We start from the raw sequence: 57,671 nt of genomic DNA, 5'->3' as shown, positions 1-57,671 counted from the left end.
AGCCGCCGCCGTCAGCGCCACCATCAAATAGCCCATATGAGCGATAGAGGAGTAGCCGAGCATCCGTTTAATATTACTCTGGGACAGTGCCATCAGGTTGCCCGCCAGAATAGAGGCGAAAGCAATAACGGCCAGCGCCGTTCGCATTCCCTCGCTCTGGCTGACCGGAACGTCCAGGAACAGACGCATCACCACAGCGAAAATAGCGATTTTACTGCCGGTGGCAAGGAAGGCGGATACCGGCGCCGGCGCCCCCTGATACACATCCGGTGTCCAGAGATGGAATGGAAACAGCGACAGTTTAAACCCGACACCGATCACGATCATTCCGAATCCGGTCAGCATCAGAGGTGATGTCAGTGCTGCTCCCGTCATGCTCTGGCTCAGTCCTGAAAAAGTCAGTTCCCCGCATCCGGCATAGACCAGCGCAATACCGAACAGCAGGAAGGATGAAGCCGCGGCAGACAGCAAGGTATATTTGATCGCCGCTTCCAGTGAGCCTTTGTGGCGAAAGGCATAACCTGCCAGACCGAACAGAGGCAACGAAAGCAGCTCGACACCGATAAACAGTGAGGCCAGATGGTCAGCACTCGCCAGTACGATGCCCCCCAGTACGGCGATGGCGACCAGCAGATAGAACTCGTCACAGTGGTCTTTGAAAGACTTCAGCCAGGGATAAGCGAAGGTGCAGGTCGCAAGCCCGGACAGAATAACCAGCGCACTGTAAAATACCGAGTAGCCATCCACCCGTAACAGAGAGGTAACGTCTGCTCCTCCGCTATGGCCGCTGAACCACAGAGACACCAGCGCGATATTAAGACCAATGACTGTCAGCGTAGCGTTCACAAAGTGATTACGTCGCCACGCAATAGACAGCATCACGACCACCACGGTTAATCCGGTGATTAACAGGGGGAGCAGTGCAATCAATTGTTCAGTAGTAATTGTCATGGCGGATCACGGCCTTGTCATAGAAGTTGAAACGGTAAACCAGTGCTGAATATTACTCATCGCAGCATTTGAGGTATCCAGAATCGGTTGCGGGTAAACCCCCAACAGAACCAGCAGCACCACCAGTACCAGAATCATCGTAAACTCACGCACAGACAACCCCCGCAGCGGTGCCGGGGATTGAGGCGCACCATAATATGCCCGCTGTATCATGATTAGAGAGTACACCGAAGCAAATACCAGTCCGAACGTCGCAATCACAATGATGGCCGGTACCGTGCGGAAACCGCCGGTCAGGATCATAAATTCGCCGACAAAGTTTCCGGTGCCCGGCATGCCAAGGTTCGCTGCCGCAAAGAACAGTGAAAGCCCCGGTAACCATTTGATACGCGACCACAATCCGCCCATCAGACGCATATCGCGGGTATGCAGTCGCTCGTAAAGCTGACCACAGAGAATAAACAGCGCCGCAGAAGAGAGACCATGGGCAATCATCTGTACGACAGCGCCCTGAAAGGCCAGCTGACTGCCGGTATAGATGGCAATCATCACAAAACCCATATGTGAAACCGAACTGTAGGCGATCAGGCGCTTGATATCCGTTTGGGAGAACGCCATCCAGGCCCCGTAGAAAATCCCCAGCAGTCCCAGCCCCATGGCGATCGGAGCAAACTCTGCGGATGCCTGTGGAAATAACGGCAGGCTGAAGCGCAACAGACCATAGGCTGCGGTCTTCAGCAAAATACCGGCCAGATCAACCGAGCCTGCGGTCGGAGCCTGACTGTGCGCATCCGGCAACCAGCCATGTAAGGGGACAACCGGCATTTTCACCGCAAAAGCGATAAAGAAACCCAGCATCAGCAAGTACTGCACCGTCGAAGACATCGGCGTATGCAGCAATTGTTCGTAGTCAAAGGTCCAGACGCCTGTCGCCTGGTAATGCACCATCACCAGTCCGAGGATAGCAATCAGCATGATAAGCCCGGATGCCTGGGTATAAATAAAGAACTTGGTGGCTGCCGAAATCCGTGTTTTACCGTCCGAGGCTTTATGTCCCCAGAGGGCTATCAGAAAGTACATCGGGACCAGCATCAGTTCCCAGAAGAAGAAGAACAGAAACAGATCAACGGACAGGAAAACGCCGATCACCCCGCCCAGGATCCACATCAGGTTCAGATGAAAGAACCCCTGATACTTCTGAATTTCGTTCCAGGAACAGAGAACGGCCATCACCCCCAGCAGACCGGTCAGCACGACCATCAGCAACGACAGGCCATCGATCGCCAGATGAACGCTGATGCCGAACGCAGGGATCCAGGGAACAGAGAAAGACGATTGCCACTGCGGAATGCCCGCAGCCTGAGTGAATGAATACCCTCCCTGTGACCAGAGTAACAAGGAAAGGACCAGCGTTAACCCCATGGTCAGCAACGCTATCCAGCGTGGTGCTCTGACGCCTAAGCGTTCAGCCAGCCAGCAGAGCAAGCCGCCGACGAAGGGGAGGATAATTAGCCAAGGTAGTAACACGGCGTTAGGTTCCCTTTTAGTGATCCGCGGCAGTCATGCCACCGCGGAAATTTATCAAGCATCGAAAAACAGAAGTGTCTGCACCCTGCTCTTTTCCGCTCACCTCAAACCACCAGCATTAACGCCAGCACCACGACTGCACCAATGCCCATGGAGGCGACATACCAGCGCAGATACCCGTTCTCACTCACTGCAAGTGCCCTGCCTGCTGCCCGCGAGGTGGTACCCAGCAGATCGATCAAGGCGTTGAATGGATCCGATTTCAATAGCCAGGCGATACCCCGGAAGCTTTTGACAAACACCAGGTCATAGAGCCAGTCAAAGCCCCAGGCAGCAAACCACCAGCGGGAAAGAAAGCGTCCGGGCGCACTGGCAGCCACGGCAGTAACCAGTGTTCTGCGCCCCAGCCATAACAATGCCGCTATCACAATGCCGGCCACCGCCACGACCCCGGAGGTGATTTCCAGCGCAGCTTTACCGGCCTCCCCGGTGCCGGTATCCGGTAACACGCCCTGCAGAGGCGGTGTGATCAGCGCCCCGATAAAGGTCGACAACACCAGAAGTACCAGTAACGGTAAATGGTGAGTGATCCCTTTGCCGGCATGGGCCTTAATTTTTTCTTCTCCATGGAAGACGATGAAAATCATCCGGAAGGTATAGATCGACGTCAGGAACGCCCCGACCAGACCCGCTATCAGCAGCAGGTGATGGCCGTTGACCATCGCACCATAGAGGATTTCATCTTTACTGTAGAAACCGGCCGTAATGATCGGTAATGCCGATAACGCGGCCCCCCCGACCAGGAAGCAGGTGTAGACCAACGGGATACGCTTACGCAGGCCGCCCATTTTGAATATGTTCTGCTCGTGATGACACGCCAGGATGACGGAGCCGGACGAGAGGAACAACAACGCTTTGAAAAAAGCGTGGGTCATCAGGTGGAAAATCGCTGCATCCCAGGCCTGAACCCCTAAGGCCAGGAACATATAGCCTATCTGGCTCATGGTCGAATAGGCGAGTACCCGTTTGATATCTGTCTGAACCAGTGCCGCAAATCCTGCCAGCACCAGCGTAATGGCCCCGATAATCCCGACCAGATGCAGAATTTCCGGCGTCAGCAGGAACAACCCATGCGTACGGGCAATCAGATAGACACCGGCGGTGACCATCGTTGCCGCATGGATCAATGCAGAGACCGGGGTCGGCCCCGCCATCGCATCCGCAAGCCAGGTTTGCAGAGGTAACTGTGCCGATTTACCGACCGCACCGCCCAGCAACATCAGGGTTGCCCACGCCAGCAGGTGATTATTGGCGGCAAACTGCTCCGATGCCAGGGCGGCCATCTCACGGAAATTCAGCGTACCCAGTTGGTTGTAGAGGATGAACAGGCCAATGGCGAGAAAGACATCCCCGATGCGGGTGATGATAAATGCTTTCATCGCAGCTTTACCGTTATCCGGATTGGTGTAATAGAAACCAATCAGCAGATAAGAGCACAGCCCTACCCCTTCCCAGCCCAGATACATCAGCATCAGGTTATCCGCCAGTACCAGAACGACCATACTGGCGATAAACAGGTTGGTATAGGCGAAGAAACGGGAATACCCTTCTTCACCGCGCATATACCAGGAGGCAAACATATGGATCAGAAAGCCCACCCCGGTCACTACCGATAACATGGTCATCGACAGTCCATCCAGCGTCAGGCTGACCTGAATATTGAACTGCCCGACCTGCATCCAGGTCCAGAGCGGTTGCTGATAAAGCGCCTGCCCGTGTGCAAAAAAATCGATGCCGGCATACAGGGTCACCAGGGCTGCCAGTCCGACAGACCCGATCCCCACCGTGGCAGAGACATTTTCTGACCAGCGACCGCGGGAGAATGCCAGCAACAGGAAACCCAGTAGTGGCAATAAAATAGTTAAATAGAGAAGGTTCATCCGCGCATCTCACTCACTGAATCGATATTCAGGGTCTGACGACGACGATGTAATTGCAGCAATAACGCCAGCCCGATGCTGGCTTCTGCCGCGGCGAGACTGATCGCCAGAATATACATCACCTGACCGTCAGCCTGCCCCCAGTAACTTCCCGCCACCACCAGCGCCAGCGCAGCGGCGTTGATCATGATTTCCAGACCAATCAGCATAAACAGCAGATTACGCCGGACGATCAGCGAGGTCAGCCCGAGCACAAAAAGAATTGCCGCAAGGATCAGTCCGTGTTGCAGAGGTATCATATCTGTTCCTCCCTGTTAGCCTGTACTGAGTCATCTGTAAGGTTACTTAATACTTCACCACGGCGTTCTTCACGGCCAATGTGGTAGGCAACGACCACCCCCGCCAGCAGCAGCATCGATGCCAGTTCCACGGCCAGGACATACGGTCCAAACAGACTGATCCCCACCGCTTTGGCGGCGATCACGGTTCCGTCGATCCCCTGATCATTAATGGTGCTGATCGCATGGATCATCGCTATCAGTAACAATAACGCGATGACACCAGGACCGATCCACAGTGAGGGTTTCAGCCATTCCTGCTCCTGCTTTTGCTGAGCCTTGCCCAGATTCAGCATCATCACCACAAAGACGAACAACACCATAATGGCACCGGCATAGACGATGATTTCCAGCGCACCGGCAAAATAAGCCCCCAGGGAGAAAAAGACCCCGGCCACGGCCAGTAAGGAGATGATCAGATACAGTAAGGCGTGCACAGGATGCGTATGAGTAATCACCCTGAGTGTGGTTAACACTGCCACCGCCCCGCAAAAGTAAAACGCGAATTCCATGCCCGACTCCTTAGGGTAATAAGCCTTTAACGTCGATAGGTTTGGCTTCGTTTTCGGCGGAGCCTTTCTCTTTACCGGTGATTGCCATACCGGCCATACGATAAAAGTTATATTCCGGATATTTGCCTGGTCCTGAAATCAGTAAGTCCTCTTTTTCGTACACCAGATCCTGACGCCTGAATTCACCCAGTTCGAAATCGGGCGTTAACTGGATAGCCGTGGTCGGACAGGCTTCTTCGCAAAGGCCACAAAAGATGCAACGCGAGAAGTTGATACGAAAAAACTCGGGATACCAGCGTCCGTCAGCCATCTCCGCTTTTTGCAGGGAAATACATCCCACCGGACAGGCTACCGCGCACAGATTACAGGCCACACAGCGTTCTTCGCCGTCCGGATCCCGGGTCAGCACAATCCGTCCCCGATAGCGCGGGGGCAGATATACCGGTTCCTCCGGATACATTTGTGTTTCACGTTTAGCAAAGGCGTGCATCCCTATCATCCAGATACTCCGTACCTGGGTCGCAAAGCCTGTCGCAATTTCTTTTATTTTCACGGTGCTACTCCTTACTGCGCGTTGAACAGAATCACTGCGGCGGTCGCCAGCAGATTCAACAACGTCAACGGCAAACAGACTTTCCAGCCGAACGACATGACCTGGTCATAGCGCGGACGAGGCAGCGCGGCACGGATCAGAATAAACATCATCATGAAGAAGCCGGTTTTGATGGCAAACCAGACGAAGGGAGGTAACCAGGGGCCAAGCCAGCCGCCGAAAAATAACGTCACTATCAGCGCGGAGACGGTCGTAATCGCCACATATTCACCGACAAAGAACAACCCGAACTTCATCCCGGCATATTCGATATGATAACCATCGGCCAGTTCCTGCTCGGCTTCGGGCTGGTCAAACGGATGGCGGTGACAGACAGCCACCCCGGCAATACAGAAGGTAATAAAGCCAAGGAACTGCGGGATGATATTCCACAAATGGGCCTGACTGTTGACGATATCAGACATATTGAAAGATCCCGCCTGCGCCACCACGCCCATCAGAGAAAGCCCCAGAAAAACTTCATAACTCAGGGTCTGGGCAGAGGCACGCATTGCCCCCAGCAGCGAGTATTTATTATTACTCGACCAGCCGGCGAACAGCACCGCATACACCGCCAGCCCGGCCATCATCAGGAAGAACAGTAAGCCGATATTCAGGTCGGTCACCATCCAGCCTGGCGCAACCGGAATAATGGCAAAAGCCAGCAGCAGTGCCACAAAGGCGATCACCGGGGCCAGGGTAAAGATGACGCGATCGGTAAAGGGCGGCACCCAGTCTTCTTTGAAGAACATTTTAATCATGTCTGCGGCAAGCTGCAGTGATCCCCCCCAGCCGACACGGTTTGGCCCGTAGCGATTCTGGAACAAACCAAGCAACCGGCGCTCTGCAAAACTCATAAAAGCCCCGCAGACCACCACGACCAGCAGGATCACCACCGATTTAATGACCTGGACAATGACCGCTTCCGCTTCAGGTGTAAACCAGCTCATTGCGCTGCCTCCTGCAGTTTATCAATGGTTGCACCGGACAGGTACGGCGGGATCCCCGGCAGGCCTAAGGGCAGCCCTATCTGTCCTGCAGGCAACTGAGCAGAAAACCGGACCGGTAACACCAGCGTTTCTCCGCAACATTGCAGTTCCAGCCGGGCCCCTTCATTGATTCCCAGGCTGGCGGCATCTGACGGATGGAGTACCACGACGGCATCGGTCATGCGTTCACGGAAAACGGCTGAACGCTGTGATAATTCGTCACTGCCGAACAGACGATACAGTGGTGCAACCTGCCAGCCCTCAGGGTCACGCGGAGCCGGTACCGGGAACCAGGGAAGTTGTCCTGCAGCAGGCTCAATCAGCCTGACCCCCGGATCCCCGTGTCGCAGATGTCCGCCCACTTCATCCTGAAACTTGTTCCAGGCCTGAGGCGAGTTCCAGCCCGGAGCCCAGGCGAAAGGCACCTGCGAGCGTGGTGCCTCCGGCTGGTTATTCCCCTCCATGGAAAAAGCGAACATGGTGTCTTTGTCCTGAGGCTGGCGCGGTTCATGCACACTGATATTGGCACGCATCGCCGTACGGCCGCTGGAGCGATGGGGCGAACGGGCCAGTTTCTGACCGCGGACCCGGAAAGCCGCATCGGGAGCCGCATCCCTGATAGCGGCGAGTTGCGGCTGCTGCACAATCACGGATTCGATCACATGATCCAGCTGTGACCAGTCGGTTTTACGGCTTTCCAGCACTGCCTTCAGTGAGTGCAGCCAGCGCCAGCTTTCAGAAATCAGCACCGTGTTGTCGTAGAAAGCCGGATCAAATACCTGGAAGAAACGTTGCGCCCGGCCCTCGTTGTTCACCAGGGTGCCGTCAGCTTCAGCAAAGCTGGCGGCAGGTAACACGAAGCCGGCTTTTTCCAGCGTCGCCGTCTGCTGGTGATCTACCACCACGACCTGCCGGCAGACACTCAGGGCCTCATCGACCAGCGCCCGGGGGGCATGACGGTAAAGGTCATTTTCCATAATCACGACCGCATCGGCTTCACCGCGGCGCAGCTTCTCCAGTACCGGCTCAATAGGCTGTCCGCCCAGCATCGCCAGACCCAGGCTGTTGGCCTCAGGTACCAGCAGGGTTAGCCCGACCTCTGCGCCGGTATTTTTCAGCGCCCGCGCCACATTTGCCGCCGCCTCAATCATGGCGGATGACCCGGCGTGGGTTCCGGAAATAATCAACGGTTTCTTCGCACCGGTCAGCGCCTGTACCACTACATCCAGTTTGCCTGCCAGCGCGCTATCAAGACCTTCTGCGGCCGGTGCTGCGCTGTCGATGGCATGGGCAATCGCAAATCCGACGCGGGCCTGCTCCGCCACCGGGGCACGGTAACTCCAGGCCGCAATATCATCCAGCCGGGTTTCATCGACATGGGTGATAAACAGCGGATGTTTCGCATGCTGACCAATATTCAGGATGGCCGCGATCTGCCAGTCCGCCACCTTCTGGGCTGCCGCCATCTCACGGGCTTTACCTTTCACGGCCTGACGTACCGAAAGCGCGACACGGGCGCCGACCTGCGTCAGATCCTCCCCGAGCACCAGGATGGCATCATAGTCTTCAATCTCCCGCAGCGACGGCGTATATATACCGCTTTCACGCAGTACCTGAAGCACCTGCATCACATTCTGATGTTCCTGGCCGGCCATCCCGGTGGAAAAGTTTTCTGCTCCCACCAGTTGCTGTAACGCAAAATTACTTTCGATGCTGGCCCGCGCCGAACCGATGCCGACCACGTTTCCGGCCTGACGCAGCACATCCGCTACCGCGTTCACTGCCTGTCCGGCATCCATCGTCAGCAGATGGTCACCCCGGCGTTGCCAGGGGTGGCGAGGCCGGTCTTTCAGATTGACATATCCGTAACCAAAGCGGCCACGGTCACACAGAAAATAGTGGTTTACGCTGCCATTAAAGCGGTTTTCAATGCGCCGTAACTCCCCGTAGCGCTCGCCGGGACTGGTATTACAACCCACGCTGCATTGCTGACAGATGCCTGGCGCAAACTGCATATCCCACTTACGGTTGTAGCGTTCAGAATGGGTTTTATCGGTAAAGACCCCGGTCGGACAGACTTCCACCAGATTACCGGAAAACTCACTTTCCAGTGTGCCGTCCTGCGGGCGTCCGAAATAGACATTATCGTGCGCGCCATACACGCCAAGATCTGTACCGCCGGCATAATCTTTGTAGTAACGGACACAGCGATAACAGGCTATACAGCGGTTCATTTCGTGAGAGATAAACGGCCCCAGATCCTGATTCTGATGGGTCCGTTTCGTAAAACGGTAACGCCGGAAGCTGTGGCCGGTCATCACGGTCATATCCTGAAGGTGGCAGTTACCCCCCTCTTCACACACCGGGCAGTCGTGCGGATGGTTCGTCATTAACCATTCCACCACACTTTCACGAAATTCTTTTGCTTCACCATCGTCAATAGAGATGAAAGTACCGTCCGCCGCGGGCGTCATGCAGGACATGACCAGACGTCCACGGGTATCTTCGGCATTCTGATATTGCTTAACCGCACACTGGCGGCAGGCACCCACGCTGCCCAGCGCCGGGTGCCAGCAAAAATAAGGAATATCCAGCCCCAGTGACAGACACGCCTGTAACAGATTGTCTGCCCCGTTTACTTCATATTCTTTACCGTCTACATGGATTGTAGCCATAGTGAACATGCTTCCGTAAGGCTCGTGCCGGCACGAGCGTTAGACACAGTACTTATAATTTTTGTTGGTCAACCGGCTCTGACCGCGATTGCGATAAGAGCGACTCAGTTACCAGCGTGCTTTCAAAAGGTTAGGCTGGATCCCCGCAATACTGCGGACATTCCCGAACACCTGTGGTGCAATACCTGCTTCAAACTCTTCACGAAAATATTTGATGGCGCTTTGCAGCGGTTCGACCGCTCCCGGCGCGTGGGCGCAGAAGGTTTTCCCCGGCCCCAGTTGACGACACAACTGCAGCAGCGTTTCGATATCGCCAGGCTGCCCCTTGCCCTGTTCCAGCGCCCGCAGAATTTTGACACTCCAGGGCAATCCGTCCCGGCAGGGCGTACACCAGCCACAGGATTCCCTTGCAAAAAATTCTTCCAGGTTACGGACCAGTGACACCATATTAATTTCGTGATCTACCGCCATCGCCAGAGCGGTGCCCAGGCGACTGCCGGCTTTACCGATGCTGGCAAACTCCATCGGCAGATCCAGGTGGCTTTCGGTCAGAAAATCCGTCCCGGCACCGCCTGGCTGCCAGGCTTTGAAACGCAACCCGTCCCGCATCCCTCCGGCATAATCTTCCAGGATTTCCCGCGCCGTGACCCCGAAAGGCAGCTCCCACACGCCCGGGTACTTAACCCGGCCGGAGAAGCCCATCATCTTGGTGCCTGCATCTTCACTGCCGGAGATGCCTTTGTACCAGTCGACTCCGTTAGCGAGGATTGCCGGCACATTAGAGAGCGTTTCGACGTTGTTAACGCAGGTCGGTTTCCCCCAGACCCCGGCAGAGGCCGGGAACGGCGGCTTGGAACGGGGGTTCGCCCGCCGCCCTTCCAGGGAGTTGATCAGGGCGGTTTCTTCACCACAGATGTAACGCCCGGCGCCGGTATGAACGATAAGTTCGAAACTGAAACCGGTCCCCAGAATATTTTCACCCAGATACCCCGCCGCTTTGGCTTCTTCAATCGCCCGCCGCAGATGCACTGCCGCTTCGATATACTCACCGCGCAGGAAGATATATCCACGGTACGCTTTCAGCGCAAAAGCACTGATCAGCATGCCTTCCACCAGCTGATGAGGCATCTGTTCCATCAGCAGGCGGTCTTTGTAGGTGCCCGGCTCCATTTCATCTGCATTACAGAGCAGATAACGGATATTCATCGATTCATCTTTCGGCATCAGGCTCCATTTCAGCCCGGTCGGGAACCCGGCACCCCCGCGCCCTTTCAGTCCGGAATCTTTTACCTGTGCGACGATCTCTTCCGGCGCCAGGCTTTTCAGCGCTTTTTCCGCGCCGGCATACCCGTTTTTGCTACGGTATTCCTCTAACCAGACCGGTTGCTGGTCATCCCGCATACGCCAGGTGAGCGGATGAGTTTCCGCCGTACGAATGATCGTTTTTGCACTCATGGGTACTGCTCCAGTAATGTCGCAATCGCTTCCGGCGTCAGATGAACATGGGTCTGCTCATCGACCATCATCACCGGCCCTTTATCACAATTCCCCAGGCAACAGGTTGGCAGCAGAGTGAAGCGGCCATCGGGGGTCGTCTGACCAGGTTTTATGTTCAGTTGCTGCTCCAGTGCGGCCTGTATCCCCTGATAACCGGTGATATGGCAAACGACACTGTCACAATAACGGATCACATGGCGGCCGACCGGTTGCCGGTAGATCTGGCTGTAAAACGTCGCCACACCCTCAACGTCACTGGCCGGGATCCCCAGCACATCGGCGATCGCCCCGATAGCCCCGTCAGGAACCCATCCCCGCTGCTTCTGAACAATTTTCAGCGCTTCGATAGAGGCCGCACGGGCATCTTCGTAATGGTGCTTTTCCTGTTCTATCGCCTGACGTTCTTCCTCACTCAGGGAAAAAAGCGGTTCAGGTTCAACCGTCTTAATGGTTATGTTTTGCTCATTCATCATTAGCGATCCACGTCAGACATAACAAAATCAATACTGCCCAGATAAACAATCAAATCCGATACCAGGCTGCCACGGATCACCGACGGTATTTGCTGCAAATGCGGGAAGCTCGGTGTTCTTACCCGGGTGCGGTAGCTCATGGTGCTGCCATCACTGGTCAGGTAATAACTGTTGATCCCTTTGGTGGCTTCGATCATCTGGAAAGATTCATTGGCCGGCATGACCGGCCCCCAGGAAACCTGCAGAAAATGGGTGATCAGCGTTTCGATATGTTGCAATGTGCGCTCTTTCGGCGGAGGCGTCGTCAGCGGGTGGTCGGCTTTGAACGGGCCGGCGGGCATGTTATTCAGGCACTGCTCCAGGATCCTCAGTGACTGCCACATCTCTTCCATTTTCAGCATGACACGGCTGTAAGCATCGCTGATGCCATCACCGACGGGGATGTCAAAATCGAAATTCTCATACCCGGAATACGGGCGCCATTTGCGGACATCAAAATCGAGGCCGGTGGCCCGCAATGCGGCACCGGTGGTGCCCCACTCCAGGGCTTCCTGCAGGTTATACGCCGCGACCCCTTTTGAACGTCCTACCAGCACGGAGTTACGCAGTGCGGCTTTGTCATACTCCTTCAGACGTTTTGGCATCCAGTCCAGGAATTCACGTAATAACCGCTCCCAGCCTTTTGGCAGGTCATGAGCCACGCCGCCAATACGAAACCAGGCCGGATGCATACGAAATCCGGTAATGGCTTCGACGACATCGTAAATTTTCTGCCGGTCGGTGAAGGCAAAGAACACCGGTGTCATCGCACCGACATCCTGTATAAAGGTGGAGATGTACAGCAGATGGCTATTGATCCTGAACAGCTCAGAGAGCATCACGCGGATCACGTCGACCTTTTCCGGGACCGTAATCCCCGCCAGTTTTTCGACAGCCAGCACATAAGGCATTTCATTAACGCAGCCGCCCAGATACTCGATACGATCGGTATAGGGTATATAACTGTGCCAGGATTGACGCTCGGCCATTTTTTCGGCACCACGATGGTGATAGCCGATGTCCGGAACGCAATCGACGATCTCTTCGCCATCAAGCTGCAGAATGATGCGGAACGCCCCGTGCGCTGAAGGATGGTTCGGGCCAAGGTTCAGGAACATAAAATCTTCATTCCTGCCTCCCCGCTTCATGCCCCATTCTTCGGGCTTAAAGGTGAGTGCCTCCATCTCCAGATCTTCTTTCGCTTTACTGAGTGAAAAAGGATCAAACTCGGTGGCCCGGGCGGGATAATCCTTACGCAGCGGATGCCCGGTCCAGGTCTGTGGCATCATGATGCGGGTCAGATGCGGGTGTCCGTTAAACGTTATCCCGAACATCTCCCAGGTCTCACGCTCATACCAGTTCGCATTCGGGAAGACGGGGATCAATGTCGGTAAATTCAGATCATTTTCCGCAAGAGCAACCTTCAGCATAATGTCACGGTTACGCCCTATTGATAGCAGATGATAGAACACCGAGAAGTCTGCGGCCGGAAGCCCCTGACGGTGGGTGCGTAAACGCTCATCCACGCCGTGCAGATCATAGAGCATGACATAGGGCTCAGGGAGTTTGCGCAAAAAGGTGACGACATCCGTGAGTTGTTCACGGGGAACCCACACCACCGGTATACCGGTCCGCGTAGGCTGAACAGTAAAGGCATCCGGGCCAAAACGATTACGCAGTTCACCGATAACGGGATCATCAAGATGATCACGGGTTTGCCATGAGGGCTGAACGGAGTCGTGCGTGTTCAAATCAGTCATATGATATTCACCATGGCCGGCCTGTTTCAGGCACTAATAAGATGACATCAGGATGGTATCCGGCGGGATTATGACTCTAAAAGCGCCATACATATTCATCCATAAATAACCGCGGCTCAGATTTCGTCCGGGGTTCGTAAATTGGTCACAGCAATACGTTCACCGCGTTTTCTTTCCCGCTCGGAAGGCATATTGGCGCGATATACGCCCTGATCCCCGACGACCCAGGACAGCGGACGGCGCTCTTTGCCGATAGACTCCTGCAGCAGTAATAACGCCTGCATGTAGGCTTCAGGACGTGGCGGACACCCCGGGATATACACATCGACAGGCAGGAACTTATCGACCCCCTGAACGACGGAATAGATATCGTACATACCGCCGGAGTTGGCACAGGCCCCCATAGAAATGACCCATTTTGGCTCCAGCATCTGGTCATACAAACGCTGGATCACCGGGGCCATTTTGGTAAACGGCGTCCCGGCAATCACCATAAAATCGGCCTGACGCGGTGAAGCACGCATGACTTCAGCACCGAAACGGGCGACATCATGCACGGCGGTAAAAGAGGTGGTCATTTCGACATAGCAACAGGAAAGCCCGAAGTTATAAGGCCAGAGAGAGTTTTTTCTTCCCCAGTTCACCATATCGTGCAGAGCATGTTCGAGTTTGCCCATGTACACGCTGCGATGGACATGCTGCTCAAGCGGGTCCGTCACGATTTCCTGTTTTTGCAGGGGATAGCGATCATTTTCGCCATTACCTTCGGGGTCTATGCGGGTCAGCGTATAGTCCATTTCAATGCCTCGCTGTTACTGCTTTTCTGAGGGGGTATGATGCTGGCGGGAGGCCGTAACGACCGGGATCCGGCGCCGCGCCGGTGCCCAGTCAAGCGCACCGATCCGTGCCAGATAGACAAGGCCCGCCAGCAATACCAGAATAAAAATTGCCGCTTCTGCAAATCCAATCCAACCGCTTTCCCGCACGGAGGCAGACCATGCATAGAGAAACAGAGCTTCAACATCGAAAATGACGAAGAACATCGCCACAAGATAGAATTTTGCGGACAACCGCAGTTGAGTGTTGCCGACCGGCGCAATACCCGATTCGAAAGGTGTCTCTTTGTATCTGGCCTTTGCTCTGCCCCCCAGTAACCAGCCCCCGGCCAGCATGAAAAGGCATAAACCTATCGCAATGACGACAAACACAACGAATGCCCAATGATGTGCAATTACTTCCGTAGCTGTTGACATACTCTTGCTTACTCACGAAATGTGCTTCAGAGGACCCGATATGACACGCCCGCTATCCACACAAAAATCCAGGAAAAGGAGATAAGCCTTGTAATAAAAGCGCTCAGCCGGCTTGATATCCATAGCTTTTTAGGGGTTTTACCCTCTTAGTAAACCTTTTGTCAACCTTTGCATATTTAAATTAAATAATAAGAAACATACAAAACATATTATTAACAATTAGTGCACCCGGGTCTATCTGAAAATTGTCCTGCCGGCCCGTTATGGCTGGGCAGAAGATGATTCAGTACCGGATGGCGAATTTTCAGACTAAACACCTACATTCTGGCAGGTCTTTGATTATTTTCCTGTGCCGGGCGATTTTTTTTTTGATCAGGAACAGCCTGACGGTCTGAATGGACAAAAATTAAGCAGGGAGAGATGTCACCGATGCGGTCACGGTGGAGGGAGGGAAAAAAAAAGACCCGACGTCTGACACGGCGGGTCTTTTATGCATCAACAGATATTCATCAACAAACAAAGCGCTGAGGTGTTTACTCTGCGGTGATGTCTTCAGCAATCTCCGCGATATCCGCCGTGTCGTCAGTCAGCCCGGCGTGCGGATGTGAAGGGTCCGCTAACGGTTTGAGAACATTAAAGACCGACTGGAGTAATTCGTTTTCAGGCGCGTCTTTACGGCATAATAGATACTGCGTGTCCGGTAACGGAGGTAATTGCTCTGCACTGCCCAGCACCCGGACATCCGGGCCAATCATTTCTGCAGGCCGGGCCGTTGCCCCGAGACCGGACTTCACTGCCACCTTCACCGCTGACAGGGATGCCGCGACATAAGAGATACGCCACGGAGTACCGATTTTATCCAGATGTTCGATAGCCATCTCACGGAACGGATTCGGCTCATCCTGTAATACCAGTGGTAATGCTTCGCCGTGACGGAATGCATAATCGGCAGCACAAAACCACAGTGTCGGTGACGTACGAAGCACCTGACTGACAACCTCGCCGACCGCTTTCGTTGCCAGTACCAGATCGACCTCTTCCCGCTCCAGCATGGCAAAGATCTCTGCGGTGGGGTTGATCCGAATATCGATCGTGAGTTTAGGATAGAGCGTGGTGATCCGGTTCAGGACATAAGGTAACAGCGTCTCGGCCGTGTCTTCCGTCACTCCGATGGTAAGAATACCCTGAACATTGCTATACATCAGCGATGCACAGGCCTCATCATTAAAGCGCAGGATTTTTCGGGCATAGCCGAGTAACTGAATCCCGTGCTCTGTCAGCAATTTATTACGACCATGACGGGCAAAAAGCTCTTTACCCACCAGTTGTTCCAGTCGCTGCATTTGCTGACTGACTGCAGATTGTGTACGACAGACCGCTGCAGCTGCGGCCGCAAAAGTATTGAGATCCGCTACAGCAACAAAGGTCCTTAACAGATCCAGGTCAAGATTCATTATTGGAGGATTGGTATTTGTCATATTTTATAGTCACTTATAGGATTTTATTACTACTGCCCTGGTGTTACTTCAAAGAACCTGCCAACAGACAGGATATAAATGAAAATTTTTACTATTGCGCGAAAAGAGCGGTTCGTCGTCGTGCCGATGACAAACCTGCGATATTTTCGCTTTAACAGACTCACTTTGATAGATCTCTCCGGCCTCAGACACCAGAAAACGGCCGTTATTCCGGAAACAAATTAAAAATGTCCGCAGGCCTGCCAAAATCCTCTTTGCGGAGTATTTCAGAAGGTGCAACCTGCCTTTTAATTTGTTAATTATACTTAATCATTTTTAGCAGGGAATTGGAATTTTTTTTAGATAAAAGTACACAAATTTTGACCTGCTTCATATTCAGAGAACTTCACTTTACGGTGAATTAGCCCCGTGACTCCTGACGACACCCCATCAAAATAAGAAAATACCCTATCATGTTGTTTTTAAACTGTAATTCTCTTATTTAGTTAATAACAGGCATTCAGAAATTATTAATATCTAACAAAATCATATTAATTAACGATGGATTCCGAATACTGTTTAAGAAATTTCCTATCACTTCACAAAAAATGAAAGTGATTACCGTTTTAAATAATTAATCTGTTCCTGCGAATTATTTGCTCTACAGCATCGAATTATTTTCATGTGATTTTGTTTTATTCAATAAATTTTGCACGGATAAACCCCGAGCTTTCAACAGCATAAAGAACTATTCAGATACCATAAGCCAGTTAATAGCACTACAAAAATAACATTCAACAACCGATTATCATATTAAAACTATTGATATACTTGAAAAGTCGCTAAAATTCATCTTAACCCTTCTTTTAGTGTGAGCAGAAGCGTACATTTATAGGCTTCACTCTCGGGCAAATACACGGACTCTGCTGTCCAAGGCGATTGTAATGACTACTAAAATTGAAAAATCCGCTAAACTTGATAACGTTTGTTATGATATTCGCGGTCCGGTACTCAAAGAGGCCCGTCGCCTCGAAGAAGAAGGTAACAAAGTCCTTAAACTGAACATCGGCAACCCTGCCCCGTTTGGCTTTGAAGCCCCGGATGAGATTCTGGTCGATGTGATTAAACATCTCCCTACCTCACAGGGCTATTGCGATTCAAAAGGACTGTATTCTGCCCGTAAAGCGATTATGCAGCATTACCAGGAACGCGGTATGCGTGATGTGACCGTTGAAGATATTTATATCGGTAACGGCGTATCTGAGCTGATCGTTCAGTCAATGCAGGCGTTACTGAATACCGGTGACGAAATGCTGGTTCCGGCGCCGGATTATCCGCTCTGGACCGCTTCAGTTTCCCTTTCAAGTGGTAAAGCCGTCCACTACCTTTGCGATGAATCTGCAGGCTGGTTTCCGGACCTTGATGATATCCGCGCAAAAATCACACCAAGAACCCGCGGCATCGTCATTATTAACCCGAATAACCCGACCGGTGCCGTCTACAGCAAAGAGCTGTTACTGGAGATCGTCGAAATCGCCCGTCAGCATAATCTGATCATTTTCGCCGATGAGATCTACGACAAGATCCTCTATGATGAAGCACAGCATCACTCCATTGCTGCGCTGGCACCGGACCTTCTGACGGTCACTTTTAACGGCCTGTCCAAGACTTATCGTGTTGCCGGGTTCCGTCAGGGCTGGATGGTACTGAATGGCCCGAAAAAGCATGCCAAAGGATACATTGAAGGCCTGGAAATGCTGGCTTCCATGCGTTTGTGTGCCAACGTCCCGGCACAGCATGCCATCCAGACGGCACTGGGCGGTTATCAGAGTATCAGCGAGTTTATTGTGCCTGAAGGACGCCTGTATCAGCAGCGTGAACGTGCCTGGGAAATGATCAATGAAATTCCGGGCGTCAGTTGTGTCAAACCGCAGGGTGCACTTTATATGTTCCCGCGCATTGACCCGAAAAAATTTAATCTGCACGATGATCAGAAAATGGTGCTGGATTTCTTATTGCAGGAAAAAGTCTTACTGGTACAAGGCAGCGCATTTAACTGGCCATGGCCGGACCATGTGCGTATTGTCACCCTGCCCCGGGTCGATGACCTGGAAATGGCGATCAGTAAGTTCGGCCGTTTTCTGGAGCATTATCACCAGTAATCTGCCGGCCTTTGAATTTCTGCCAGTCACGGGGGGCCACCCCCGTACTGCGGGTGGCGCGCTTCATACGCTGAGCGCCCCCGATATCCAGCCCCGCCACTCTTTCCTGCACCAAGGATATGACCAATGAAATTCCAAAGCACGTTTATGGCCTGGATCACCCGCATGCCACTGATTAAACGCTGGGCGTTAATGCACTGCGTACAGAAAGAGAATGTGGCCGAACATAGTCATCAGGTCGCCGTTATCGCCCATTTACTGACTGTCATCGGCAATACCCGCTATAACAACCCGCTGGATCCTGATCGCGCCGCAGTCATTGCCCTGTATCATGAAGTCTCTGAAACCAAGCTTCAGGACATCAATTCGAAGACGAAATATCATAACCCGCAGTTTACACAGGCGTTTAAGCAACTCGAGACCCTGGCAGAGCAGGAATGTATTGAGACCCTGCCGGAAGATTTACGCGAGCGTTTCTCCGGACTGATCATTCAGAAGAATGTCGACCCACGTTATAAAGCCATCGTCAAAGCGGCTGATATCCTGTCGGCCTATATCAAGGCACTGAATGAGCTTCGTTTTCATAATGATGAATTCATCCACGTCAAAGAAGGTCTGGAATCACGCATCAGCGAATTACGCAGAGAGATGCCGGAGGTGGATGACTTTATGGAAATATTTTGTGCCAGCTGCACCACGACGCTGGATAAAATTTCTGAACACTATCAGTAACCGATCCACGCAGGCGGGTCTTCAGGAACCGGCGGATATATCGGTGAACGAATGACTCCGGGCCGGTCGACCAATTTAGCCTTTTGCTTAAAAAGAGAGCGTCGATGCTCTGTCACAATATCAATGTGACTACCATTATCGACAGGGCTTCATTTAACGCATCAGCGTCTGTCCCTGTTAATGGATGATTCCCTGAACAACCCATTGATGTCGTTGCAGCGGCAAAAAGAAAGGCCTATAAGAGCGGACTCTCAGGATGACCATCTGGCCCGGACAGGTCAGAGATCGTCCAGGAAGGTCTTATCCAGCTGACGAAACGCCCGTTTCAGTAAATCGGCCAGCGACTGATAGGTCGGCTCGCCTTCAGGGATCGCGGTCGGTTGTCCGGCCTGCTCAAGTTTAGTGCGTACGGAATGATACCATTGCAGCAATGTCGGCGGCAGCGGCTTCATCGCACGTTTGCCCATCCACCATAGCCCCTGAATCGGCAGGCTACAGGCAAAGAGCGCACTGGCAACTGCGGGACCGGTTTGTGCATGGAGAGCAATCTGCCAGCACAGGGTGAATACAGCGACGGGCGGCATAAAGCGGATGCCAAAACGAATGGCTTTTCCGACCCGATGCTCCGGAAACACCGGACTCAGGCGCTTGTCATCGGGCCAGGTATTCATATAGTGTTGTCCGCGCTTAAGCACGCCGAACCAGTTAACATTGCCCGTATTATTCATCCCGGTACCTCAGATTGCAGTCGAACGTACAAAAAATTTTAATCCCAAACAGATTAAGGGTAAAATTTAGCATAATTTTCAATAAGACAGGGTCTTATTAACGTCTTGTGATAGATTTTAACCTTTTAAGCATGACAGGCAGCGCCGGCGCCTGCTCAAAAAAACAAGTAAAAATAACTAATTTTTTTGAGTAGGGACAATTTTTTAATTCAGCAGGCTGTTTATCATGAACATGTCAGCTTTCATGGGTTACATTAACGTCTTATCGCGTTGTTCATCACCACTTTAAACAAATAGGTGCTTCCATGTCGAGTAAGTTAGTTCTGGTTCTCAACTGCGGCAGTTCTTCCCTCAAGTTCGCTATCATAAATCCGGAGAATGGTGATGAATATCTTTCCGGATTAGCGGAATGTTTTAACCTGCCTGAAGCCCGCATTAAATGGAAACAGGAAAGCGGTAAACAGGAGGCGGCGCTGGGGGCGGGAGCGGCGCACAGTGAAGCGCTGAATTTTATCGTCGGAAACATCCTTAGCCAGCAACCGGAACTCTCTGAGCAAATCGTGGCAATTGGCCACCGCATTGTTCATGGCGGGGAGCGACTGACTCAGTCAATTTTAATTGATGACCAGGTCATCGAAGAAATAAAAAATGCGTCCTGTTTTGCGCCGCTGCACAATCCGGCCCACCTTATCGGTATCGCCGAAGCGTTAAAGAACTTCCCGCACCTGGCCACTAAAAACGTGGCTGTCTTCGATACGGCATTTCACCAGACCATGCCCGAATCCTCTTATCTGTATGCACTGCCCTATCAGCTCTATACAGAGCACGGGGTGAGGCGTTACGGTGCCCATGGCACCAGTCATTATTACGTTTCTCTGGAAGCGGCAAAAATGCTGGAAACTCCGCCGGAATCCCTGAATGTCATTACCTGCCATCTGGGCAATGGCGGTTCGGTTACCGCTATCCGTGGCGGAAAGAGTGTGGATACATCGATGGGGCTGACCCCCCTCGAAGGGCTGGTCATGGGCACCCGCAGCGGAGATATCGACCCCGCGATTATTTTCTTCCTGCATGACAGCCTGGGAATGAGCACCGATAAGATCAATACCCTGCTGACCAAAGAGTCCGGGTTACTGGGACTGACCGGGGTCACCAACGATTTCCGCTATGTGGAAGAAAATTACCAGCATCAGGAAGACGCCCGACGCGCGATGGAAGTCTTCTGCCATCGACTGGCAAAATACATCGGTGCTTATACTTCACTGATGGAAGGCCGTCTGGATGCAGTGGTCTTTACCGGCGGTATTGGTGAAAATGCCGCTACGGTCCGTGAACTGACCCTGCAAAAACTGGCGCTGCTTAACTTCGAGGTCGACCATGACCGTAACCTGGAGGCGCGTTTTGGTCAGGCCGGGTTTATCAACAAGCCCGGCACGCGCCCGGTCCTGGTCATCCCGACCAATGAAGAACTTGTCATTGCCCGTGATGCCGCACGGCTTACCGCCTGAATAAATTCGTCTATCGCCAGCACAGCCTGGCGTTTTTTTTTACAGATCTGATAAAAGCAGAGAGGCCGCAAGTGTCCCGCACAATTATGCTTATTCCGACCGGCACCAGTGTCGGCCTGACCAGTGTCAGCCTGGGAGTCATTCGTGCGATGGAGCGTAAAGGAATGCGTCTTAGCATTTTTAAACCCATCGCCCAGCCCCGTTCAAACGCTGATGCAGAAGATCATACCACGGCGATTGTCCGTCATAACTTCGCCATACCTGCCGCCGAACCCCTGAATATGTCTTACGTCGAAAATCTGCTGGGAGCGGACCAGCAGGATGTTTTGATGGAAGAAATTATTGCCCGTTTTCATGACAATACCCGGGATGCTGAAGTGGTACTGGTCGAAGGACTGGTCCCTGTGCGTAAGCACGAGTTTGCCAACGCACTGAACTTTGAAATTGCCCGCACGCTGAACGCCGAGATTATTTTTGTCATGTCGCCCGGTAATGATTCTCCGGCACAACTGAAAGAACGTCTGGAGTTTATTCAGAACAGTTTCGGTGGCAAAAAAAATAAGCAAATCAAAGGAGTTATCTTCAATAAACTCCATGCCCCGCTGGATGAACAGGGCCGCACACGTCCGGACCTGTCAGAGTTTTTTGAAGATTCGACCGAAGCCACCATTGCCCCTATCGATATTGATGAACTGAAGGCACAGAGTCCGTTACCGGTAATGGGTGTGATCCCCTGGAATTTCGAGCTGATTGCGACCCGTGCGATCGACATGTGCCGTCATCTGAATGCCCGGATCGTCAATGAAGGAGATATCAGCACGCGGCGTATTAAGTCGGTCACCTTCTGTGCACGCAGCCTGCCACATATGCTCGAACTTTTCCGTCCGGGATCATTACTGGTCACCTCTGCAGACCGGCCGGATGTGCTGGTGTCGGCATGTCTGGCGGCGATGAACGGGGTGGAACTCGGGGCTATCCTGCTGACCGGCGGCTATGAAATCGACCCCGGCATCAGTAAACTTTGCTCACGGGCACTGCAGACCGGGCTGCCGGTCTTTACGGTCAACACCAACACCTGGCAAACGTCGCTGAATCTGCAAAGTTTCAATCTGGAAGTCCCGGTGGATGACAGACAGCGGGTGGAGAAAATTCAGGAATACGTCGCCAGTCACATCAGCACAGACTGGGTCGATTCACTGAGTAATGCGGCAGTCAGCAACCGTCTGCTCTCTCCTCCGGCTTTCCGTTATCAGCTGACAGAACTGGCCCGTCAGGCCGCTAAACGGATTGTGTTACCTGAAGGTGATGAACCCAGAACAATCAAAGCCGCCGCCATCTGTGCAGCACGCGGGATCGCCCACTGCGTATTACTGGGTGACCCGGACGAAATACACCGCGTTGCTGCCCTGCAGGATGTGACTCTGGGCGAGGGTATCGAAATCGTCGACCCGCAACAGGCGCGTGAAAACTATGTCAGCCGCCTGGTGGAACTGCGAAAAAACAAAGGGATGACCGATATTGTTGCCAGAGAGCAACTGGAAGATAACGTCGTGCTGGGCACACTGATGCTGGAAAAAGGCGAAGTCGATGGACTGGTCTCCGGGGCGGTACACACCACCGCGAATACCATTCGCCCGCCACTGCAATTGATTAAGACAGCACCGAACAGCTCGCTGGTCTCCTCGGTCTTCTTTATGCTATTGCCGGAACAGGTGCTGGTCTACGGTGACTGTGCCATTAACCCGGATCCCAGTGCAGAGCAGCTGGCGGAAATTGCTATCCAGTCGGCCGATTCAGCAAAAGCCTTTGGGATTGAACCTCGGGTAGCGATGATTTCCTACTCTACCGGTAATTCCGGCGCCGGCAGCGATGTCGAAAAAGTGCGGGAAGCCACAGGTCTGGCGCAGGAAAAACGTCCTGATTTAGTCATTGACGGGCCGCTGCAATATGATGCCGCCATTATGGAAGATGTTGCGAAGTCAAAAGCACCGGATTCTGCGGTTGCCGGCCGGGCGACGGTGTTTATCTTCCCGGATCTGAATACCGGGAATACTACCTATAAAGCCGTACAGCGTTCTGCGAATCTGGTCTCTATCGGCCCGATGTTGCAGGGAATGCGCAAACCGGTCAACGACCTGTCACGCGGAGCATTGGTGGACGATATTGTCTATACCATTGCCTTAACGGCAATTCAGTCAGAACAGGCAGAAGGACAGCACTAACCGGACCCCGCAGGCGGCTGAAACCGCTGCCTGCGGGAAGCGTTAGCGCGGATGATTAAGACTGTAACTCGTTTGAGGCGCGACGGCCCTCACTGTTACGGCTCATCCATAACGACAGCGCTTTAAGAGAGTCATCAGTAAACTCATCACAACGTACCGTGATCTCTTCAGGGGTCATCCAGAAAATCTCAGCGACCTCACTTTCCTGCATGGCAAACGGGCCATGACAGACACAACTGAACAGCGCACCCCAGACACGGCAGTGACTGTCTTCAAAATAAAATTTTCCGTGCTCTGCAAAAGGGACGGCAGCGATCCCCAGTTCCTCTTCGGCTTCACGCCGTGCGGATGCCAGGATGTCTTCACCGCTTTGCACGACGCCGCCCGCTGTTGCATCGAGTTTACCCGGCATAAAATCTTTATTTTCAGTACGGCGCTGAACCAGTATCTCACCCATACCGTTATGGACCACAATATAGGTTGCCCGGTGACGGAGACATTCGGCCCGCATTTGTGCACGACTGGCCGTCGTGATGACTTCATCATTTTCATCAACAATATCGACCCACTCGATATCGTCTTCAGGAATTTGCTCCACCATCCGTAACCCTTTTTCTCGCAGATTCACATAACATCTGATTTTATCAGACAATGATAATAATGGGAGTTAAGAAATTGTTAAATGTTACCCATTGATGACTTTATATTTTTTCTCTGAAGCCGTGCTTTTCTCAGATACTGAACTACAGGCTGCGGATACCGTGACAGCGACGGCTTTCGCGGTCTGTCCGGAAGACTATCGGCGACCTTTACCCGTAACTTTAGTATCAATAATTCACGATCATTACGCACAGAGACCGCACATATTGTCCTGCCCCGGGTATGGCTGACCCGTCCTCTGGCAGACACTGAACTCATCGTTCCGGGGCCTGTGGCCGGTATTTGCCACCGGCAGTCATCCCGGGTTGTCTTCTTTGGCACTTTTCACCGCGATGCATCGCCCGGACGTTCTGCCGGTTTCACGTCGTTCTGCGAATACAGACCGGCACAGGTAACCCCGGGAAGACCCCGTGGCGTACCGGTCGGGAGGTGACAACGACTGGTTATTCGCCGTGAAAACAACGAGGCTCTCTCCCCCGGGATGACGATAAAGCCCGGGGCAATCTCAGGGCAGTAAATGAAGCTATCGTGTCCGGCAACAGACTGAGCGGACGACATCCGTTATTATCCCTGTTAAACAGGCAGATGAACCACCGGTGATCAGACGACTGCGGACGTTATTAAGACAGGTTTCGTCAATTGACGGTGCCGGAAAGGCAACGGTCAGAAATATAATCTCTCTCCCGCCGGGTGCCGGCACCCGGCGGGAGTACAGCTTACTTCAATGCACCGGATAAAAATTGCTGCAGGCGCGGACTCTCCGGGTTACCGAACAGTTTTTCAGGAGAACCCTGCTCTTCAATTTTCCCCTGATGCAGGAAAATCACCTGGCTTGAGACATGGCGGGCAAATTCCATTTCATGGGTGACCACGACCATGGTTTTTCCTTCTTCTGCCAGCTGCTGCATGATACGTAATACCTCAGCCACCAGTTCCGGATCCAGCGCCGAAGTCGGTTCGTCAAACAGCAACACTTCCGGCTCCATCGCCAGTGCCCGCGCGATTGAGACACGCTGCTGCTGCCCCCCCGAAAGATGAACCGGATATTTATCACGGGCCCGGGCATCAATACCGACTTTATCAAGGTATTTAATTGCACGCGCCCGCGCTTCCTGCTTACTGATACCCAGTACCTGGACCGGCGCTTCCATCACGTTATCCAGCACCGTCATATGGCTCCACAGGTTAAAGTGCTGAAATACCATGGTCAGGCGGGTGCGTAATTTCCGCAGTTGCTCTTTATCTGCCACTTTCAGCTGACCATCTTTATCCCTGACCAGATGAATATTTTCATTATTCAACGATATAGAGCCTTCGCTTGGTTTTTCCAGAAAATTAATACAACGCAGAAACGTACTTTTTCCTGAGCCTGAAGAACCGATAATACTGATAACATCACCTGCCGCAGCCTGTAATGAAACACCCTTCAGGACTTCATGATCCCCATAACGTTTATGGAGCTCTGTCACACTTAATTTTAATTCAGACATAGTTATACTCAGCGGGATCAGGATTTAACGTGGGGCAGCCAGCGGCGCTCCGCTTTACGGAACAGCGATATCAGGCAGTAAGAGATGACCAGATAGATCACCGCGGCAATACCAAAGGCCGTGAAAGGCTCGTAGGTCGCGGCATTAATATCCCTGGCGATTTTCAGCACGTCCGGCACGGTCGCAGTAAACGCCAGAGACGTGGAGTGCAGCATCAGGATCACTTCATTACTGTAAGCCGGTAAAGCAATACGCAAGGCGGCTGGCAGAATAATGCAACGGTACAGCTTGAAGGTGGAAAAGCCGTAGGCTCTGGCGGCTTCGATTTCCCCGTGAGGTACGGAACGGATAGCACCTGCAAAAAGTTCGGTGGTATACGCACAGGTATTCAGGGTAAACGCCAGCACCGCACAGTTCATACCGCTGCGGAAAAAGGCATTCAGTAACTCGTTACCTTTCACAATTTCCAGCGTATACATCCCGGTATAGAACACCAGTAACTGTACATACAGCGGTGTTCCGCGAAAAACATAGGTGAACAGCCAGACCGGCGTACTGATAAAACGGTTAGGTGATACTCTGGCAATGGCCAGGAACAGGGCCAGCACACCGCCGATAGCCACCGACAGCACCAGCAGCCATAACGTAATAGCGACCCCGGTAATATGGTATCCGTCGGTCCATAACAGAGACTTCCAGTAGTCGTGAATAATATCAATCATAATTCAGCCTTTTTCACTCCCACTGAATAGCGGCGTTCCAGCCACCACAACACGCCATTGGAAACCGTGGTAAAAAACAGATAGATCGCACCTGCGACCAGAGAAAAATAGAAAGGCTGCCAGGTACTCTTACCTGCCAGTGAGGTGGCCTTAATCACATCTTCCAGACCCAGTAAGGAAACCAGCGCCGTGGCTTTTAAAATTACCTGCCAGTTATTACCGATCGCCGGTAGCGCAAAACGCATCATCAGCGGAAACTGTATCCGCCGGAAAACCTGAGACGGCGTCATGCCAAAAGCCGTCGCGGATTCAATCTGGCCCTTAGGCACAGACAGGAAAGCCCCGCGAAAGGTTTCAGTGAAGTATGCGCCGTAAATAAACCCGATAGTGGTGATCCCTGCCATCATAGGATCAATATCAAACTGCGCCATCCCCAGCAGATCAGTAAATTCATTCAGGGCAATCTGCAGGCCATAATAAATCAGCAGCATTAATACCAGGTCCGGGATACCACGGATAATGGTGGTATAGGCGCCAAAAATCGTAGTCAGCACGCGATTTTTAGATAACTTTGCCCCGGCACCTATCAGCCCTAATATCACCGCCAGCACCACAGAGCTTAAGGCCAGTTCAATCGTGACCAGCGCGCCTTTCATAATGACGTCGGTATATCCGTAGAGCATCAACAAATTCCTGCAAAAAATAGATAACTGCTACCCGCCGGCGGCGGGTAGCGGATGACACATTAGCCACCGTACACATTAAAATCGAAATATTTCTTCGCCAGCTTATCGTAAGTCCCGTCTTTGCGCATCGCCTCAAACGCTTTATCCACGGCAGTTTTCAGCTCAGTATCGCCCTTCGGCAGTCCCATACCGGTACCTACACCGAAGATTTTCTCATCTTTCACCGCCGGACCGGCAAAGGCATACCCTTTACCGACCGGGCTCTTCAGGAAGCCTTCACCGGCCTGAACTTCATCCTGGAATGCGGCATCGATACGACCGGCATTCAGATCCTGATAAGCCTGATCCTGCGTGGCGTAGGAGACAACGTTCACGCCTTTCGGACGCCAGTATTGATTCGCATAAGTTTCCTGCGTGGTCCCCTGCTCTACCCCGATGCTCTTCCCTTTCAGGGATGCCACCGTAGGTTGCAGCGTAGAGCCTTTCACCGCAACCAGACGGGCATTGGCGGCGTAAAGTTTATCTGAAAATGCAATCTGCTCTTCCCGCTTTGGTGTAATCGACAGGGCTGAGACGATGGCATCTATCTTTTGCGCTTTCAGCGACGGGATCAGACTGTCAAAATCCCCTTCCACAAAGACGCATTTGGTATGAATACGCTGACAAATGTTGTTCGCCAGGTCGATATCAAATCCCACTATCTGTCCGTCAGAATTTTTGGACTCAAAGGGCGGGTATGTCGGATCAGTGCCGATACGCAGTGTTTGCGGGATAGCAGCGAATACGCTGCCAACACTGGAAAATGCCAATACAAGCGAAAGAGCCAAAACACGCTTTTTCATAGATTGCCCTCTGGTTAATTTTTTTATAGTGATAAATATTACTGTCATGTGTGCAGAGGTAGTTTTGCACATTTCATGCCAGAATGCGCGGCTATTGCAGGAACCGCCGACAATCACGGAAATCGTATTTTTTTCGTACAGCGCGAGGCGATACAGCAGAAGACAAGCTACCCGGAGGGAAATCTATGCACCGGAACAGGGAAACATGAGCACCGCATCGGTGCTCACGAAGAAAAATGCACTATAAAGGGTCATTTGACCTTAGCTTTTGCCCTGCCAGCGGGCAAAGAGGTCTTCAGACAAGGTAATATCGAACTGATCGATCACCCGGTTGACGGTCTGATCGACGATATCCATGACATTTTGTGGCCGGTGATAAAATGCAGGCATCGGAGGCATAATAATCGCGCCCATTTCTGCAGCCGTCGTCATCATCCGCAGATGTCCGAGATGCAGAGGGGTTTCACGTACACCGAGCACCAGCTTACGCCGTTCTTTCAGGACGACATCTGCCGCCCGGATCAGCAGATTATCACTGTAGCTGTGAACAATGCCGGACAGCGTCTTCATTGAACAGGGCAGCAGCGCCATGCCATCCGTTTTATAGGATCCTGAAGAAATACTGGCACCAATATCACGGATATCGTGAACCACATCCGCCAGTGACTGAACATCCCGCACAGAATAGTCACTTTCCAGTGCCAGCGTCTGACGGGCTGACTGACTCATGACCAAATGGGTTTCCACCTCAGGCACGTTTTTTAAAACTTCCAGTAAACGTATACCGTAGATAACGCCACTGGCCCCTGATAACCCAACAATCAGCCTCTTCATATCCTGCCCTGCACTCCGGTAAAACGCCTATGATACCGCGGGAGTACTCTGTGAGCGAATGGATTTCCCAAAAAGCACAGGGCGGAAATCCGCCCTGTGCTTTATTTTGGTCGCGCCGGTGATTAACCTTCGTTATGCAGTTCCAGATTTTCGGTTTCCGTCTGCCGGGCTATCGCCATAGCATCGTCATTACGCAGCGACTGCAGATAATCAAGATAGCCCTGATCCACGTCTTTGGTCACATAAATGCCATCAAACACCGAACAGTCGAACTGCGTGATTTCCGGGTTTTCTTCCCGTACTGCGGCGACCAGATCTTTAAGGTCCTGGAAAATCAGCGCATCCGCTTTAATCAGCTGACAAATTTCATTCACTTCACGTCCGTGAGCAATCAGCTCAGTGACACTGGGCATGTCAATCCCGTAAACATTCGGGAAGCGCACCTCAGGTGCCGCCGATGCCAGATACACTTTCTTCGCCCCGGCTTCACGAGCCATTTCGATAATCTGCTCTGAGGTGGTGCCACGTACAATTGAATCATCGACCAGTAGCACGTTTTTATCACGGAATTCGGCACGGTTAGCGTTCAGTTTACGACGGACCGCACTGCGGCGCATCTGCTGTCCTGGCATGATAAATGTCCGGCCCACATAGCGGTTTTTTACAAACCCCTGGCGGTAAGGTTTATCAAGGATACGGGCAATTTCCAGCGCCACATCGGTCGAGGTTTCCGGGATAGGAATAACCACATCGATATCCAGGTCTTCCCATTCCCGTGCAATTTTTTCGCCCAGTTTTGTTCCCATGCGCACACGGGCACTGTATACCGAAATTTTGTCCAGGAAGGAGTCCGGACGGGCAAAGTAAACATATTCAAACAGGCACGGATTACACTTCGGATTTTCGGCACACTGGCGGGTAGAAAGCTGTCCTTTTTCGGTGATATAGACCGCTTCACCGGGGGCGACATCGCGGATAAATTCAAAGCCCAGAGTATCCAGCGCAACACTCTCGGACGCCACCATATACTCAACGCGTTGATCCGGCAGTACGCGTTTACCCAGCACCAGCGGACGAATACCGTTGGGATCGCGGAATGCCACCATGCCATGACCGATGATCATGGAAACAACGGCATAGGCGCCCCTCACCTGTTTGTGTAAGGACTCTACCGCCGCAAAGATATTGTCCGCCGACAGCGGATAATCCTGAAAACGGTCCAGTTCCTGGGCAAAGATATTCAGCAGCACCTCAGAGTCCGAGGTGGTATTTACATGGCGACGACCGTGCTCAAACAGGCGGGAACGTAATTCATGGGCGTTTGTCAGGTTACCGTTATGCGCCAATGTAATACCGTAAGGGGAGTTTACATAAAAGGGCTGGGCTTCAGAGGCACTTGAGCTACCTGCTGTCGGGTAACGAACATGACCAATGCCCATGTTTCCCTGGAGGCGCTGCATATGACGTGCTTCAAACACATCGCTCACCAGTCCGTTTGCTTTGCGCAGGCGAAAGCAATTCATGCTATCGATGGTACAGATACCTGCTGCATCCTGACCGCGATGCTGTAACACAGTTAAAGCATCATAAATAGACTGGTTAACCGGCAGAAATCCGGTGATACCGACAATACCGCACATGTTGTCATTTCCTCATTAAGCCGCATCCCCCCGACCTTATGACCGGGGTAAAAAACTCGACGTGCTCTGTAAATAATCAAAAAACCATCTGATGATACCGCTGAATTGAGGGATCAATTGTGACTGTGTCCAGTCCGTGCTTTTAGAAAATCCGGTAAAGGTATCCAGAAAAAAGAGGATGGCCGAAACAATCAGCACGCCTCTTAATGCGCCAAAACAGACACCTAACACACGGTCCGTCCCGGACAAACCGGTTTTTTCCACCAGCGTTCCAATCACATAATTTACTATGGCCCCGACAATCAGCGTCGCAATAAAAAGTACGGCTATTGCTACACCATTTCGTACCAGGGGTTCTTCAAACCCGGTAAACCAGACGGCCAGATAGGAAAAATAATGACTCGCGACAAAAAACGCACATCCCCAGGTGACTAAAGATAAAGCTTCACGGACAAAGCCCCTGATCAGACTCACAAAGGCTGAGAATCCGATAATCCCTATAATGACGTAATCAATCCAGTTCATGTATGTTTCCGGCGCACTATGATCCTTTCTGCCATCTGTTCGCGGCGCATTTTAACAGAAAAAGAAAACGTTTGCGTAGCGTTTTCCCGGACGACAGAGAAAAAGGGTAATGAAATTTTTTATTCATTACCCTGAGATTAAAAATATTTATCTATATGAATTATATAACAATTCACCGTAACCGACCTGGCCCCCGTTCCCGGGGGCCGGTTCAGCGGGCTGAATATGGCCGTATCACGCCGCTCAGGCCGGTTTTACTCTTCAGTTCAGCCACCTGAGACTGCAAATGACTTTTCGAGCTGTCCGGACCGACCAGAATGCGGTTAATTTCTCCCTGAACCGGTTCTGCCGGCAGAGAATAGGCCCTGAACCCGGCACTGCGTAGCTGCGCCACAATTTCACTGACCCTGGCTGCATTTTTCAATGCTCCCAGCTGAATAACCCAGGCCTGTCCTGACGGAGTTTCCGGTTTACTCTGAGGCTGTGGTGCTGAAGACTGATCATTCAGTGCCTGTAATGCTCTCGCGCGTTCGCGTTCCTGCTGTGCCTGTCGGGCCTTAGCCTTCGTGGCAGCATCGGCCGCCTGCTGACGGGCACGCTCTTCCGCCTGACGCTCACGGGCTAACTGCGCCTGCTTCTGACGCTCAGCCTGCTGTTGCTGTTGCTGTTGTTGCTGTTGTTGCTGTTGTTGCTGCTGGCGAAGTTTCTCCGCCTGTGATGACGCCGACGGACTGACTACCGTTGAAGAGTCAGTCACCGGTGACTGACGGTCCGGTGCCGGCGGAACTGAATCACCGTGGCTGCTGCCAGGTGTCACTGTGCCGGCATTCGCCGCAGCACTGGCTGCACTCCCCGCAGCGGCTGACGCGGCAGGTGCCGCCGTCAACGGCTGAGTCACTGGCGGCACCAGATCGTTATCCTGCTGGTCGCCGGGCTTAGGCACCAGAGGAATGGCCGCGAACTCTTCCTGGTAATGCTTTTTCTTACCGTCCAGCAATCCCGGCAATACAATCACACCAATCGCGACCAGGATAACCGTCCCGACTAAACGATTCTGAAATTTACTCGCCACTTCCCTTCTCCCCTGAGACAGACGTCATCACATGAGCGACCGTATGGAAGGAACCACAAACCAGAATAATGTCCTGTGCCCCGGCCTGCTGTCGTGCCGCTTTCCACGCGTCTTCCACCGTAGCAAAACATTCTGCCTGCGGCAAATGGGCCATCAGTTCTTCAGCACGGGCTCCCCGCGGGCCTTCGAGCGGCGCGCAATACCAGTTATCGACCTGAGGACGGAGTTCGGCCAGCGTACCGGCGATATCTTTATCATGCAGCATACCGACCACGGCTCTGACTTTACCCACGCGCGGTAATGTCGCGAGTTGTGAGGCCAGAAAAGCGGCTGCATGCGGATTATGAGCCACATCCAGGATCACCCGCGGAGATTCACTGATCGTCTGGAAACGCCCCGGCAGGACAATGCCCGGCAGATTTTCACGAATACAGGCTTCGCTGACCTGTAAACCGGACACCCTCAGGGCAGCCAGCGCGGTCGCAGCATTCGGGAGGGGGACCCGGGGCAGAGGCAGGCCGCGCAGCTCACCCTGAATATCCCGGAAATCCCATGCCTGAGCATCCGTCTGATAAGACCACTGATGATTACGTTGCAACAGTATCGCGCCTTTATCCGCCGCGACCTGACCCATCGATGCCGGCATATCCGGCTCCCCCACGACGGCAGGTTTGCCGCTGCGGAAAACGCCAGCTTTCTCACGCCCGATGCTTTCGCGATCCGGGCCCAGCCAATCAGTATGGTCGAGGGCAATACTGGTGATCACCGCCACATCCGCATCCACGATATTGGTCGCATCCAGCCGGCCACCCAGCCCGACTTCCAGGATCACAACATCCAGATCCGCCTGACGGAACAACTGCAATGCAGACAAGGTGCTGTACTCGAAATACGTCAGCGACGTATCCCCGCGGCCCTGTTCGATGACCGAGAAGCTTTGCGTATGCTCTGCGTCACTCAGTTCCTGTGACTGAATTCGGACCCGTTCCGTATACCGGACCAGATGCGGTGAACTGTAGACCCCGACACGATAACCTGCAGCAATCAGCAGCGCTTCGAGCGTCCGGCAGGTTGTCCCCTTACCATTGGTTCCGGCGACGGTGAAGACAAAGGGGGCGGGCCTCAACAGATTTAGCTGAGCCGCAACACGACGCACACGCTCAAGCCCTAAGTCGATGGCCTGGCTGTGCAGATTTTCGAGATAAGTAAGCCACGTGGCAAGGGGCGACGTGGCTTGAGGTAGGTGAAGATTTTCCATGTGTCCCGTTGAGGTTATTACGGTGCATAGGTAAAAGACGCTATAAAAGCGTCTTTTTCATACCTGTCAGGCCTCGTCATGTTCCGCGTCAGTCTTCACATCCGACTGATGGGTTTCATGAAGTGGCGCCGGCAGATTCATCATTTTTGCCAGTAGACTCGCCAGCTTAAAGCGCATGTTCGGGCGACGGACAATCATATCAATCGCACCTTTTTCGATCAGAAACTCACTGCGCTGGAAGCCCGGTGGCAGTTTTTCACGGACCGTCTGTTCGATAACTCGTGGACCGGCGAAACCGATCAGCGCTTTCGGTTCTGCGATATTCAGGTCACCCAGCATCGCAAAGCTCGCCGAAACCCCGCCCATTGTCGGGTCAGTCAGTACCGAGATATAAGGCAATCCGCGTTCACGCATTTTAGCCAGGGCTGCACTGGTTTTCGCCATTTGCATCAGTGACATCAACGCTTCCTGCATACGCGCCCCGCCGCTGGCAGAGAAACAGATAAACGGACAGTTTTCTTCCAGAGCCTGCTCAACACCACGAATAAAACGAGCACCGACCACAGAACCCATAGAGCCGCCCATAAAGGCGAACTCAAAGGCAGCGGCCACCACAGGCATACCGTGCAGTTCACCTTTCATGACCACCAGCGCATCTTTCTCACCGGTGCTCTTTTGTGCTGCCAGAATACGGTCTTTATATTTCTTTGAGTCGCGGAACTTCAGAATATCTCTCGGTTCCAGTTCGCTACCCAGCTCGACCAGGGTGTCCTGATCCATAAAAGAGGTCAGGCGATCACGTGCGTGCATACGCATGTGATGATCACATTTCGGACACACTTCCAGGTTACGCTCCAGTTCTGCACGGTACAGCACCTGGTCGCAGCTATCACATTTTGTCCAGACCCCTTCAGGAATACTCGCTTTACGCGTCGGGGTTACATTACTCTTACTAAGAATTCGTTCAATCCAGCTCATTGATGACCTTTCTGTTTGAACCTGGGTTTTCCAGTTGTATTGTTTCTGCTGAATTTTTATTCAACAGCCGCTAAATGACGCCCATTAAACCACAACCTGTCGAGACTGTGGATAAAAATCTGGTGGACGTATCCGGGTCCTGCAGAAAAAACTAGCTCTTCCGCGCTGCCTGCCGGCGTTGCCGCCAGAATTCGATCAGTCCGGGCAAGACAGAAACGATAATAATCGCAACAATCAGCAGATTAAGATTTTTCTGTACGACCGGCAGATCGCCAAACAGATAACCGGCATAGCTGAACAGCAGCACCCACGCCAGCGCCCCGGCAATATTAAACATCCCGAAACGTCGATAAGACATCTTGCCCATACCGGCCACGAAAGGCGCAAAGGTACGGATGATCGGGATGAAACGTGCCAGTATAATCGTTTTTCCGCCATGCTTCTCGTAGAAACCGTGGGTTTTCTCCAGGTGACTGCGACGGAAGATTTTAGACTGCGGACGACTGAACAACTTATCGCCGAACAGACGACCTATCGTATAGTTAACCGCATCGCCGGCAATCGCTGCGACCACCATCACCAGGACCAGCAGATGAATATTCAACTCATTACCCGGTAATGCCGCCAGCGCGCCCCCCACAAACAATAGCGAGTCTCCTGGCAGGAAAGGTGTGACCACCAGCCCGGTTTCGCAGAAAATAATCAGAAACAGAATGGCATAAATCCATGTGCCATATTCCGCGACCAGCTGCGCCAGATGCACATCAATGTGCAGGATGAAATCGATAATAAGATGGATATATTCCATGACGTGTTAATCCTTCTGAAATGTCATCTGATCCTGCATCAGAAACAACGGGCCGGGCTCCGGCTCGGGTAATGCAAACTCACGGGGGTAATCCACCGCCACCAGGTAAAGACCTTCCGCTCTTGCCGTAGCAGCCGCCAGTTTTCGATCTCTGGCCGCCAGCAAATCAGCCATCCAGGACTCCGGCTGATTACCGCATCCGACTTCCATCAGACTACCGACGATATTACGCACCATATGGTGAACAAAGGCGTTGGCTTTGATGTCGACGACCACAAATGCCCCCTGACGCCAGACATGCACATGGTGAATATTTCGCCAGGGCGTTTTTGACTGGCAATGGACGGCGCGAAAAGACGTAAAGTCATTTTCACCCAGCAGGCTTTGCGCGGCACGATGCATCGATGCCGCATCCAGCGGATGATAAAAGTGCGTTATCCCCTGCCCGAGGATCGCCGGCCGTAAACGCTGGTTATAAATAATGTAGCGGTAACGCCGTGCGGTGGCGCTGAAGCGGGCATGAAAATCCTCTGATACGCTCTTCACCCAGCGAACGGCAATATCTTTCGGCAGATTCGCATTCACCCCCAGTGTCCAGGCGCTGTCTGCGCGCTGAACCGTGGTTTCAAAATGGACAACCTGTCCCGTACCATGCACACCGGCATCGGTACGTCCGGCACAGAACACATTGATCGGCTGATCGGCCACCTTAGATAAGGCTTTTTCCAGCGCCCCCTGAACACTGCGAACTTCCGGCTGACGTTGCCAGCCATAATAACGGCTGCCATCGTACTCAATACCCAATGCCAGTTTATATGTCTTAACGTCAGACATGCTTACAGATACTCCTGCACCAGACGCTCAGCCACTTTCACCGCCATCAATGCCCCGCCGAAGCGGACATTATCGGCGACAGACCAGAACTGCAGTTGCTCCGGGATCCCGTAATCATTATGAACGGCACCGATGCAAAGCTGACCATGACCACTGGCATCCCCGACCGGAGTCGGATAGTCGCCTTCATCGCTCAGTACGATATCGCTGTTCATTGCCAGGTCATTACGTGCCTCGTCCGCCGAGTAGGGACGTAAGGTTTCCATCAGCACACTCTGGGCATTGCCGTAGAAAACCGGGGCCTGAATGGCACTGACCGATACCGGCAATCCTTCATCCTGCAGAATTTTGCGGATCTGGTCGACCATACGGCGGTTGACAGCCACACTGCCCTGCTCATCCGGCACCAGAGGTAAAAGGTTAAAGGCCAGCTGGCGGCCAAAATAGTACTCTTCCGGCGGAATACCGTTCAGCAGACGGGCACTCTCTCCCGCCAGACCATCCACGGCGGCTTTACCGTGGGCAGAGGCGGAAATCAGCGTTGTCACCTGCAGACGCCCCAGGCCGGCAGTATCCGCCAGCGGTTTAATGGCACATAACAACTGGCTGACCAGACTGTCGGCCACCGACACAATGTTGCGGTTACGGTAGTCCGCCAGTACGTGCGGGTTAACATCCGCAATGACCAAAGGAACATCCGGGGAGAGTGCAAACAGCGGACTGCTGTCGATAACCAGACAGCCGGCATTTGCCGCCAGTTCGGCGTAACAGGCCGAGGCTTCGGTACCGGCCACAAAGAAAGCCAGCTGAGCCTGCGACCAGTCAAAATCAGCGGCATCACTCACCTGATGATTTTTATTATCAACACGTACCGTTTCTCCGGCACTGCTTTCGCTGGCTAATAAAAATAGTTCGCCAACCGGGAACTGACGCTCCGTCAGCAATTCCAGTACAGCGCTTCCTACTGCACCGGTTGCTCCTAAAAGCGCGATATTCCAGCCGTCAGACATGTGGGTTTACTCCAGAAAACAAAAAAGAAAGCGGTGTCACACACCGCCTGTACAGATAATGGTTACCGCTGAAAGGTCAGCAGCTACCGGTAAATTTTGCGGTGAAGCCAAGCTGCTGCAGTTTTTCGGCCGTGGCGGCCGTATCACAGTTCACCTGCAACGAAGACCATTCGCGTCGCTCCTGATAGTGCTTACGCAGACGATCAAATTCCCCGGGCTTACCGGCCACGGCACGCAGCAGTGCGTCATCACGGCGCACATCATACACCAGATGTGCCAGACGTTTTAGCATTGCCTGAGAGCACTCGCCGTTCAGGCTGATCTGCCCGATATCCGGCGCGGGTAACAATTCAGATAATGGAACCTGACGGGGCTGACCGATAAACGCTGACCAGGCTTCGAATACCTGCGTGGTGCCGCGGGCTTTGCCTTCCAGGGTATAGCCGGCAATATGGGCCGTGGCAATGTCCGTCTTCGCCAGCAACGCTAAAGAGAGATCCGGCTCCGGCTCCCACACATCCAGCACCACCGAGAGATCGTTTCGCTGGTTCAGCACCGTCAATAGCGCCGCGTTATCCACCACCGGGCCGCGGCAGGCGTTAATCAGAATCGAGCCAGGCTTCAGGGCTTCCAGCAGTTTCTGATCCGCAAGATGCCATGTTTTATAAGGCCCGTCTTTATACAGTGGTGTGTGGAAGGTCAGAATATCCGCTTCACGCACCAGGGTTTCCAGTGAATGGAATTCACCCGGCTCGCCCTTATCTGCCCGCGGCGGGTCACAAATCAGTGTTTTTATCCCCAGCGCCTCAAAACGGCGTTGCAGCCTGCCACCGACATTCCCTGCCCCGACGATACCGACCGTCCGGTCCGTTAGCAGGAAGCCATCACGCTCAGCCAGCGCCAGCAGTGCGGAGAAAACATATTCGACAACGGCGATAGCATTACATCCGGGCGCCGCCGAATAAGCCACGCCGGCAGCCTGCAGGTCGGCGGTATTCAGATGATCCATTCCGGCGGTTGCCGTACCGACGAAACGTACCGCCGTATTCTCCAGCAGGGCCTGATTCACCCGGGTGACAGAACGCACCATCAGTCCATCGGCTGCGGTCAGTTGCTCACAGGAAAGTGAGCGGCCTGGCGCACTTTCAACCTCTGCCAGCTGACTGAATAATTCACGGGCATACGGCATATTTTCATCGACAACAATTTTCACTGCATCTGTCCTGTTTCTCACCGGAAATATCCGGTTATTCTGGCATAAACCCTGAGGGAAAACATCCGTCGATTATTTCGGATTTGCGCTTGCTATGCGCTGCCGGCTCAGTCATCTTAATTGGCCGGGATATCCTCCCTGACTTCCCCCGCAGGCGTTACTGTTTCAGGTAGCGCAGACTATGTGTTGAAGGACCTGCTATGAACTTTCTTTTTCCGCTGGGAGCGGTGCTGATTTGGGCCATCAACTCCGTCGTCAGTAAACTCACGGTCGGGCTGATCACTCCTGAGGCCATCTCTTTTTATCGCTGGAGCATGGCTCTGCTGGTACTGAGCCCTTTTGTGCTGCCCGGGGTGATTCGTAACCGGCATGCCTTATGGCGTCACGGCTGGCGTCTGCTTATCCTGGGCGCACTGGGCATGGTGCTGTACCAGAGCCTGGCCTATTTTGCGGCACGGACGGTCAGTGCTTTGTTTATCGGCATCATGGTCGCCAGCATCCCGCTGATGACGGTTATTTTTAGTCTGTTTATTTTACGGCTGGCACCGACGGTGGGGATTGTTATCGGTACAGTGCTATCGTTTGCCGGGCTAAGCTGGCTTATCAGTGCCGGTCATCCTCTGCAACTCCTCCACCAGGGATTAGGCAGCGGTGAGCTAATGATGGTGATCGCGGCGGCAGCCTATGCCCTTTATGGCGTACTGACCAAACGCTGGGCCATGGATTTGCCCCAGTGGCAGAGTCTGTATGTGCAGATCATCTTTGCCATTATTTTATTACTGCCAGGCTTCCTGCTGACGCCGGACATTGCCCTGACCCGGGAAAATATCCCGCTGGTCTTATATGCCGCAATTCCGGCCTCGATTCTGGCGCCGTACCTGTGGATCCAGGGCGTGATGCGGCTGGGGGCCAACACTGCCAGTATTTTCCTTAATCTGTCACCGGTCTTTACCGCTATCATTGCTATTCTTTTTCTGCACGAAAAAATGCACAGCTGGCACTGGATTGGTGGCGGGCTGACACTGATCGGGGTGATACTGGCTCAGCGGCTGCGTACACCGCTTTCGCGCGCACGACGGTAATGGCAGCTCTGACGCACAACGACTGCGGCGTGTTTAACCAATAATCCCCCCTTATTACTTGGGATTTCCCGGGGGGATTGGTATCATAGAGAGATCCACTCCGGCTTACCCCGGCCTGAATTCTCTTTTGCTGGAATGTTTGTCATGCAACCACTCCGCGGCCCTTCTGAGGTCTCGGGTGACAGAAATTCGTCTGTTCATCCGAAAAATGCATCTCCTTCAGTTTCTTCTGCCCCGTTGACGTCGGCGCAGCGGACGACGCTGGAACGCATTATCGTTAAAATCATGGCCATCGGCTCGCTAAAATCTGCGGAGCTTTGGGCTGGTATCCGCCATCAGGCCGGAGTCAGCAACGATAGCGAGTTACTCGCCAGTCATTATCCGGCTGCCGAACACTGGCTGTCAGAGAAACTGACTCAGGAACAAAACAGTCATTCGGTCCGCCTGCTGTTACAACAACTGACGGCCCTGTTGCCGCGTGGAAATAATCGCCAGGCGGTCAGTGACTTTATCCGTCAGCAATTTGGTCAGACCGTACTGAGTGCGCTGACCCGCGCCCAGCTGCAGCAGGTACTCACCATGTTACAGAACGGGCAAATGGATATCCCTCAGCCGCAGCAGCTTCGGGTGACCGACCGGACTCTGCTGCCGGCGGAACATCAGAACTTACAGCAGCAGGTGATCCGGCTATCCATTTCCGGCGGCGGGACCCATGCCTCTGTCTGGCAAAATATCTTCAGCCTGATATCGCTGAAAAACGGCGACCCCATCCCCTCACGCTATTATCCGTTGCTGACGCAGTATCTGAACGCACGTATTACCCTGAGTACCCAGACAAGCCCGGTCACTCTGCAGGCGTTACTGGCGTCATTAAAGCAACCGCCGACAGAGGAAGAGATCCGGCACCTTCATCACGACGGTGAGCCGAATCTTTCCCCGTCACAGCCCCTGACCGTGGTACGGGCCGAGGATATGCTACATAAACTGTTTCGTTTCAGGGCTGAAAGACTGAGACAGGGATCCCGTAAGGAGACGTATACCGGCCCGCGTCCGGAAACTGCGACATCCGTGCCTCTCCCCGCCTCCTCCGCCGGCTCACGCATACCGCTGGTCGGCTGGCTATTGGTGCTGGCTGCTATTGTCGCTCTGGCGGTATGGCTGTTTTAACAACCACAGCCTTCTCCCGCATCTGCAACGGGCCACTGGCCCGTTGTCACACCGAAGGACACCGGCAGGTTGTCACGCAGCCAGAAATCCAGCCCGCCACTCAGTTCCCGCACATAAAACCCTGCACGGGCCAGTTTCAGCGCACCTTTGGTTGATCCATTACAGCCGATACCATCACAATAGGTAATGTAGAGTTTCTGCGGGTCCAGCGCAGCCAGTGTCTCCCCGGTCATTGTCCGGTGCGGGAAACTCACCGCGCCGGGAATATGTCCCTGCTCATAGAGCGGCAATGCCCGGACATCCAGTACCACAATTTGCGGATTCTGCTGCCGCAGATCTTCGGCCAGGTCCGCAGCATCGGTATAAAATGCCAGTTTCTTCGCCAGATAATCGGCTGATTCCTGCGGACTGACGTCCGGAAATAAATGATAGTGATCCATAATTTTACTCCTTGCCTGTTTCTGTCAGAGTACTGCATGATAACGTCCACTATAAGACCACTTTCAGTCATGGATTAAGACCACTTAATGACTCCCTCTCCCTGGCTGGTACTCTTTCAGGATCTCAGCGGACGCCCCCGCCGGGAACGGCTGTGCGAAGCCATGCGGCAGGCCATCCATCAGGGTCATCTGACGCCTGGTCAGAAGATGCCGTCTACCCGTCAGCTGGCGGCGGATCTCGCTTTGTCCCGGGTCACCACCGAGGCCGCTTACAGTCAGCTGGAAAGCGAAGGTTATCTGACCCGTTATCAGGGCAAAGGCAGCTTTGTCAGCGATACCCCGCGACGGATCCCTCGTCCTGCTGTGCCGGCCTCCGCTTTTCCGGCCCGCGCTCTGTCGCTCCGGGGGCAGCAAATAGCCGATACCGGCGGTTGTCAGGACCCGGCATTTCCGCTGCCTTTTGCGGCGGGATCCCCGGATTTACGCGAGTTTCCGCTGGATCTGTGGCGAAAAATATATACCGGAGTGCTGAATGGACGCGGTGACTCGCTGATGGGTTACGGAGATCCGCAGGGGTTACCTGAACTGCGGGCAGTTATCAGTGATTATCTGGCACTTTCACGGCAGGTCCGTTGTTCCCCGGAACAGATAGTGATCCTGAGCAGTTCACAGCAGGCCCTGCAACTGCTCAGCCTTCTGCTGCTCGACCCCGGAGACAGGGTACTGACAGAGCAGGCCTGCTATCCTGGTGCCCGCAATGCCTTTTTATCCGCCGGTGCGCAGCTGATCCCCCTACACCTGGATGCCGAAGGCGCTCAGGTGCCTGACAGGCCAGCCCGGCTGGCCTGTCTGACTGCCGCCCATCAGTACCCGCTCGGAATGTCGCTGAGCGCAGCACGGCGTAATGACTGGCTGGCGTGGGCAAAACAGCATAACAGCTGGCTGATTGAAGATGATTATGACGGCGAGTTTCATTATCAGGGTGCACCGTTACCCGCTCTGCAATCGGCTGATCGTCACGGACGGGTCATTTATCTCGGGACCTTTTCAAAAAGCCTGTTTCCGTCTCTGCGTCTCGCCTGGATGGTCCTTCCACCGGCGCTGGTCAGTGCCGTTGTCCGCGCCCGTACGGTCAGTGATGGCCACACTCCTCAGCTGTCACAGGCGGTCACTGCGGAATTTATCCGGCAGTGACATTTTGCTCACCATCTTCGCCGGATGCGGATGCTCTATGCTGCCAGGCGCCAGTTACTGATTTCCGTGCTGGATGAGCACCTGTCGACACGATTACGTCTGATGCCGGGCGAAGGCGGGTTGCAGTTAGCCGTCGAGTTACTGCACGGTGATGAACAACGGCTGACCCGGCAGGCACGGCAGCGAGGACTGATTCTGCCCCCCCTGTCACCGCTTTATATGACGCAGGAAAAGAAGTACGGCTGGATCCTGGGCTATTCGGCCTTGCAACGGGCCGAAATTCTGCAGGCCTGTCAGGCGTTACGGGATGTCCTGGGATAAAACAGCCACCGGGCACTGATAGCCAGTCCCGTTAAGGCGGCCACTGCGCCGGCCAGATAGACCGAGCGATAGCCAAAGCCGCTGGCCAGTAATCCGGCCAGCGGACCGCTGATCCCGTAGGCAATATCCTGAAACGCAGAGAAGCAACCGAGTGCCGTCCCTCTGACCCGCGCATCCACACTTTTAACCACTTCCACGCCCATCGCCGGGAAGATCAGGGAACATCCGCAGCCGGTCAGTGCCGCACCGGCAAATGCCATCCACTCCTGGCCACCCAGGCAAAGTAATAATAACCCCGCCGCTTCCACTAACAGTGAGATGACTGAGACCCGTACACCGCCGATTTTATCGGGCAGCTTTCCGAAAATAAGCCGGATAATCACATAGGCCAGCCCGAACACGGTCAGCGTATACCCGGCATTCCCCCAGTGACGTTCCGCAAAATAGAGTGACGTAAAGGTGCCGATGACGGCAAAACCGACGCCCTGCAGTGCCAGAACCGCACCGGGTGTCAGTACCTGCTTTATCACACTGAGCAACGGGATCCGCTCACCCGGATTTGCAGGTACCGCACGAATACGGCTGCTGCACAGTAATGCCAGCCCCGGACAACAGATCGCGACTGCGCTGACCCCGGTAAAACCATAATGGTGCTGGATCAGTAATCCCAGCGGCGCCCCGGCAGCCAGTGCGCCGTAAATGGCCATCCCGTTCCAGGACATCACAATGCCCGAACGCTTCGGGCCGATCAGCCCCAATCCCCAGGTCAGATTACCGGTAAAGAGCAGGCTTTCTCCGACCCCCAGTAATACCCGCCCCAGCAGCAATAACCCGAACTGCAGAAACAGCATTCCGGATAACAAGGCTGAACAGAGATAAGCAACACCGACAAAAAGGATCACCACCATGCCGGTTAAGGTGGTGCGTTTTGCGCCCTGCTGATCGGCTTTGATCCCTGCGAAACCGCGGGACAGTAAGGTGGCAAAAAACTGAATACCCACGGCCAGCCCGACCATAACATCATTCATCCCCAGTTGCTGGTGTACATACAACGGGATCACAGGCAGCGCCAAACCGGCGGTCAGATAGGTGAGAAATACCGAAAATGAAGTGAGTGCGACAGGGAAGGTCCCGGACGTCGCCTCTGCAGACGGGGATACAGATTCAGTCATCGATGAAACTCCATTGACTTCAGGCGACGGGGTCCGCCTGGCGGCACATCCTGGCCTGATACCCTTAAAGGAAAAATTGTGACACAGTGACACCTGTTGTCAAAAAAGAGCGCCCGAATCGTCAAATGACACCGTCTATGCGGTGCCCTGTTCAGCCGCTGCCGGGCCTGCAGCCGCAGGCTCACCGTCGTTATACTGACGCCGGCAGCCAGCTGTGGGACTGTTTTGCCTGCCTGCTGTTCCTAAGTCACTGGCCGGGCAGTTCTCCGGCAAGGGGTAAAGCTGGCACGGCTTTTCTGCTGCTATGCGGCAGGCGCAGGCTGCGCGTCCCTTTTCCGCAGACAAAAAAAACGGCCGCAATCGCGACCGTTTCATTATCACACGCTGATTATGCCTGATATTTACGCATAGTCAGGGTGGCATTGGTTCCGCCGAAACCGAAGCTATTAGACATCACCGTCGTCAGCTGTTTTTCGGTCGCCCGGGTCACAATGTTCATGCCTTCCGCCGCCGGATCACGCTCTTCAATGTTAATGCTCGGTGCAACGAAACCGTGCTCCAGCATCAGCAGGCTATAGATCGCTTCCTGCACACCGGCAGCCCCTAATGAGTGACCGGTCATCGCTTTGGTCGCGGACAGCAGCGGCGTGTTATCACCGAATACTTCGCGGATAGCACCCAGCTCCTTCACATCTCCTACCGGAGTGGAAGTACCGTGTGTATTCAGATAATCGATAGGAGTATCCACACCTGCCATTGCCATCTTCATACAACGCACCGCACCTTCACCGGAAGGCGCAACCATATCCGCACCATCTGAAGTCGCACCGTAACCCACGATTTCGGCATAGATATGGGCACCACGTGCCAGGGCGTGTTCCAGTTCTTCCACCACGACCATACCGCCACCACCGGCGATGACGAAGCCGTCGCGCTGTGAGTCGTAAGTCCGTGATGCTTTTTCCGGAGTTTCATTGTATTTGGTAGACAGGGCACCCATCGCGTCAAACTCACACGCCATTTCCCAGCTCAGTTCTTCACCGCCGCCGGCAAAAACGATGTCCTGCTTACCTAACTGGATCTGCTCCACAGCATTACCAATACAGTGAGCTGAGGTCGCACAAGCGGAACTGATGGAGTAGTTCACACCGTGGATCTTAAACGGGGTCGCCAGGCAGGCAGACACACCGGATGCCATGGCTTTGGTGACCACATAAGGGCCGACCGCTTTCAGGCCTCTCGGGCCACGCATTGCATCAGCACCGAATACCTGGAAACGCGGGGAACCGCCACCGGAACCGGCAATCAGGCCAACACGCGGGTTGTTCTGGTAGAGTTCAGTTTCCAGTCCTGCATCTTTAACGGCTTCTTCCATCGAGAGGAAAGCATAGATAGACGCATCGCTCATAAAACGCACAACTTTGCGATCGATAAGGCCGGTGGTATCAAGTTTAACTTTACCCCAGACATGACTGCGCATGCCTGCATCTTTCATCTCTTCTGAGAAGGTAATGCCTGAACGCCCTTCCCGCAGGGATTCCAGAACCTCCTGCTGATTATTACCAATGCTGGAAACAATCCCCAGGCCAGTGATCACTGCACGTTTCATTCAAAAGTCCTCTTCCACATCTCTTCGATTGACGATGCACTTTAGCGTACACTTGTAAGCCGAACAAGTCCGATCAGCAAATATCGGTGTAAATTTGCGTCATCCGGACGATATCGATAAAATTAGCCTATTGCCTGACCAATGAGCCCCCTACAGTGAATGCCTCCCGAATTGCCCATGCCTCCTTACGCTGGAATGAACAGGGTACACCTGTTTCCGAATTGTTTGATGATGTCTATTTCTCAAATGACAACGGTGCGGAAGAAACCCGCTATGTCTTTCTGGAGGGAAACCGGCTGCCGGCGCGCTTTGAAAGCCATTCAGGGCCGGTTTTTATCACGGCTGAGACCGGTTTTGGCACAGGACTGAATTTTCTGACACTCTGGCAGGCTTTTGATCAGGCTATCGCCGCCGCTCCTGAGGGGCCGCTGAAACGCCTGCACTTTATCAGTTGCGAAAAATTTTTACTGACCCGCGAGGATTTAATTGCTGCCCATCAGCACTGGCCGGCGCTGGCCGGGTATGCGCAACAGTTGCAGCAGCAGTGGCCGGAAGCCCTGTCAGGCTGCCAGCGTCTGCTGTTCAGCCAGGGTCTGGTGACACTGGATCTCTGGCTGGGAGATATTAATCAGCTGACAGAGACGTTTGATGACAGCATGAACGGCCAGGTCGATGCCTGGTTTCTGGACGGATTTGCCCCCTCAAAAAACCCGGAGATGTGGAACGAGCGGCTGTTTCAGGCGATGGCCCGGCTTTCCCGTCAGGATGGAACCTTTGCAACATTCACTGCTGCAGGCTTTGTCCGGCGTGGCCTGCAACAGGCAGGCTTTGCGGTAGAACGCCGCAAGGGCTTTGGCCATAAACGGGAGATGCTGTGCGGTACGCTGCCCCGTTCAGTCACCCCGCCCCCTGTGCGTCCGTGGTTTGCCAGGAATGCCTCCATCAGTCAGGATATCGCGATTATCGGCGGCGGTATCGCCAGCGCCTGTCTGGCACTGGCATTACTGCGCCGGGGCTATCAGGTCAGCCTCTATTGTGCCGATGCCCGGCCGGCAGAGAATGCCTCCGGTAACCGCCAGGGAGCACTTTATCCGTTACTGAACAGCCATGACCCGGCACTGGCCCGCTTTTTCCCGACGGCATTCAGCTTTGCCCGGCGATTCTACGATGCCCTGCCCTGTAGTTATGAACATCAATGGAGCGGTGTGTTGCAGCTTGGCTGGGATGAAAAAAGTCAGCAAAAAATCCGGCAAATGCTGGCGATGGATTTGCCCGCGACTATTGCGACCGGCGTCGATGCAGAAGAAGCGACAATGCTCGCCGGTGTCGATATCCCCTGTGCCGGACTTTTTTATCCGCAGGGAGGCTGGCTGAATCCCGGGGAGCTTACCCGTGAGATGATTGCGCTGGCAGAGCAGCAGGGGCTGCGCTGTTACTGGCAGCATGACCTAAAGGAATGTGTGCGTGATACGGACCACTGGCAACTCCGTTTCGGGGACCTGCCGGCACGCCGGCATCAGACGGTGGTACTGGCGAACGGGCATCGTCTTCCCGGCTTCAGCCAGACCCGGGAATTACCCTTGTATGCCGTCTCAGGCCAGGTCAGCCATGTGCCGTCAACCCCGCAACTCTCCGCCCTGAAAACAGTATTGTGTTACGACGGCTATCTTACACCGGTCAGTAACACACATCATACCCATTGCATCGGAGCCAGTTACCATCGTGGAGAAAGTGAGGCGGTCTACCGTGAGGATGACCAGCGGGAAAATCGCCAGCGGCTGATCGATTGTTTGCCGGAGAGTCAGTGGCCCACCGAAGTGGATATCACAGATCAGCAGGCCAGAAGTGGCGTGCGTTGCGCTATCCGCGATCATCTGCCGATGGCAGGTTCAGTCCCGGACTACGCGGGTTTACTGACCGCCTATGCCCGGCTTTCCGGACAACGCCATCAGCCTGAGGCCGTGCCTGACGCTCCGGTCTGGCCGGAGATGTTTATGCTCGGCGCACTGGGTTCGCGCGGATTATGCAGTGCCCCGCTGGCCGCGGAAATCCTGGCGGCACAGATCAGCGGGGAACCTCAGCCGCTGGATGCAGAGACACTGGATGCCCTGCAACCGAACCGTTTCTGGGTGAGAAAGTTATTGAAAGGACGCCCGGTCACCTGACCGGGAGAATACCGCCGGCTCAGGCGGCACTGCTGGCTTTCAGGTAGAGTTCCTGCCATAGATCCAGCACCAGCACCTGGTCCGGCGGCGAGAGTTCCTGCTGGCGGATCGCCTGCTGCAGGCTCTCTTCCACCTGCTGTTTCAGCGCTGCCGCACTGGTCTTCCCCTGCAGTTCCAGCTCGGCTACCGACTGGGTAAGATGGCCGCGAATATACCCGCCAGCGAATAACTGATCATCGGTGGCGTCTTCGACCATGTCATCGATCATCGTCAGTATTTTTGTTTCAATCTCAATAATCAAACAGCATTCCTCTCACTCGTTTCATACAGGTTTCACCCTGCCAAAGGCCGGGTTGTGCGGACCCGTGTCAGACGTTTACTCACACCCGTTACCGCCTGATGCCGCCTCCGCTGCCCAGGGTATCAGGTGCCAGTGATTGTATAACAAAACGAGGCAGCCCCCGACTCTTTCGCGGTGAAGTTGAGAATTAACTTATGGGGTGTTTATGCTGCCGGAGTCAGGGGCGCAGCCCTGAGGGCCTGAGGAGCTGGCAGGAGACTTACCCGCAAAACTATATGGCTGAGACGAGCATTTTTATCTTTTCAGCCTTCTCAAAATGGTCCAGCTTCATTTCCATAATCCACCAGTGAGCAACTTCCATCAGCAACTCCGGGTCATCATTTTTGTTGGCAAAAAAAGCGTAGAATGACAGCCCAACGTTACTCCCCTTGGCTATTATTTTTGCTTCACAGACACTGATCATCTTTTCCTTCATTTCTTCCCGCACATAATCTCCTTGCAGGTATTGCTGTAAGTCGGAGGATTGACTATAACATCGTCTTGCTCTTACCACAGAAACAACCTCAGGGCCCTATTCAACCCACTCTAAAAACACCTCAGAATGGCTCAGATAATCCTGAGTGTATATCCCCCACTAAGTGGCGTGATCCTGTCAGGATCTTACAGATAACTCACTCATCACTTCCCCCGGAGACCTGACGGCTGCAGGTAAAAGTTGCGTATCTCATAACCGATTACGACATACAAAATATTTGGGTTCAATCCTGAACCATATATGGCGGGAAATGTTTAATCAGCCTGGCGGACATAAATGTATCGACAGATAACACAACAGTGGCCTGCCTGAGCCACGAAATGAAGTAAAAAAGGTTTCAGTGGTCATTCGCTACTGTGCTGGCTGGAGTTGCATTTTATGGACGAAAATAATCACCTGACTTCTGGTATTACGGTTACAGGCGCAAAATATCCTGCAGCGTTTCTCTGTAATGAGCCTGCCGACCAACGGCACCCGAACTCTCCCTGCATCAGTATCAAAATCTCTTATAATAATCATCCGGAGAACAGTAAAAGCGGATAAAAAACCAACCAGCCATATCCTGTTACCTGCCAGGGTACGCCTGAAGTAAGTATGATTATTGATTTACCCATTTAGGTATCATATAAATAAAAATCACCACTTATATATATCTGGGCATTCCTCTTAGTATATATTTCAATTTCACCATCACTATCCACCACTCCAAACTCAGAAATCCCTGAGAAATGTTTTACTCTCACATCAGCATTACAATAAATTTGAGAGGCAACGGTATTACTTATATAGCAGGCATAGCTTAAGCATGCACCTCCGGAAACGGCTATTGAATTATGTATCTCTTTGGGGGTTAAATAAAACGCAGAAATATCATACCCGTCCCCTCCCTGACTGATTAGCGATATTTTTGGAACCGTTATTGACTCCCTTATTTCATCTTCTGTCATATTCGCTCCTGACTTGTTCTTTATCCCCATCAGGACTCCGGCCTTTACCCTTATCTCTTCAATCTCATTAAGCACCCTGTGTTTTTCCGACATTTCAGTTTTACTCTCCATGCCAGATAAACCAAAATCCTCTGCTCTCATAATAACCATTGGGATTACGGCATCAATGCAGGTAATACTTTTCCCATTAATATTATCAGTTTTTTTTCCTGTCGGGAAAAGAGCGTTTGTCGTGCTTGCTTCCGGATTTTTAAAGGAAATATCAATCTCCGGGTAACGATGATAAACCCCGGGTATTTTACACAACTTATTTTCTCCGCCATTTTTTGGAAGTGAGCAGTAAATTATTTTATTGGTATTTGTGTTATGGATTGTTATTTTTTCATTATGATTAATGACGTCCATTAACCCCAGATCATCTAAAACTAAGGGGATTGCAGTTGTCATATTCCCACAGTTGACATCCCACGAAACACGGCTGCTTATATTTTCCAACTGAATAAATGTACTGCAGACCATTTTATCTTCAATATTTACATCAATAATAAAGAGCTTATTGCTGGTACTTTTACCTTTACCTATGCCTTCTATCTGGTACTCATCGGGTGGCTGGCAACTACTCCTGGGAACACCGAATATTTCCCTTGCGATACGTTCTATACTTTCCCTGTCCTCAGGCAAATCTTTTTTTTGAATGATGACGCCTGATGAGGTTCCGCCCCTGACATAATATAACTTTATTTTTTTCATTTTCCACCATCCTTCGATAATGGTTTAATTAAAGACTTTATGGCACCGACATCTCTTGAATATGAGAGGCCAAAATCCCATTCTTTTTTAAATGTATCTTGATGATAGGTTGAAAACATATAATCCCATACAGGAAATATAAAGGCATAGTTACTTTGATTGTTCTCAATATTAACATCATGATGTGGCTCGTGGAATCCAGGAGTAGTCACAAGTAATGATAATTTACTCTCAATATTCAATGGTAGTTTGAATCGGGAATGATGATATGTGGCAAATAAAAAAGATATTAATGCATGAGCGGCTATACATTCCTGACTGATCCCAAATGCATAGATGAATAATACATTTAACAACGCGTGAGAAACTGCTTCTAAAAAATGGACCCTTAGTGATGTGCTGACATCTAACACCTCATCTAAGTGGTGAATTTCATGGAACCGCCAAAAAAACTCAAGTTCATGGCTCAACCGATGAAATATATAACCAGATAAATCTAAGAGTACAACCCCAATGGGAATTGAAATCCAGTAAGGTAATGAGCTAATGAAGTGAGAACTATTATCAGATGAAATGGATAGCAGAGGGACGATGAGTAATATACTGACTAACTTTGTCGCAATAAAATTTAAAACATTCACCCCCCAGTGTTTTTTTGTTTTTCCTGTAAGGATAATATCCTTATAGATTAAAACCTCTAAAAAAAACAATAAGAAAAACCAGGCAACCAACCAATTTTCAGTAATGAAATGCATGACATTCCCCTCCTTTCTTTCGGTTCTTTAATATAGCGTAGCAAATTAGTATTAAAATTATTTTTTATCGATATTTTGTTTCTATTGATTTCCGGATGTGTGGTTTTAATGAGAGCAATTACGACCCGATAAGTATCAGGCCAGCTGGCAGTTCCTCCACGGCAAAAACGGATTCGCGATTAAATGAACAAACTATCTATCAGAAGTAACTCAGATGAAAAAATCTCTGCCAACATTAAGAAGCCCGGAAAGCAGAGGCGCTGAAGCCGCGCCGAAACCGGTACCCGCCGTAGGTAAAATCTGCAAAAAGATGACTTTTTCTGAGGCTATTTTTCATAAATTCGTGGGAACCCTGCCTTATCGGTAATAGTCGGAGGATAAAAATCAGCGACTGAAGAAGCAGGTAGCTGATATAAGTCTGGTTTATATCCTGCCGGGGAAATAAACGCCGAATGCCCCATGGCGGATATCTATAAAATCACGGGGAGCATCACGACTTTATTTTATTAACCGGCTGTCAGCACAGATCTTCCGGCCAGGGAAACTGTGATAACGTCAGCGGCGGGGTCCCATAAAACCGGTTCAGAGCTTTAATAAAACGCTGCGGACGTTCGGGAATGCCCTGCTGCAGGTAACTGACGACTTTCTGATGCACTTTGCGCTGGAAGGCGATTCGGTCCGGCTCATAATCCCCGTTCAGGTTATCGCAACTGACATTAAAGGGAAATCCGGCCGCCACAGAGAACATCCACTCCAGGGACTGCGGCGTGACCTCAACAGATTCAAACTGCTGTTGTGTCTGCATGTCACGTCCGTCCGGACAGTACCAGTAACCGAAATCCACTAACTGACGACGGGCTTCACCGGCCACACACCAGTGAGAGATCTCATGTAAGGCACTGGCGAAATAGCCGTGGGCGAAAATAATCCGATGATGATCACAACCGGCATCGGCCGGCAGGTAAACAGGCTCATCGTCACCTTTCACCAGCCGGGTATTAAAATCCGTAAAAAAACACTGGTCAAAAATGACCGTTAAATCCTGATAACGATGCTTTGTCATTCACTTACTCATTACTCAAAATGCGACAACGTGGCCGCTGAACCCTGCGGCCACGCACCCTGCAGGAGGCTGTTTCAGTGGAATAACAGCGCAATCATGGCCTGACCGTGGCTGTCCCACAAAAGTTTCAGGCTCATGGTCATAGAGACAATAACCACCATCGGACGGATCAATTTCTGCCCCCGACTCAGGACCAGCCTGGCGCCCAGTCTGGCACCGCAAAAAGCCCCGAGAAGCATCACCAGCCCCAGTCCCCACAGGACTTTGCCACCGAACATAAAAAATACCAGACCGGCAAAGTTAGAGGTGAAGTTCAGCAGTTTGGCATGTGCCGTCGCTTTCGCCAGATTAAAACCAGCCAGCACAACGAACGCCAGGGCATAGAAAGACCCCGCTCCCGGGCCCAGAAAGCCGTCGTAAAAACCTACGCAGCCGCCGCCAATCAGCGCATAAGGTAACCCCTTCAAGCGGGCAGCCCGATCATTTTCGCCAAGCTTCGGCATCAGTAAAAACCATAAACCGATACCAATCAGAAACGCAGGCAGGATTTGGCGCAGCAAATTAGGCTGCAAATGCTGAATAAAGATGGCACCGCACATCGCGCCGAAAAATGTCATGGCGATATTCAGCCGCTGTTCAGCGATGTTTATCGCCCCACGCCGGATAAAGTACAGCGTGGCCGAAAACGAGCCGCCCACAGACTGAAGTTTATTGGTCGCCAGTGCCTGCGCCGGTGACAGTCCGGCCGCCAGTAAGGCAGGGACCGTCAGTAATCCCCCGCCCCCGGCAATCGAATCAATAAAAGCGGCTGCCACCGACACACAAAACAATACCGCGACCATCATGGGGCTGACGAAAAACCATTCCATAGCGTTCCTTACAAAACGTGATTATCGAGCAGTGCCTGGCAGGCCGGCGGCAGCGGAGGTGTCCGCTTCACCGGAGAGCTGGCTGAGGGTTTCGCTGGCAGGAACCAACTGGCAAGTTCGGCACCGCAGCCATCTCCCGCTGGCGGTGCTGGCTGATCCTGACATTGTGTGCTGCCTGCCGGGCAACGTAACCGGACATGCATATGCGCCCGATGCGCAAACCACGGCCGCACTTTCTGTAGCCAGTCCCTGTCACTGCCGGCCTGCAGACACAGCTGTTGCTTGATCGCCGGATTAACAAAGATCCGGGTCACTTCAGGGTCTTCCGCTGCCAGTTTGATCATCTGCATCACCTCCGGTGACCAGTGTCTGGCAACAACATGTTTACCATCGGCACTGACCAGGTCGAGAGGTTGTGGGTGAAGGAGTTGTTGCGCCGTCCAGCGACGGACAGGTAACTGGAGCCAGATATCCACATCCAGACCGGTCTGGTGACTGGCATGGCCGCTACTGAAACGGCCTCCCGCCGCCATTCCCATATCGCCGATCAACACTTCCCCCTCATGCTCTGCAGCAACACGCGCAGAAAAACGCTGGATAAAGCTGATCAGTTCCGGATGACCAAAATAGCGCCGCTGATCCTGACGCATTACCTGATAATCAGCCGCATCCAGGGGCAGTGGCTGTGCCCCGATAATGCAGCCGTTCGCAAAACTGCCTATCGATTGCGGCGCACCACTGACAGGGTGCTGAATACTCTGCCAGGGCGTCGCCGCCGCCATGGCAGGAGCCTTAAGAAGTAACATCAGAACAGCCAGCGCATATTTTTTCATGGTGTTACCAGCGTGGTATCGGGGTCGTGACATCGGCGCACTGGGCGCGGTGACGTAACAGGTGGTCCATCAGGGTAATGGCCATCATCGCTTCCGCAATAGGGACCGCACGGATGCCGACGCAAGGGTCATGACGCCCTTTAGTGATCATCTCCACTTCTTCACCCGTCCGGGTAATAGTTTTACCCGGCACCGTAATGCTGGACGTCGGTTTCAGCGCCAGATTCGCCAGAATGGTTTGCCCGCTGCTGATGCCGCCCAGCACACCACCGGCATGGTTACTCTGGAAACCATCATGACGAATTTCATCACGATGTTCGCTTCCGCGCTGAGCCACCACGGCAAAGCCGTCACCGATTTCGACGCCTTTGACGGCATTAATGCTCATCAGTGCATGGGCCAGGTCGGCATCCAGACGGTCAAAGACAGGTTCACCCAGTCCCGGCGGCACGCCTTCCGCCACCACGGTGACTTTCGCGCCGATAGAATCACCCTCTTTCTTCAGCCCGCGTAACAGTTCATCCAGGGCTTCCAGTGAGGTTTCATCCGGGGAGAAAAACGGGTTCTGGCTAACCTGCTGCCAGTCGCGAAGTTCACATTTCACCTCACCCATCTGCGCCAGATACCCGCGAACCACGATGCCGTGTTTCATTTGCAGGTATTTCTTTGCAATTGCCCCGGCAGCGACACGCATCGCCGTTTCACGGGCAGAAGAACGTCCGCCTCCGCGATAATCACGCAGTCCGTATTTTTGCTCATAGGTATAGTCAGCATGTCCCGGGCGGAACAGATCTTTTATCGCACCATAATCCTGCGAACGCTGATCGGTATTTTCAATCAGCAGCCCGATAGAGGTCCCGGTCGTGACGCCTTCAAAGACCCCGGACAGGATACGGACCTGATCCGGCTCACGGCGCTGAGTGGTATAACGGGATGTGCCGGGACGACGGCGGTCCAGATCCTGCTGAATATCTTCTTCGGTCAACGGAATGCCGGGAGGGACGCCATCAACGATGCACCCTAATGCGATTCCATGAGATTCACCAAAGGTGGTGACTTTAAAAAGCTGCCCTATGCTGTTTCCGGCCATGGTAGTTCCTTGTATCAAAAAACACAGGCCGCCTGGCAGCGGCCCGTCCGGGAATTAAAACTGATATTGTCTGAAGTACGGAAGTGCCTCAACCAGTTGCTGTCTGTCGAGCATAAATACCCCGTCCCCGCCATGCTCAAACTCAAGCCAGGTAAAGGGAACATCCGGATACTGGTCCATCATATGCACCATGCTGTTACCCACTTCACAGATCAGTACGCCGTCTTCACTCAGATAATCTGCCGCATTCGCCAGAATACGTTGCACCAGTACCAGACCATCGCTGCCGGCAGCCAGTCCCAGTTCCGGTTCGTGACGGTATTCGTTGGGCAGATCATCCATATCCTCCGCATCCACATACGGCGGATTGGTGACGATAAGATCATATTTTACCGGAGGTATCTCGCGGAAAAGATCTGAACGCAAGGGGGTGACCTGATGCATCAGCCCGTGTGACTCAATATTCTGCTCTGTCACTGCCAGCGCATCCGCAGAAATATCGGCGGCATCCACTTCGGCTTCCGGGAACTCATAAGCACAGGCAATCGCAATACAGCCGCTGCCGGTACACATATCCAGAATACGCTCCGGGGTATGGTTGATAAGCCCGGCAAACCGCTGACTGATAAGCTCACCAATCGGTGAACGGGGAACCAGCACCCGCTCATCGACATAAAATTCATGCCCGCAAAACCAGGCTTTATTGGTCAGATAGGCGACCGGAACCCGATCATTGACCCGGCGGATCACACGCTCGACAATCCGGTTTTTTTCACTGCGGGTCAGTCGCGCCAGATACATTTCTTCAGGAAATTCCGGTGGCAGGTACAGGGTGGGTAATACCAGCTGAATTGCCTCGTCCCAGGGATTGTCGGTACCGTGTCCGTACCAGATATCAGCCGCAGAAAAACGGCTCACCGCCCAGCGCAGCATATCCTGAATGGTGTGCAGTTCGTTTACTGCTTCATCAACGAAAATTTTGTCCACTTTGTCCTCCGGGGACGAGATCTGAATACGGGCGATAGTTTGCCATGAAGTGACTCAGAATTCAGCGGTGTATTAATAAAAAGCCCGCTTTTATCTCTTATCCGTTAGCAGAAGGACCTGACCCCGAAAAAATGGTCTTTTCGACAGATAAAAAACCGTCTGTCCACAGGTCTGATAACGAAAATATGCCCCGGAAGCGCAGAAAGGCATTTGCTTTTTCCCTTTAAGCCAGGAAAAATACGAGACTCTCCCCCATCATTAAGCCAGTTATCTTATGAACCCGAAGAAAACGCTCAGTCAGGAGGATCAGTTACTGTTCCGGCAGTTAATGTCTGATACACGTAAACTGAAGCAGGATACCGTACAGCATGCACCGGTACGTCCGCAAAGCAGAGCAATTCCTGAAAAGCGCCTGCAATCGGAACAGGCGGATAACAGTCATTATTTTTCAGATGAATTTCAGCCGTTGCTGGCAGAAGACGGACCGGTAAGATATGTACGTGCCGATGTCAGTCATTATGAGCTCAAAAAATTACGCCGGGGGGATTATACGCCGGAGATTTTCCTCGACCTTCACGGACTGACACAGCAGCAGGCAAAAAAAGAACTGGGGGCATTACTGGCAGCCTGCCGGAGAGAACATCTGTTCTGCGCCAGCGTGATGCACGGGCACGGAAAACATATCCTCAAACAACAGACTCCGTTATGGCTGGCACAGCATCCCTATGTGATGGCGTTTCATCAGGCACCAAAACTGTTCGGGGGAGATGCTGCGATCCTGGTATTGATAGAAACTGAAGAGTGGCAACCCCCTGAGCTTCCCTGAATCACCGGCAGCGTCCTGCCGCGGTAATTCAACACAGATCAGATAGCCTTATCCAGCCGGGACGGGCTGACCTGCCATTTCAGCTGGCCTGTTGCCGTTTGTTCGTCATAGTCGACCAGTGCGATACCGGAAGTGGCGAACATCGGGGGTGCTTCCTGCGGACAAAGTTCTGACACCAGATAACCGACCAGCGGCAAATGTGAGAGCACCAGAACAGAGCTAACGCCTTCATGTGCAAGCGCTTCGATGTATCGGGCTACCCTGCCGGCATCGCCTGAAGGGGTCAGCTCCGGTAAAACATCACTTTCCTGCGGCAAAAGCATACTTTCACGAACAACTTTCAGGGTCTGTTCCGCCCGAAGATAAGGGCTGACCAGCACGCGCTCTATATCCACGACCTGATTATCGAGCCAGTGTGCCATCTGTCTTGATTCATCGCATCCGCAATGGGTCAGAGGTCTGGCTGCATCGCTATCCGCTTCGAGCGCCGCTTCACCGTGACGCATGATATAAACTTGCATAGTGCACCGCTGTAAATTGAAAAAAGAACGGTTTCATGAACTGCAGCATGCTGCATAGCGTTATGAAGCAGGTGTTGTACCTAAAGGCCGGCTTGCAGTCAACCGAATGGCCATTTTATGTACAATAAATTTCCGGTTAAATTGATACGGCGCAATTCCGCCTGCAGGTCACGGCGATATCAAATATCGGTTAACTCACAATCTGCAGATTATCAGAGTCTGCGGGCGGGGTGCATAGGATATTTGCATAAGTCCGCCGTTGACTCATCATAGCAGCAAATGAGCGGAGAAGGACTCATTGTATATTACAGAGTAAAATCAGATAGTTGATTTATTTCACCGGGGGGGTTGACCGCAGATATGGCCGGGAGAGAGATGGCGTTAACTGAGCAGGAAATCACTCCGACTGAGGCAGCTATGGCGTATGACGGAAAACCCTCCGCGCAACCGGTATCAGGCTCCGCGCGAAGGACAGGTCAACATTCGGACATTCAGCCAAAACGTAACAAAGATTGAATTCAGCGAAATCCCCCCGCCAGAAACGCAGGAAGGCCGCTAACGCAGTCCGAGCTGAAAGATCATACTCTCAGCCTGACAGCTGAACGTAAAATTCACCTGTAACCGTACCCCGCCGGCAGCGTCACTGATCTCGCTCTCGATCCGGCAGGGGTCCGATTCCACCGCCCGTGCATTACCCGTGAGTTGCGCGAGCGCTGCCTCCGCAGCGGCCCTGTCGGGATAAACCTCCGACCAGTTGGCTGTACAGTCACTGTTATCCATCACCGTGCCGACATCCATACAGCAACAGGCGGCGGTTTCATTCGCACTGCATTTTTTAATCGCATCAGTCATTGTGCGCTCCGGTAGAGTTAATAATCACTCGCCACAGTGTACGCCCTGAAAGAGTCCCCCTGCCAGACGAAAACCCGCTTGTACCGCAAAGAGCACCCAAACTTTGATCCACCTCAAGCCCCCTGGCTGGCTGCGCCAGTCCCTGCCCGGTACGGTAAAGGGCATTTCCCCGAACGGCCGGATCAGAAACACAGACAGGGTCAGGGGGTCAGGGGGTCAGGGGGTCAGGGGGTCAGGGGTTCAGGGGTTCAGGGGTTCAGGTTCA

At 52.9% G+C, this 57,671-nt stretch carries 53 protein-coding genes and 1 pseudogene (1 of these 54 running past the window's edge); 9 read left to right on the top strand and 45 right to left on the bottom strand.

Annotation, left to right across the window (positions count from 1 at the left end):
* The 14 genes from nuoN to ABD035_RS15905 form a co-directional block, all read right to left on the bottom strand.
* On the bottom strand, positions 1-951 hold the 5' portion of the coding sequence (nuoN, locus tag ABD035_RS15970) for an NADH-quinone oxidoreductase subunit NuoN (RefSeq protein ID WP_343871129.1). 507 nt of this gene lie to the left of the window's left edge; the window shows 951 of its 1,458 coding nt (coding positions 1-951); it begins with the start codon at positions 949-951; its stop codon lies off the left edge, out of view.
* Positions 952-957: 6 nt separating this feature from the next.
* Positions 958-2,478: an NADH-quinone oxidoreductase subunit M gene (nuoM, locus tag ABD035_RS15965; RefSeq protein WP_212713996.1), complete on the bottom strand. Its 1,521-nt coding sequence runs from the start codon at positions 2,476-2,478 to the stop codon at positions 958-960.
* A 104-nt stretch (positions 2,479-2,582) separates the two neighbouring features.
* Entirely contained in the window at positions 2,583-4,418 is a 1,836-nt protein-coding gene (nuoL, locus tag ABD035_RS15960) for an NADH-quinone oxidoreductase subunit L (RefSeq protein ID WP_343871128.1), read from the bottom strand.
* Positions 4,415-4,717, bottom strand: a complete 303-nt coding sequence (nuoK, locus tag ABD035_RS15955) for an NADH-quinone oxidoreductase subunit NuoK (RefSeq protein WP_029989503.1) — start codon at positions 4,715-4,717, stop codon at positions 4,415-4,417. The genes nuoL and nuoK overlap by 4 nt, the downstream gene beginning before the upstream one ends.
* The gene (gene nuoJ, locus ABD035_RS15950; RefSeq protein WP_343871126.1) at positions 4,714-5,268 is read right to left on the bottom strand and encodes an NADH-quinone oxidoreductase subunit J; all 555 of its coding nucleotides are present in this window, start codon (positions 5,266-5,268) and stop codon (positions 4,714-4,716) included. The genes nuoK and nuoJ overlap by 4 nt, the downstream gene beginning before the upstream one ends.
* A gap of 10 nt (positions 5,269-5,278) precedes the next feature.
* Positions 5,279-5,821: an NADH-quinone oxidoreductase subunit NuoI gene (nuoI, locus tag ABD035_RS15945; RefSeq protein ID WP_025903341.1), complete on the bottom strand. Its 543-nt coding sequence runs from the start codon at positions 5,819-5,821 to the stop codon at positions 5,279-5,281.
* A gap of 11 nt (positions 5,822-5,832) precedes the next feature.
* A complete protein-coding gene (gene nuoH / locus ABD035_RS15940; RefSeq protein ID WP_212713999.1) occupies positions 5,833-6,810 on the bottom strand; it encodes an NADH-quinone oxidoreductase subunit NuoH in 978 nt (325 codons plus the stop codon).
* Complete coding sequence (gene nuoG, locus ABD035_RS15935; protein ID WP_343871125.1) at positions 6,807-9,524, bottom strand: NADH-quinone oxidoreductase subunit NuoG; 2,718 nt, start codon at positions 9,522-9,524, stop codon at positions 6,807-6,809. Before nuoG ends, nuoH begins: the two co-directional genes overlap by 4 nt.
* A 108-nt stretch (positions 9,525-9,632) precedes the next feature.
* Positions 9,633-10,979: an NADH-quinone oxidoreductase subunit NuoF gene (gene nuoF / locus ABD035_RS15930; protein ID WP_212714001.1), complete on the bottom strand. Its 1,347-nt coding sequence runs from the start codon at positions 10,977-10,979 to the stop codon at positions 9,633-9,635.
* On the bottom strand, positions 10,976-11,491 hold the full coding sequence (nuoE, locus tag ABD035_RS15925) for an NADH-quinone oxidoreductase subunit NuoE (protein WP_343871183.1): 516 nt from the start codon (positions 11,489-11,491) through the stop codon (positions 10,976-10,978). The genes nuoF and nuoE overlap by 4 nt, the downstream gene beginning before the upstream one ends.
* Positions 11,492-11,493: 2 nt before the next feature.
* On the bottom strand, positions 11,494-13,293 hold the full coding sequence (nuoC, locus tag ABD035_RS15920; protein ID WP_212714002.1) for an NADH-quinone oxidoreductase subunit C/D: 1,800 nt from the start codon (positions 13,291-13,293) through the stop codon (positions 11,494-11,496).
* Between the two features lie 116 nt (positions 13,294-13,409).
* Positions 13,410-14,090, bottom strand: coding sequence for a NuoB/complex I 20 kDa subunit family protein (locus tag ABD035_RS15915; RefSeq protein ID WP_212714003.1), 681 nt, complete (start codon positions 14,088-14,090; stop codon positions 13,410-13,412).
* 15 nt (positions 14,091-14,105) lie between these two features.
* Positions 14,106-14,546: an NADH-quinone oxidoreductase subunit A gene (locus ABD035_RS15910; RefSeq protein ID WP_212714004.1), complete on the bottom strand. Its 441-nt coding sequence runs from the start codon at positions 14,544-14,546 to the stop codon at positions 14,106-14,108.
* A 533-nt stretch (positions 14,547-15,079) separates the two neighbouring features.
* Positions 15,080-16,024 (bottom strand): LysR family transcriptional regulator, encoded by a 945-nt coding sequence (locus ABD035_RS15905; RefSeq protein WP_212714005.1) that lies wholly within the window; start codon positions 16,022-16,024, stop codon positions 15,080-15,082.
* Between the two features lie 923 nt (positions 16,025-16,947).
* Between ABD035_RS15905 and ABD035_RS15900 the strand changes: the two genes are divergently transcribed.
* Positions 16,948-18,165 (top strand): pyridoxal phosphate-dependent aminotransferase, encoded by a 1,218-nt coding sequence (locus tag ABD035_RS15900; protein WP_212714006.1) that lies wholly within the window; start codon positions 16,948-16,950, stop codon positions 18,163-18,165.
* Positions 18,166-18,291: 126 nt separating this feature from the next.
* On the top strand, positions 18,292-18,897 hold the full coding sequence (gene yfbR / locus ABD035_RS15895) for a 5'-deoxynucleotidase (RefSeq protein WP_025903331.1): 606 nt from the start codon (positions 18,292-18,294) through the stop codon (positions 18,895-18,897).
* 278 nt (positions 18,898-19,175) lie between these two features.
* On the opposite strand, the gene yfbV is transcribed toward yfbR, so the two are convergent.
* Positions 19,176-19,625, bottom strand: a complete 450-nt coding sequence (gene yfbV, locus ABD035_RS15890; RefSeq protein ID WP_343871124.1) for a terminus macrodomain insulation protein YfbV — start codon at positions 19,623-19,625, stop codon at positions 19,176-19,178.
* Between the two features lie 305 nt (positions 19,626-19,930).
* On the opposite strand from yfbV, the gene ackA reads away from it, so the two are divergent.
* Together ackA and pta are read left to right on the top strand one after the other, a co-directional pair.
* Positions 19,931-21,133, top strand: coding sequence for an acetate kinase (gene ackA, locus ABD035_RS15885; RefSeq protein WP_343871123.1), 1,203 nt, complete (start codon positions 19,931-19,933; stop codon positions 21,131-21,133).
* Between the two features lie 86 nt (positions 21,134-21,219).
* Positions 21,220-23,355: a phosphate acetyltransferase gene (gene pta / locus ABD035_RS15880; protein WP_343871181.1), complete on the top strand. Its 2,136-nt coding sequence runs from the start codon at positions 21,220-21,222 to the stop codon at positions 23,353-23,355.
* Positions 23,356-23,410: 55 nt separating this feature from the next.
* On the opposite strand, the gene yfcD is transcribed toward pta, so the two are convergent.
* From yfcD to pdxB, 16 genes are all read right to left on the bottom strand, one after another.
* Positions 23,411-23,956: an NUDIX hydrolase YfcD gene (yfcD, locus tag ABD035_RS15875; protein WP_343871122.1), complete on the bottom strand. Its 546-nt coding sequence runs from the start codon at positions 23,954-23,956 to the stop codon at positions 23,411-23,413.
* A gap of 383 nt (positions 23,957-24,339) precedes the next feature.
* Positions 24,340-24,573 carry a hypothetical protein gene (locus ABD035_RS15870; protein WP_343871121.1) on the bottom strand — a complete coding sequence of 78 codons (234 nt, stop codon included), beginning with the start codon at positions 24,571-24,573 and terminating at the stop codon, positions 24,340-24,342.
* 158 nt (positions 24,574-24,731) lie between these two features.
* Positions 24,732-25,505: a histidine ABC transporter ATP-binding protein HisP gene (gene hisP, locus ABD035_RS15865; protein ID WP_343871120.1), complete on the bottom strand. Its 774-nt coding sequence runs from the start codon at positions 25,503-25,505 to the stop codon at positions 24,732-24,734.
* A gap of 17 nt (positions 25,506-25,522) precedes the next feature.
* Positions 25,523-26,227 carry an ABC transporter permease gene (locus ABD035_RS15860; RefSeq protein ID WP_212714011.1) on the bottom strand — a complete coding sequence of 235 codons (705 nt, stop codon included), beginning with the start codon at positions 26,225-26,227 and terminating at the stop codon, positions 25,523-25,525.
* Entirely contained in the window at positions 26,224-26,910 is a 687-nt protein-coding gene (locus tag ABD035_RS15855) for a histidine ABC transporter permease HisQ (RefSeq protein WP_343871119.1), read from the bottom strand. Before ABD035_RS15855 ends, ABD035_RS15860 begins: the two co-directional genes overlap by 4 nt.
* 62 nt (positions 26,911-26,972) lie before the next feature.
* Positions 26,973-27,755 carry a lysine/arginine/ornithine ABC transporter substrate-binding protein gene (locus ABD035_RS15850; protein WP_343871117.1) on the bottom strand — a complete coding sequence of 261 codons (783 nt, stop codon included), beginning with the start codon at positions 27,753-27,755 and terminating at the stop codon, positions 26,973-26,975.
* Positions 27,756-28,016: 261 nt separating this feature from the next.
* On the bottom strand, positions 28,017-28,589 hold the full coding sequence (locus tag ABD035_RS15845) for a UbiX family flavin prenyltransferase (RefSeq protein WP_212714014.1): 573 nt from the start codon (positions 28,587-28,589) through the stop codon (positions 28,017-28,019).
* A 122-nt stretch (positions 28,590-28,711) separates the two neighbouring features.
* Entirely contained in the window at positions 28,712-30,229 is a 1,518-nt protein-coding gene (gene purF / locus ABD035_RS15840; RefSeq protein ID WP_212714015.1) for an amidophosphoribosyltransferase, read from the bottom strand.
* A gap of 36 nt (positions 30,230-30,265) precedes the next feature.
* Positions 30,266-30,754: a colicin V production protein gene (cvpA, locus tag ABD035_RS15835; RefSeq protein ID WP_212714016.1), complete on the bottom strand. Its 489-nt coding sequence runs from the start codon at positions 30,752-30,754 to the stop codon at positions 30,266-30,268.
* A gap of 211 nt (positions 30,755-30,965) precedes the next feature.
* The gene (locus tag ABD035_RS15830) at positions 30,966-31,826 is read right to left on the bottom strand and encodes an SPOR domain-containing protein (RefSeq protein ID WP_343871116.1); all 861 of its coding nucleotides are present in this window, start codon (positions 31,824-31,826) and stop codon (positions 30,966-30,968) included.
* Complete coding sequence (gene folC / locus ABD035_RS15825) at positions 31,816-33,084, bottom strand: bifunctional tetrahydrofolate synthase/dihydrofolate synthase (protein ID WP_343871115.1); 1,269 nt, start codon at positions 33,082-33,084, stop codon at positions 31,816-31,818. Before folC ends, ABD035_RS15830 begins: the two co-directional genes overlap by 11 nt.
* Positions 33,085-33,150: 66 nt before the next feature.
* Complete coding sequence (gene accD / locus ABD035_RS15820) at positions 33,151-34,062, bottom strand: acetyl-CoA carboxylase, carboxyltransferase subunit beta (RefSeq protein ID WP_343871114.1); 912 nt, start codon at positions 34,060-34,062, stop codon at positions 33,151-33,153.
* 151 nt (positions 34,063-34,213) lie between these two features.
* Positions 34,214-34,870, bottom strand: a complete 657-nt coding sequence (locus ABD035_RS15815; protein WP_343871113.1) for a DedA family protein — start codon at positions 34,868-34,870, stop codon at positions 34,214-34,216.
* Positions 34,871-34,876: 6 nt separating this feature from the next.
* The gene (gene truA / locus ABD035_RS15810; protein WP_343871112.1) at positions 34,877-35,704 is read right to left on the bottom strand and encodes a tRNA pseudouridine(38-40) synthase TruA; all 828 of its coding nucleotides are present in this window, start codon (positions 35,702-35,704) and stop codon (positions 34,877-34,879) included.
* A gap of 2 nt (positions 35,705-35,706) precedes the next feature.
* Complete coding sequence (locus tag ABD035_RS15805; RefSeq protein WP_343871111.1) at positions 35,707-36,714, bottom strand: aspartate-semialdehyde dehydrogenase; 1,008 nt, start codon at positions 36,712-36,714, stop codon at positions 35,707-35,709.
* A gap of 76 nt (positions 36,715-36,790) precedes the next feature.
* Positions 36,791-37,927, bottom strand: a complete 1,137-nt coding sequence (gene pdxB / locus ABD035_RS15800; protein WP_343871110.1) for a 4-phosphoerythronate dehydrogenase PdxB — start codon at positions 37,925-37,927, stop codon at positions 36,791-36,793.
* Positions 37,928-38,127: 200 nt separating this feature from the next.
* Between pdxB and ABD035_RS15795 the strand changes: the two genes are divergently transcribed.
* Both ABD035_RS15795 and flk read left to right on the top strand, forming a co-directional pair.
* A complete protein-coding gene (locus ABD035_RS15795; protein WP_343871109.1) occupies positions 38,128-39,009 on the top strand; it encodes a DMT family transporter in 882 nt (293 codons plus the stop codon).
* A 144-nt stretch (positions 39,010-39,153) separates the two neighbouring features.
* Positions 39,154-40,176: a flagella biosynthesis regulator Flk gene (flk, locus tag ABD035_RS15790; protein ID WP_343871108.1), complete on the top strand. Its 1,023-nt coding sequence runs from the start codon at positions 39,154-39,156 to the stop codon at positions 40,174-40,176.
* Here the strand turns inward: flk and ABD035_RS15785 are convergent.
* On the bottom strand, positions 40,173-40,616 hold the full coding sequence (locus tag ABD035_RS15785; RefSeq protein WP_343871106.1) for a rhodanese-like domain-containing protein: 444 nt from the start codon (positions 40,614-40,616) through the stop codon (positions 40,173-40,175). The genes flk and ABD035_RS15785 overlap by 4 nt on opposite strands.
* Before the next feature lie 87 nt (positions 40,617-40,703).
* Between ABD035_RS15785 and pdxR the strand changes: the two are divergent.
* Positions 40,704-42,131, top strand: a pseudogene (pdxR, locus tag ABD035_RS15780) (MocR-like pyridoxine biosynthesis transcription factor PdxR).
* Here the strand turns inward: pdxR and ABD035_RS15775 are convergent.
* Together ABD035_RS15775 and fabB are read right to left on the bottom strand one after the other, a co-directional pair.
* Positions 42,104-43,303 (bottom strand): arabinose transporter, encoded by a 1,200-nt coding sequence (locus ABD035_RS15775; protein WP_343871105.1) that lies wholly within the window; start codon positions 43,301-43,303, stop codon positions 42,104-42,106. The pseudogene pdxR and the gene ABD035_RS15775 overlap by 28 nt on opposite strands.
* 388 nt (positions 43,304-43,691) lie before the next feature.
* A complete protein-coding gene (gene fabB, locus ABD035_RS15770; protein WP_212714031.1) occupies positions 43,692-44,912 on the bottom strand; it encodes a beta-ketoacyl-ACP synthase I in 1,221 nt (406 codons plus the stop codon).
* A gap of 155 nt (positions 44,913-45,067) precedes the next feature.
* On the opposite strand from fabB, the gene mnmC reads away from it, so the two are divergent.
* On the top strand, positions 45,068-47,077 hold the full coding sequence (gene mnmC / locus ABD035_RS15765; RefSeq protein ID WP_343871104.1) for a bifunctional tRNA (5-methylaminomethyl-2-thiouridine)(34)-methyltransferase MnmC2/FAD-dependent 5-carboxymethylaminomethyl-2-thiouridine(34) oxidoreductase MnmC1: 2,010 nt from the start codon (positions 45,068-45,070) through the stop codon (positions 47,075-47,077).
* A 19-nt stretch (positions 47,078-47,096) separates the two neighbouring features.
* Here mnmC and ABD035_RS15760 read toward each other — a convergent pair whose 3' ends face one another.
* The 9 genes from ABD035_RS15760 to prmB form a co-directional block, all read right to left on the bottom strand.
* Positions 47,097-47,378: a YfcL family protein gene (locus ABD035_RS15760; RefSeq protein ID WP_025903306.1), complete on the bottom strand. Its 282-nt coding sequence runs from the start codon at positions 47,376-47,378 to the stop codon at positions 47,097-47,099.
* A 271-nt stretch (positions 47,379-47,649) separates the two neighbouring features.
* Positions 47,650-47,865 carry a DUF6500 family protein gene (locus tag ABD035_RS15755; protein WP_025903305.1) on the bottom strand — a complete coding sequence of 72 codons (216 nt, stop codon included), beginning with the start codon at positions 47,863-47,865 and terminating at the stop codon, positions 47,650-47,652.
* A gap of 662 nt (positions 47,866-48,527) precedes the next feature.
* On the bottom strand, positions 48,528-49,610 hold the full coding sequence (locus ABD035_RS15750) for a PrpF domain-containing protein (protein WP_212714034.1): 1,083 nt from the start codon (positions 49,608-49,610) through the stop codon (positions 48,528-48,530).
* Positions 49,607-50,365 (bottom strand): sterol desaturase family protein, encoded by a 759-nt coding sequence (locus ABD035_RS15745; RefSeq protein ID WP_343871103.1) that lies wholly within the window; start codon positions 50,363-50,365, stop codon positions 49,607-49,609. The genes ABD035_RS15750 and ABD035_RS15745 overlap by 4 nt, the downstream gene beginning before the upstream one ends.
* A 517-nt stretch (positions 50,366-50,882) precedes the next feature.
* The gene (locus tag ABD035_RS15740; protein WP_343871102.1) at positions 50,883-51,428 is read right to left on the bottom strand and encodes an elongation factor P hydroxylase; all 546 of its coding nucleotides are present in this window, start codon (positions 51,426-51,428) and stop codon (positions 50,883-50,885) included.
* Positions 51,429-51,502: 74 nt separating this feature from the next.
* A complete protein-coding gene (locus ABD035_RS15735; RefSeq protein ID WP_343871101.1) occupies positions 51,503-52,297 on the bottom strand; it encodes a sulfite exporter TauE/SafE family protein in 795 nt (264 codons plus the stop codon).
* 8 nt (positions 52,298-52,305) lie between these two features.
* A complete protein-coding gene (gene mepA / locus ABD035_RS15730) occupies positions 52,306-53,130 on the bottom strand; it encodes a penicillin-insensitive murein endopeptidase (RefSeq protein WP_343871100.1) in 825 nt (274 codons plus the stop codon).
* 4 nt (positions 53,131-53,134) lie between these two features.
* A complete protein-coding gene (gene aroC / locus ABD035_RS15725; RefSeq protein ID WP_343871099.1) occupies positions 53,135-54,220 on the bottom strand; it encodes a chorismate synthase in 1,086 nt (361 codons plus the stop codon).
* 54 nt (positions 54,221-54,274) lie between these two features.
* Positions 54,275-55,207: a 50S ribosomal protein L3 N(5)-glutamine methyltransferase gene (gene prmB, locus ABD035_RS15720; protein ID WP_212714043.1), complete on the bottom strand. Its 933-nt coding sequence runs from the start codon at positions 55,205-55,207 to the stop codon at positions 54,275-54,277.
* A 274-nt stretch (positions 55,208-55,481) separates the two neighbouring features.
* Here prmB and smrB point away from each other — a divergent pair, with 274 nt between their 5' ends.
* Positions 55,482-56,033 carry an endonuclease SmrB gene (smrB, locus tag ABD035_RS15715; protein WP_212714044.1) on the top strand — a complete coding sequence of 184 codons (552 nt, stop codon included), beginning with the start codon at positions 55,482-55,484 and terminating at the stop codon, positions 56,031-56,033.
* 38 nt (positions 56,034-56,071) lie between these two features.
* On the opposite strand, the gene sixA is transcribed toward smrB, so the two are convergent.
* Positions 56,072-56,554: a phosphohistidine phosphatase SixA gene (gene sixA, locus ABD035_RS15710; RefSeq protein ID WP_212714045.1), complete on the bottom strand. Its 483-nt coding sequence runs from the start codon at positions 56,552-56,554 to the stop codon at positions 56,072-56,074.
* Positions 56,555-57,109: 555 nt separating this feature from the next.
* Entirely contained in the window at positions 57,110-57,406 is a 297-nt protein-coding gene (locus tag ABD035_RS15705) for a YfcZ/YiiS family protein (protein ID WP_343871098.1), read from the bottom strand.
* Between the last annotated feature and the right edge of the window lie 265 nt (positions 57,407-57,671).

This window comes from Tatumella terrea (assembly GCF_039523755.1).
In the GTDB taxonomy this organism is placed as follows: Bacteria; Pseudomonadota; Gammaproteobacteria; order Enterobacterales; family Enterobacteriaceae; genus Tatumella; species Tatumella terrea.
This window is presented reverse-complemented; position numbering and strand designations above follow the sequence as displayed.

Bases quoted from the DNA above. Each gene is read 5' to 3' on its own strand.
- nuoG (WP_343871125.1), bottom strand. From the start codon at position 9,524: ATGGCTACAATCCATGTAGACGGTAAAGAATATGAAGTAAACGGGGCA.
- ackA (WP_343871123.1), top strand. From the start codon at position 19,931: ATGTCGAGTAAGTTAGTTCTGGTTCTCAACTGCGGCAGTTCTTCCCTC.
- ABD035_RS15900 (WP_212714006.1), top strand. From the start codon at position 16,948: ATGACTACTAAAATTGAAAAATCCGCTAAACTTGATAACGTTTGTTAT.
- nuoE (WP_343871183.1), bottom strand. From the start codon at position 11,491: ATGAATGAGCAAAACATAACCATTAAGACGGTTGAACCTGAACCGCTT.
- smrB (WP_212714044.1), top strand. From the start codon at position 55,482: ATGAACCCGAAGAAAACGCTCAGTCAGGAGGATCAGTTACTGTTCCGG.
- fabB (WP_212714031.1), bottom strand. From the start codon at position 44,912: ATGAAACGTGCAGTGATCACTGGCCTGGGGATTGTTTCCAGCATTGGT.
- flk (WP_343871108.1), top strand. From the start codon at position 39,154: ATGCAACCACTCCGCGGCCCTTCTGAGGTCTCGGGTGACAGAAATTCG.
- ABD035_RS15855 (WP_343871119.1), bottom strand. From the start codon at position 26,910: ATGCTCTACGGATATACCGACGTCATTATGAAAGGCGCGCTGGTCACG.
- yfbV (WP_343871124.1), bottom strand. From the start codon at position 19,625: ATGAATAATACGGGCAATGTTAACTGGTTCGGCGTGCTTAAGCGCGGA.
- nuoL (WP_343871128.1), bottom strand. From the start codon at position 4,418: ATGAACCTTCTCTATTTAACTATTTTATTGCCACTACTGGGTTTCCTG.
- ABD035_RS15815 (WP_343871113.1), bottom strand. From the start codon at position 34,870: ATGGAATATATCCATCTTATTATCGATTTCATCCTGCACATTGATGTG.
- truA (WP_343871112.1), bottom strand. From the start codon at position 35,704: ATGTCTGACGTTAAGACATATAAACTGGCATTGGGTATTGAGTACGAT.
- ABD035_RS15860 (WP_212714011.1), bottom strand. From the start codon at position 26,227: ATGATTGATATTATTCACGACTACTGGAAGTCTCTGTTATGGACCGAC.
- ABD035_RS15745 (WP_343871103.1), bottom strand. From the start codon at position 50,365: ATGCATTTCATTACTGAAAATTGGTTGGTTGCCTGGTTTTTCTTATTG.
- ABD035_RS15870 (WP_343871121.1), bottom strand. From the start codon at position 24,573: ATGTCGTCCGCTCAGTCTGTTGCCGGACACGATAGCTTCATTTACTGC.
- ABD035_RS15850 (WP_343871117.1), bottom strand. From the start codon at position 27,755: ATGAAAAAGCGTGTTTTGGCTCTTTCGCTTGTATTGGCATTTTCCAGT.
- nuoK (WP_029989503.1), bottom strand. From the start codon at position 4,717: ATGATACCTCTGCAACACGGACTGATCCTTGCGGCAATTCTTTTTGTG.
- ABD035_RS15910 (WP_212714004.1), bottom strand. From the start codon at position 14,546: ATGTCAACAGCTACGGAAGTAATTGCACATCATTGGGCATTCGTTGTG.
- purF (WP_212714015.1), bottom strand. From the start codon at position 30,229: ATGTGCGGTATTGTCGGTATCACCGGATTTCTGCCGGTTAACCAGTCT.
- ABD035_RS15795 (WP_343871109.1), top strand. From the start codon at position 38,128: ATGAACTTTCTTTTTCCGCTGGGAGCGGTGCTGATTTGGGCCATCAAC.
- ABD035_RS15775 (WP_343871105.1), bottom strand. From the start codon at position 43,303: ATGACTGAATCTGTATCCCCGTCTGCAGAGGCGACGTCCGGGACCTTC.
- nuoJ (WP_343871126.1), bottom strand. From the start codon at position 5,268: ATGGAATTCGCGTTTTACTTTTGCGGGGCGGTGGCAGTGTTAACCACA.
- hisP (WP_343871120.1), bottom strand. From the start codon at position 25,505: ATGTCTGAATTAAAATTAAGTGTGACAGAGCTCCATAAACGTTATGGG.
- ABD035_RS15740 (WP_343871102.1), bottom strand. From the start codon at position 51,428: ATGACAAAGCATCGTTATCAGGATTTAACGGTCATTTTTGACCAGTGT.
- ABD035_RS15915 (WP_212714003.1), bottom strand. From the start codon at position 14,090: ATGGACTATACGCTGACCCGCATAGACCCCGAAGGTAATGGCGAAAAT.
- ABD035_RS15805 (WP_343871111.1), bottom strand. From the start codon at position 36,714: ATGTCTGACGGCTGGAATATCGCGCTTTTAGGAGCAACCGGTGCAGTA.
- ABD035_RS15845 (WP_212714014.1), bottom strand. From the start codon at position 28,589: ATGAAGAGGCTGATTGTTGGGTTATCAGGGGCCAGTGGCGTTATCTAC.
- sixA (WP_212714045.1), bottom strand. From the start codon at position 56,554: ATGCAAGTTTATATCATGCGTCACGGTGAAGCGGCGCTCGAAGCGGAT.
- folC (WP_343871115.1), bottom strand. From the start codon at position 33,084: ATGGAAAATCTTCACCTACCTCAAGCCACGTCGCCCCTTGCCACGTGG.
- yfbR (WP_025903331.1), top strand. From the start codon at position 18,292: ATGAAATTCCAAAGCACGTTTATGGCCTGGATCACCCGCATGCCACTG.
- mepA (WP_343871100.1), bottom strand. From the start codon at position 53,130: ATGAAAAAATATGCGCTGGCTGTTCTGATGTTACTTCTTAAGGCTCCT.
- yfcD (WP_343871122.1), bottom strand. From the start codon at position 23,956: ATGGTGGAGCAAATTCCTGAAGACGATATCGAGTGGGTCGATATTGTT.
- cvpA (WP_212714016.1), bottom strand. From the start codon at position 30,754: ATGAACTGGATTGATTACGTCATTATAGGGATTATCGGATTCTCAGCC.
- ABD035_RS15750 (WP_212714034.1), bottom strand. From the start codon at position 49,610: ATGAAAAAAATAAAGTTATATTATGTCAGGGGCGGAACCTCATCAGGC.
- aroC (WP_343871099.1), bottom strand. From the start codon at position 54,220: ATGGCCGGAAACAGCATAGGGCAGCTTTTTAAAGTCACCACCTTTGGT.
- nuoC (WP_212714002.1), bottom strand. From the start codon at position 13,293: ATGACTGATTTGAACACGCACGACTCCGTTCAGCCCTCATGGCAAACC.
- pta (WP_343871181.1), top strand. From the start codon at position 21,220: ATGCTTATTCCGACCGGCACCAGTGTCGGCCTGACCAGTGTCAGCCTG.
- nuoF (WP_212714001.1), bottom strand. From the start codon at position 10,979: ATGAGTGCAAAAACGATCATTCGTACGGCGGAAACTCATCCGCTCACC.
- ABD035_RS15785 (WP_343871106.1), bottom strand. From the start codon at position 40,616: ATGGATCACTATCATTTATTTCCGGACGTCAGTCCGCAGGAATCAGCC.
- ABD035_RS15905 (WP_212714005.1), bottom strand. From the start codon at position 16,024: ATGACAAATACCAATCCTCCAATAATGAATCTTGACCTGGATCTGTTA.
- accD (WP_343871114.1), bottom strand. From the start codon at position 34,062: ATGAGCTGGATTGAACGAATTCTTAGTAAGAGTAATGTAACCCCGACG.
- ABD035_RS15735 (WP_343871101.1), bottom strand. From the start codon at position 52,297: ATGGAATGGTTTTTCGTCAGCCCCATGATGGTCGCGGTATTGTTTTGT.
- nuoH (WP_212713999.1), bottom strand. From the start codon at position 6,810: ATGAGCTGGTTTACACCTGAAGCGGAAGCGGTCATTGTCCAGGTCATT.
- ABD035_RS15705 (WP_343871098.1), bottom strand. From the start codon at position 57,406: ATGACTGATGCGATTAAAAAATGCAGTGCGAATGAAACCGCCGCCTGT.